The organism is Demequina sp. NBRC 110057, assembly GCF_002090175.1.
Classification (GTDB): domain Bacteria; phylum Actinomycetota; class Actinomycetes; order Actinomycetales; family Demequinaceae; genus Demequina.
Window position 1 is genome coordinate 1 of sequence record NZ_BBRN01000006.1, and the last position, 57035, is coordinate 57035.

49 protein-coding genes, 1 tRNA gene and 1 pseudogene (1 of these 51 running past the window's edge) are annotated in these 57035 nt (G+C 70.1%); 21 read left to right on the top strand and 30 right to left on the bottom strand.

Translation table 11 applies throughout. The features are described 5' to 3' along the window. From B7K26_RS10785 to topA, 9 genes and pseudogenes are all read right to left on the bottom strand, one after another. Nucleotides 1–2755 (bottom strand): annotated as a pseudogene (locus tag B7K26_RS10785) (hypothetical protein); the annotation flags it as partial. Between the two features lie 539 nt (nt 2756–3294). Further along, entirely contained in the window at nt 3295–4311 is a 1017-nt protein-coding gene (locus B7K26_RS10790) for a Gfo/Idh/MocA family protein (RefSeq protein ID WP_084079222.1), read from the bottom strand. Nucleotides 4312–4364: 53 nt separating this feature from the next. Beyond that, a complete protein-coding gene (locus B7K26_RS10795) occupies nt 4365–5891 on the bottom strand; it encodes a hypothetical protein (protein ID WP_084079223.1) in 1527 nt (508 codons plus the stop codon). Then, nucleotides 5888–6421, bottom strand: coding sequence for a sigma-70 family RNA polymerase sigma factor (locus B7K26_RS10800; RefSeq protein WP_159449679.1), 534 nt, complete (start codon nt 6419–6421; stop codon nt 5888–5890). The genes B7K26_RS10795 and B7K26_RS10800 overlap by 4 nt, the downstream gene beginning before the upstream one ends. Before the next feature lie 172 nt (nt 6422–6593). Then, complete coding sequence (locus B7K26_RS10805) at nt 6594–8027, bottom strand: hypothetical protein (protein ID WP_084079225.1); 1434 nt, start codon at nt 8025–8027, stop codon at nt 6594–6596. Next, nucleotides 8024–8551 (bottom strand): sigma-70 family RNA polymerase sigma factor, encoded by a 528-nt coding sequence (locus tag B7K26_RS10810; RefSeq protein WP_084079226.1) that lies wholly within the window; start codon nt 8549–8551, stop codon nt 8024–8026. The genes B7K26_RS10805 and B7K26_RS10810 overlap by 4 nt, the downstream gene beginning before the upstream one ends. Nucleotides 8552–8603: 52 nt before the next feature. Continuing rightward, nucleotides 8604–10130, bottom strand: coding sequence for a hypothetical protein (locus tag B7K26_RS10815; RefSeq protein WP_084079227.1), 1527 nt, complete (start codon nt 10128–10130; stop codon nt 8604–8606). Beyond that, nucleotides 10130–10840 (bottom strand): hypothetical protein, encoded by a 711-nt coding sequence (locus B7K26_RS10820; protein WP_084079228.1) that lies wholly within the window; start codon nt 10838–10840, stop codon nt 10130–10132. The genes B7K26_RS10815 and B7K26_RS10820 overlap by 1 nt, the downstream gene beginning before the upstream one ends. A gap of 73 nt (nt 10841–10913) precedes the next feature. Continuing rightward, the gene (gene topA / locus B7K26_RS10825) at nt 10914–13577 is read right to left on the bottom strand and encodes a type I DNA topoisomerase (RefSeq protein ID WP_084079229.1); all 2664 of its coding nucleotides are present in this window, start codon (nt 13575–13577) and stop codon (nt 10914–10916) included. A gap of 165 nt (nt 13578–13742) precedes the next feature. Between topA and B7K26_RS10830 the strand changes: the two genes are divergently transcribed. Continuing rightward, the gene (locus B7K26_RS10830) at nt 13743–14576 is read left to right on the top strand and encodes an inositol monophosphatase family protein (RefSeq protein ID WP_084079230.1); all 834 of its coding nucleotides are present in this window, start codon (nt 13743–13745) and stop codon (nt 14574–14576) included. 83 nt (nt 14577–14659) lie between these two features. On the opposite strand, the gene B7K26_RS10835 is transcribed toward B7K26_RS10830, so the two are convergent. The 5 genes from B7K26_RS10835 to B7K26_RS10855 form a co-directional block, all read right to left on the bottom strand. Continuing rightward, entirely contained in the window at nt 14660–15463 is an 804-nt protein-coding gene (locus B7K26_RS10835; RefSeq protein ID WP_084079231.1) for an anaerobic ribonucleoside-triphosphate reductase activating protein, read from the bottom strand. Nucleotides 15464–15619: 156 nt separating this feature from the next. Next, nucleotides 15620–17137 (bottom strand): methyltransferase, encoded by a 1518-nt coding sequence (locus B7K26_RS10840; RefSeq protein ID WP_084079232.1) that lies wholly within the window; start codon nt 17135–17137, stop codon nt 15620–15622. A 68-nt stretch (nt 17138–17205) separates the two neighbouring features. Continuing rightward, nucleotides 17206–18606 carry a M20/M25/M40 family metallo-hydrolase gene (locus B7K26_RS10845; protein ID WP_084079233.1) on the bottom strand — a complete coding sequence of 467 codons (1401 nt, stop codon included), beginning with the start codon at nt 18604–18606 and terminating at the stop codon, nt 17206–17208. After that, a complete protein-coding gene (locus B7K26_RS10850) occupies nt 18603–20138 on the bottom strand; it encodes an MFS transporter (RefSeq protein WP_084079234.1) in 1536 nt (511 codons plus the stop codon). The genes B7K26_RS10845 and B7K26_RS10850 overlap by 4 nt, the downstream gene beginning before the upstream one ends. A gap of 36 nt (nt 20139–20174) precedes the next feature. Further along, nucleotides 20175–22460, bottom strand: a complete 2286-nt coding sequence (locus tag B7K26_RS10855; RefSeq protein ID WP_084079235.1) for a sodium-translocating pyrophosphatase — start codon at nt 22458–22460, stop codon at nt 20175–20177. Between the two features lie 186 nt (nt 22461–22646). On the opposite strand from B7K26_RS10855, the gene B7K26_RS10860 reads away from it, so the two are divergent. Next, on the top strand, nt 22647–23186 hold the full coding sequence (locus B7K26_RS10860; RefSeq protein ID WP_084079236.1) for a sigma-70 family RNA polymerase sigma factor: 540 nt from the start codon (nt 22647–22649) through the stop codon (nt 23184–23186). Next, nucleotides 23183–24046, top strand: coding sequence for a hypothetical protein (locus B7K26_RS10865; RefSeq protein WP_084079237.1), 864 nt, complete (start codon nt 23183–23185; stop codon nt 24044–24046). Before B7K26_RS10860 ends, B7K26_RS10865 begins: the two co-directional genes overlap by 4 nt. A gap of 16 nt (nt 24047–24062) precedes the next feature. Here B7K26_RS10865 and B7K26_RS10870 read toward each other — a convergent pair whose 3' ends face one another. The 5 genes from B7K26_RS10870 to B7K26_RS10890 form a co-directional block, all read right to left on the bottom strand. Beyond that, on the bottom strand, nt 24063–24422 hold the full coding sequence (locus tag B7K26_RS10870; RefSeq protein WP_084079238.1) for a hypothetical protein: 360 nt from the start codon (nt 24420–24422) through the stop codon (nt 24063–24065). After that, nucleotides 24419–24745 (bottom strand): hypothetical protein, encoded by a 327-nt coding sequence (locus B7K26_RS10875; protein ID WP_084079239.1) that lies wholly within the window; start codon nt 24743–24745, stop codon nt 24419–24421. The genes B7K26_RS10870 and B7K26_RS10875 overlap by 4 nt, the downstream gene beginning before the upstream one ends. After that, nucleotides 24742–24909, bottom strand: coding sequence for a DUF4244 domain-containing protein (locus tag B7K26_RS10880; RefSeq protein WP_084079240.1), 168 nt, complete (start codon nt 24907–24909; stop codon nt 24742–24744). Before B7K26_RS10880 ends, B7K26_RS10875 begins: the two co-directional genes overlap by 4 nt. 129 nt (nt 24910–25038) lie before the next feature. After that, nucleotides 25039–26019, bottom strand: coding sequence for a type II secretion system F family protein (locus tag B7K26_RS10885; RefSeq protein ID WP_084079241.1), 981 nt, complete (start codon nt 26017–26019; stop codon nt 25039–25041). Next, the gene (locus B7K26_RS10890) at nt 26009–27043 is read right to left on the bottom strand and encodes a TadA family conjugal transfer-associated ATPase (protein WP_084079242.1); all 1035 of its coding nucleotides are present in this window, start codon (nt 27041–27043) and stop codon (nt 26009–26011) included. The genes B7K26_RS10885 and B7K26_RS10890 overlap by 11 nt, the downstream gene beginning before the upstream one ends. A 169-nt stretch (nt 27044–27212) precedes the next feature. Between B7K26_RS10890 and B7K26_RS10895 the strand changes: the two genes are divergently transcribed. Together B7K26_RS10895 and B7K26_RS10900 are read left to right on the top strand one after the other, a co-directional pair. Further along, nucleotides 27213–28013, top strand: a complete 801-nt coding sequence (locus tag B7K26_RS10895; protein WP_084079243.1) for an HAD family phosphatase — start codon at nt 27213–27215, stop codon at nt 28011–28013. Nucleotides 28014–28250: 237 nt separating this feature from the next. Then, nucleotides 28251–29183, top strand: a complete 933-nt coding sequence (locus B7K26_RS10900; RefSeq protein WP_084079244.1) for a hypothetical protein — start codon at nt 28251–28253, stop codon at nt 29181–29183. 3 nt (nt 29184–29186) lie between these two features. Here B7K26_RS10900 and B7K26_RS12960 read toward each other — a convergent pair whose 3' ends face one another. Together B7K26_RS12960 and B7K26_RS12965 are read right to left on the bottom strand one after the other, a co-directional pair. After that, nucleotides 29187–29456, bottom strand: a complete 270-nt coding sequence (locus B7K26_RS12960; RefSeq protein WP_084079245.1) for a hypothetical protein — start codon at nt 29454–29456, stop codon at nt 29187–29189. 66 nt (nt 29457–29522) lie between these two features. Then, nucleotides 29523–29696 (bottom strand): hypothetical protein, encoded by a 174-nt coding sequence (locus tag B7K26_RS12965; protein WP_159449680.1) that lies wholly within the window; start codon nt 29694–29696, stop codon nt 29523–29525. 279 nt (nt 29697–29975) lie between these two features. Between B7K26_RS12965 and acs the strand changes: the two genes are divergently transcribed. Together acs and B7K26_RS10915 are read left to right on the top strand one after the other, a co-directional pair. Then, a complete protein-coding gene (gene acs / locus B7K26_RS10910; RefSeq protein WP_084079246.1) occupies nt 29976–31985 on the top strand; it encodes an acetate--CoA ligase in 2010 nt (669 codons plus the stop codon). A 199-nt stretch (nt 31986–32184) separates the two neighbouring features. Then, on the top strand, nt 32185–32592 hold the full coding sequence (locus B7K26_RS10915) for a GreA/GreB family elongation factor (RefSeq protein WP_143340682.1): 408 nt from the start codon (nt 32185–32187) through the stop codon (nt 32590–32592). Nucleotides 32593–32645: 53 nt separating this feature from the next. Here the strand turns inward: B7K26_RS10915 and B7K26_RS10920 are convergent, their stop codons facing one another. Beyond that, nucleotides 32646–32837 carry a hypothetical protein gene (locus B7K26_RS10920; protein WP_084079247.1) on the bottom strand — a complete coding sequence of 64 codons (192 nt, stop codon included), beginning with the start codon at nt 32835–32837 and terminating at the stop codon, nt 32646–32648. A 64-nt stretch (nt 32838–32901) separates the two neighbouring features. Between B7K26_RS10920 and B7K26_RS10925 the strand changes: the two genes are divergently transcribed. Next, nucleotides 32902–33357 carry a GNAT family N-acetyltransferase gene (locus B7K26_RS10925; protein ID WP_234998797.1) on the top strand — a complete coding sequence of 152 codons (456 nt, stop codon included), beginning with the start codon at nt 32902–32904 and terminating at the stop codon, nt 33355–33357. Here B7K26_RS10925 and B7K26_RS10930 read toward each other — a convergent pair. Genes B7K26_RS10930 through B7K26_RS10940 form a run of 3 tightly spaced genes read right to left on the bottom strand, consistent with a single transcriptional unit; the run spans nt 33338 to nt 36700 of the window. Beyond that, on the bottom strand, nt 33338–34063 hold the full coding sequence (locus B7K26_RS10930; protein ID WP_084079249.1) for a phosphatase PAP2 family protein: 726 nt from the start codon (nt 34061–34063) through the stop codon (nt 33338–33340). The two genes, B7K26_RS10925 and B7K26_RS10930, sit on opposite strands and share 20 nt — an antisense overlap. A 34-nt stretch (nt 34064–34097) precedes the next feature. Continuing rightward, nucleotides 34098–35750: an ABC transporter permease subunit gene (locus B7K26_RS10935; protein WP_084079250.1), complete on the bottom strand. Its 1653-nt coding sequence runs from the start codon at nt 35748–35750 to the stop codon at nt 34098–34100. Beyond that, nucleotides 35750–36700, bottom strand: a complete 951-nt coding sequence (locus B7K26_RS10940) for an ABC transporter ATP-binding protein (RefSeq protein WP_084079251.1) — start codon at nt 36698–36700, stop codon at nt 35750–35752. Before B7K26_RS10940 ends, B7K26_RS10935 begins: the two co-directional genes overlap by 1 nt. Nucleotides 36701–36800: 100 nt before the next feature. Here B7K26_RS10940 and B7K26_RS10945 point away from each other — a divergent pair, with 100 nt between their 5' ends. After that, nucleotides 36801–39053, top strand: coding sequence for an RNA degradosome polyphosphate kinase (locus B7K26_RS10945; RefSeq protein ID WP_143340684.1), 2253 nt, complete (start codon nt 36801–36803; stop codon nt 39051–39053). After that, the gene (locus B7K26_RS10950; protein WP_234998798.1) at nt 39050–40024 is read left to right on the top strand and encodes an NUDIX hydrolase; all 975 of its coding nucleotides are present in this window, start codon (nt 39050–39052) and stop codon (nt 40022–40024) included. The genes B7K26_RS10945 and B7K26_RS10950 overlap by 4 nt, the downstream gene beginning before the upstream one ends. 366 nt (nt 40025–40390) lie before the next feature. Here B7K26_RS10950 and B7K26_RS10955 read toward each other — a convergent pair whose 3' ends face one another. Both B7K26_RS10955 and msrB read right to left on the bottom strand, forming a co-directional pair. Continuing rightward, a complete protein-coding gene (locus B7K26_RS10955; RefSeq protein ID WP_084079571.1) occupies nt 40391–40990 on the bottom strand; it encodes a hypothetical protein in 600 nt (199 codons plus the stop codon). A 32-nt stretch (nt 40991–41022) separates the two neighbouring features. Next, complete coding sequence (gene msrB, locus B7K26_RS10960) at nt 41023–41442, bottom strand: peptide-methionine (R)-S-oxide reductase MsrB (protein WP_084079252.1); 420 nt, start codon at nt 41440–41442, stop codon at nt 41023–41025. A 556-nt stretch (nt 41443–41998) separates the two neighbouring features. Here msrB and B7K26_RS10965 point away from each other — a divergent pair. The 11 genes from B7K26_RS10965 (at nt 41999) to B7K26_RS11015 (ending at nt 49824) form a co-directional block, all read left to right on the top strand. After that, nucleotides 41999–42289 carry a DUF1540 domain-containing protein gene (locus B7K26_RS10965; protein ID WP_084079253.1) on the top strand — a complete coding sequence of 97 codons (291 nt, stop codon included), beginning with the start codon at nt 41999–42001 and terminating at the stop codon, nt 42287–42289. Nucleotides 42290–42424: 135 nt separating this feature from the next. Continuing rightward, nucleotides 42425–43180, top strand: coding sequence for an AzlC family ABC transporter permease (locus B7K26_RS10970; RefSeq protein ID WP_084079254.1), 756 nt, complete (start codon nt 42425–42427; stop codon nt 43178–43180). Continuing rightward, on the top strand, nt 43177–43494 hold the full coding sequence (locus tag B7K26_RS12970; protein ID WP_159449681.1) for an AzlD domain-containing protein: 318 nt from the start codon (nt 43177–43179) through the stop codon (nt 43492–43494). The genes B7K26_RS10970 and B7K26_RS12970 overlap by 4 nt, the downstream gene beginning before the upstream one ends. 62 nt (nt 43495–43556) lie before the next feature. After that, nucleotides 43557–43997, top strand: coding sequence for a MarR family winged helix-turn-helix transcriptional regulator (locus B7K26_RS10980; protein WP_084079255.1), 441 nt, complete (start codon nt 43557–43559; stop codon nt 43995–43997). Continuing rightward, nucleotides 43994–44641 carry an NAD(P)H-dependent oxidoreductase gene (locus B7K26_RS10985; protein ID WP_084079256.1) on the top strand — a complete coding sequence of 216 codons (648 nt, stop codon included), beginning with the start codon at nt 43994–43996 and terminating at the stop codon, nt 44639–44641. The genes B7K26_RS10980 and B7K26_RS10985 overlap by 4 nt, the downstream gene beginning before the upstream one ends. A 36-nt stretch (nt 44642–44677) precedes the next feature. Next, entirely contained in the window at nt 44678–45028 is a 351-nt protein-coding gene (locus B7K26_RS10990) for a YciI family protein (protein ID WP_084079257.1), read from the top strand. A 55-nt stretch (nt 45029–45083) separates the two neighbouring features. Continuing rightward, entirely contained in the window at nt 45084–46010 is a 927-nt protein-coding gene (locus B7K26_RS10995) for a phosphotransferase (protein WP_084079258.1), read from the top strand. Nucleotides 46011–46020: 10 nt separating this feature from the next. After that, nucleotides 46021–46093, top strand: a tRNA-Lys gene (locus tag B7K26_RS11000). Nucleotides 46094–46628: 535 nt separating this feature from the next. Next, entirely contained in the window at nt 46629–47894 is a 1266-nt protein-coding gene (locus B7K26_RS11005; protein WP_084079259.1) for a restriction endonuclease, read from the top strand. A gap of 536 nt (nt 47895–48430) precedes the next feature. After that, complete coding sequence (locus tag B7K26_RS11010; protein WP_084079260.1) at nt 48431–48616, top strand: hypothetical protein; 186 nt, start codon at nt 48431–48433, stop codon at nt 48614–48616. Nucleotides 48617–48951: 335 nt separating this feature from the next. After that, on the top strand, nt 48952–49824 hold the full coding sequence (locus B7K26_RS11015) for a class I SAM-dependent methyltransferase (RefSeq protein ID WP_084079261.1): 873 nt from the start codon (nt 48952–48954) through the stop codon (nt 49822–49824). 80 nt (nt 49825–49904) lie between these two features. On the opposite strand, the gene B7K26_RS11020 is transcribed toward B7K26_RS11015, so the two are convergent. The 3 genes from B7K26_RS11020 to B7K26_RS11030 form a co-directional block, all read right to left on the bottom strand. Further along, nucleotides 49905–51827, bottom strand: coding sequence for a DUF262 domain-containing protein (locus tag B7K26_RS11020; protein WP_084079262.1), 1923 nt, complete (start codon nt 51825–51827; stop codon nt 49905–49907). Further along, on the bottom strand, nt 51824–53239 hold the full coding sequence (locus B7K26_RS11025) for a DUF262 domain-containing protein (RefSeq protein ID WP_159449682.1): 1416 nt from the start codon (nt 53237–53239) through the stop codon (nt 51824–51826). Before B7K26_RS11025 ends, B7K26_RS11020 begins: the two co-directional genes overlap by 4 nt. A gap of 180 nt (nt 53240–53419) precedes the next feature. After that, on the bottom strand, nt 53420–57035 hold the 3' portion of the coding sequence (locus B7K26_RS11030; protein ID WP_084079264.1) for a DUF4011 domain-containing protein. The gene runs 1832 nt beyond the window's last position; the window shows 3616 of its 5448 coding nt (coding positions 1833–5448); the start codon falls outside the window, past its right edge; it ends in the stop codon at nt 53420–53422.

The window sequence follows — 57035 nt, forward strand, 5'->3', positions numbered from 1 at the left end:
CACCCTCCGGCACCACACGATCAATCTCCGCCACACACTCCGCAGCGATCGGCTCACCCTCCAAAGCATCGCCAGCGAAATACTCCACCGACCACACCGACGCCACACACGTCTCGGGAACGACTGTCGCGCTCACGGCGGCAGAGGCCGTCGACTCCAGCCCGGCCTCGCCGACGGCAACCACCACGTAGAAGTACTCGGTGCCGACCACGGCGTCCGCGTCGACGAAGGAGGTTCCGGTCAGCGCATCGTCACCGGACAGCGCGGCGCCGCTGGTGTCGACGTCGCTGGCGGTGCCGCGGTACACCTTGTATCCCTCGGCACCGTCGACCGCGTCCCACTCGACGACGATGTCCGTGGCGCCGGCCGTGGCCGTCACGCCGCCGGGAGCGGCGGGAGCCTCGGGCCCGGCAGGAATCTGGACCGACGTCTCGGTCGCTGCTGCCGAACTGGGGGCCGACGAGGAGACCGCCACCACCGTGTAGTAGTACGTCTCGCCGGCGGTGACATCTGTGTCGGTGAAGGAGGTGCCGGTCAGCGGCTCGTCCGTCAACGGAGTGGTCGTCGCGACCGGCGAGGTGGTGCTGCGGTAGACCTCGTAGCCCTCGGCTCCGTCGACGGCGGACCACGCCAGCTCCACCGAGGCATCGTCCGCGCCCAGTGTTGAGGTGAGGCCGGACGGCGCGGCGAGCGCCGCGGCAGGGATCTCCACCGACGCCTCGGCGGCGGCCGCGGAGCTCGGCGAGGCGGAGGAGACCGCGACCACCGTGTAGTAGTAGGTCTGGCCAGGCTCGACGTCCCCGTCGGTGAAGGCCGCGTCGGTGAGCGGCTCGGCGTTGAGGGGAGTCTCCGTCGCCACCGGCGAGGAGGTGCTGCGGTAGACGTTGTAGCCCTCGGCTCCGTCCACCTCGCCCCACGTGAGGTCGACGGCCTCGCCGTCCTCGCCGAAGGTGGCCGCGAGGTCGGCGGGCGCCTCGAGCGGCGCGGCCTCGACCTCGTAGATTTCCACGAAGGAGAGCTTGGTGTTGGCACCGCCCGTGGGTGCCACGGTGAGCTTGCCGTCGGTCACCTCGACCTCGACGACACCCTGCTGGAAGTACAGCGGCGCCGCCCCGTTAAAGGCGTCGATCGCCTTCACGCCCTCGACCTCCACCGTGTGGATGCTGTCGAAGTTTCCGTCGCTCGTGTCACCGGCAGCGACCACCACCGCGTAGGTGCCGTCGGGGACGTCGTACTCCCAGACTGCCTGCTCGGAGGTCACGCCGTTGGTGGGCAGGGGCGAGACAGGGCCGTCCTTGGACGTGCCGTACTGCAGGTGGATGATCGATGTGAGTCGACCGTCCGCGATGCCGTTCGTGTTGGTGCGCACGCGGGTGTTGGTCGAGAAGTCGAAGGGCGTCGCGTCATCCGCGGTGACCCAGCCGAAGCCCCGGGCGGCCGCGTAGGCCGCGCCGCTGTCCCGCGTGTAGCCGTCGGCGAGGGCGCCCGCGGCGGTCGTGAAGTCGACCTTCTCGACGAGCTCGCCCTCGGGCGCCGCGCTTGTCGCGGTGACGGTAGCGGCGGTCGACACGTTGCCGGAGGTGTCCACGGCGTGCACCGCATAGGACCAGGTCTGGCCCACGAAGACATTCGGGTCGGTGAACGAGGTCCCCTCGACCAGGCTCGAGCCGCTCACCAGGTTCGCGGCCGTGGCCGCCACCGGGGTGCTCGCGGCGCGGTACACGCGGTACCCGGCCACATCGGCATCCGCCGGCGACGTCCACGACAGGGTGGTCTCGTCGGGCGCGCCGTCGGCTCCCAGCGCCGAGGGTGCCGCGGGAGGCGTGACGTCCAGCTGGGTCACGCCGAAGTTGTCGAACGCGAAGGGCAGCGCCGTGGTCTCGTCGGTCATGTTGCGGCGGGTGGCGAACACTCCGCCGATGCCGGTGGTACCCAGCGACGTCATCGCCGCGGGGAGGAGCGAGCCGTTAGCGAAGTTCGCCGGCATGACCACTTGGCCGAGGTTGACGGTGGCCGCACCGTCGATCGAGTAGGACGCCGATGCCACGCCCGTGATCGCGTCGATGACGAGGTTCAGCGTGATGGCCTGGCTTCCGCCGATCGTCATGTTCGCGGAGTTGACCTGATCCGCGGTGCCGGTGTTGGTGTTCATCACGCCATTGACCTCGCGGGCCAACTGAATCTGGCGCGTCCCGGAACCGGCAATGACGGCAAGTTTCACGTAGTTGTCGTCGCTTGGGCCAAACCAGATGCCACCCTGAGCGGAGTCGCTGGCCGTCGACGGCACCGTCATGGTGGTCGACAACCGAATCTTCTTACCCGCTGAATCGACGGCGACACCCAGCGTGTTGTCCTGGGTGTTGCGCCACCGGTCGCTACCCGAGGCTCCCTGCGTGAGGTACGCGATGCCCTTGGTGGCGTTGATGTTGAGCTTGCCCGCCGAGACGTCGAGGAACTGCGGGAGGTAGTAGCCCTGATACTTGCTCGGCGCTGGGTCCGTCGCCGTCGTCTGCTCGCTTGTCGAGGGCTGCACCAGGGTAAAACCCGTGTCCGCTCCCGCCCCGCTAGCGCCCGCGTGGAGCCCGGTGCCGGTGCCGTCGAACGTGAGGTTCACGGTATTGCTCGGCGCGGTGGGAGCCAGCGGCGAGTACGGCGTCGGCCACGTCGACATGTCGGCGTTGTAGGTGAACGTGTGCGCCGAGGCGGCTGGCGCCGTCAGGCTCGGCACCAGGAGCGCGACGCTGACCGCAGCCACCGCGCTCCACCACCGTCGGTGTCCCCTCGCGTCGAACTTTCCCGCGCGAACAGCAATGTTCTCCGGCATGCCACTAGCCCCTCGTTAGTGAATCTGCTCGAACCCTCAGTCGCGGTCTGAGAGCCGGAATCCGCGTAGCGTCCCCCGACTGCCAAACCATCTGGCGAAGCATCTTCGCGTCGCCAGCCCCTCAGCCACACAGGTGTGACGAAAGTCACAGTAGCGCAGCCTTCTGGGTTCAACAAGAGTTACCCGAACATCGGCTATGCCGCATCTTGAAACGCGAAGATTGACGCGCGCCTTGACCGATTTGCCCTAGTTCGCCCCCATTTTCGTGCGCGATAACGAGCACGCGGCACCCTTCACGGCATAGCTCTCGCAAGGCCCGCACGAGGCCCCTTTCACCGGCGGGGCACACCGCCGAGCATGCAAGCCGCGCCGCAGTGAGGTGCGCCACAGCATAGGCCGTACGAAAAAACGCGGCCCTTCTGCCCGCCCCTGAGGGCGCGGACAGAAGGGCCGCGAAGAGCCGAGTGGATCTACCGCTCGTTCGGGTACACGACGCCGATCTGCGCGCGCACCTCGTCCATGATCCGCATGATCTCGAGCGAGTTCTCCAGGGTGTGCAGCGGCGACTCCGTGAGGCCGGCGGCCACCCCTCGTGCGACCTCGGCCGCCTCGAACTGGAAGCCGTTGGGCGCCGAGCCGTCGTAGGTCCAGCTCGTGCCGTCGAGGCGGCGGACCGTGAAGCGCGTGGGGTTGTAGAAGGTGCCCTCGATCTCGATCGCGCCCTCGGTGCCGCCGATGTGAGCCTGGCACGGGGTGCGGCCGTTCATCGTGGTCGTGAGGCTCGCCTGCGCGCCCTCGTACTGGAAGACCATTGACACCTGCCCATCGACTCCGGCGTCGGTGAGGTCGCCCACCGCCGTGATGGTGGTGGGCACGCCCAGGATGTCGTGGGCGAACGCGATGGGGTACACACCCAGGTCAAGCAGCGCGCCTCCGGCGAGGTCCGCGCGGGCCATGCGCTCCACGTGGGCGATGGGCTGCCCGTGGTCAGCCTGCACCGAGATGACGCGGCCAATCTCGCCGCGGGCGATGGCGGCGCGCAGCGCGTACATGTGGGGAAGGTGGCGTGCCCACATCGCCTCCATGACGAACACGCCCTTCGCGCGAGCGGCATCGACGATCTGCTGGGCCTGCGCCTCGTTCTGCGTGAAGGCCTTCTCCACCAGGACGTGCTTGCCGGCGTTGATCGCGAGGATGGCGGGCTCGTGGTGGTTGTTGTGGGTGGTCGCCACGTAGACGATGTCCACCTCGGGGTCGGCGACGAGTTCTTCGTAGGAGCCGTAGGCCTTGGCGATGCCCTTCTCGTCGGCAAACGCCTGCGCGCGCTCCTGGCTCGAGGCGGCGGCGACAGCCACCACCTCGGACTGCGTGAGATCGTTCACCGCGTCAGCGAGCTTCCTGGCGATGCCGCCGGCTCCGAGGATTCCCCACTTGTAGGCGGGAGCGTTCATGGGGTGCGGGGCGGTGAAGGGCGTCGTTGCAGTCATGCCGCGAGCCTAGCCCCGGGAGAGGGGACCGAGGCAAGGGGCACCGGCGGCGCCTACTCGACGACCGTCACCTGTCCCGCGTCGATCCAGGTGCTGAACGTGCCGTCGTCCTCGACGCCCCACAGCTCGATTGCCTCTGGCGGGACCCACCCCTGCGCCACCATCACCAGGTCGAAGTCGCCAGGGGTCAGCCGCGACACGCCACCGCAGGCGTCGTCGACGTACGGGTACCACGCGGCGCGCACGCCGATCCCGACCCCGTCGACTTCGTCGCCCGCCGCCTCCTCGATGGACAGCGACGCGCTCACGTTCCCCACGACGGCGCCGTCCTTCAGGAAGATCCACTGCTGGGGCGCGTCGATGTACCAGGCATCGGCCGAGGGTTCCCCGTCCACGATCACCGGCGCGCCCACCCCAAGACCGCTCAGGGACACCTGACCCGGGACTGGCGGCAGCTCGGGGTCGAGGGGTGCCACGCGCGGGTCGACCGCCGATTCCACCTCCGCCTCGCACGTCTGCGCGAGCGCCATCCCCGCCCCGGCCTCCGCCAGCGGCACTCCGGTGGCGGAGATGAGGTCCTGCGCGTCGGCATGTGTCGGGGGCGCGGCGGCGAAGCCCGCGCGCTGGTCCTCGATGGCCGCGGTCTCCGCCTCCGTCACCGCCGGAATGTCGACAGTGGCGCCGTGCTCGACGATCGACGAGAACGTCACCGTCGTCCCCGCGATCGCCTGCGCGTCCACGAACGTCGCGAGCGGTGCGCCGTTCTCGTCACGTACCTGCACCAGCGTGTGCACGGTCGCCTCGCCCGATGCCGGGGCCATGATCCCGCCCTCCGCCAGCGCTCCGATGAGGCACGACGAGTCGAGTTGCGACAGCGATGCCGTCGTGGTCCTGTCCGAGCCGTCGTCGTACTGGGGCCAGGTCTGTGTCAGCGCGTTGTCTCCGCTCGCGAACACGTCGAGCGGCCACAACACCGGAGTGTTGACGAGGCGCCCGTCGGATTCCAGCACCGCCACGGCCGTCACGCCATACGTCGCATCCCCGTCCCACGAGACGCGGAACTGCGCGTTGACGGCCTGCTCGACCGTGTCGCCGTCCGTGTCGGGAATCTCCACCGCGCCACGATCGACAGTTCCCCCAGGCTCCGCGACCTCCCAGGTGCCGTCGACGTCGCTGTCGATCAACATGTCGGCCGACACCTCGATGCCCAGGTCACGCACCGACTCGTCGGCGATCCACACCCCAGGCTCGTCCCACGGTACGTAGGGAAGGGTGCCGTCGGCCGCATCGCCGGTGCAGAGCACCGTGGACCCGTCCTCCGGCACGGGCGAGACCGACCTCACCACGGCATCGTCCACCGTGGCCGGCTCCACCTGCCGCGGCGCAAAGTACCACGCACCCGCGCCGATGACGCCGATGCCCACGACGGCGGCGGTGGCCTGCGCACTCGTGCGGACCATGCGGCCCCTACGGATGGCCGATGCGGTGGTCGCCACCGTCGCGTCCTCGCCGAGCGTGGCGGCAACGGACTCGCTGGTCCGGGCGGTGGCGCGGCGCAGCGCGTTTCCCATGTCGTTCATCGGGCCCTCCCCTCGGTCACGGTGGCGTGTTCGGGTTCCTCGGTGCCGAGGCCGAGCAGCGGAGCCAGGCGGGAGCGGCCGTCTTGCAGGTACTTCTTGACCGTGCCCTCGGAAAGGTTCATGTGATGCGCGATGTCCGCGACGGTCAGGTCGTCGTAGTAGCGCAGGGCGACGGCCGTCCTCACCTGACGCGGAAGTTCGGCGAGCGCGCGGGCAACCTGGTCGTGTCCGGCGAGTTCATCGCTCGGGTCGGGGACGTGCGAGCGGCGCACCACCGCGGGCACGAGCCTTCCCCAGGTCCGGTCGCGGCGAATCCCGTCGATGTACAGCGTGCGCATGGTGGCGCGCACATAGGCCTCGGCAGCGGCGGCGTCGCGCAGGCGGCGGCGCTTCACAAACGTCTTGACCACGGCGGCCTGGACCAGTTCCTCGGCCTCGTGCGCCGAGCCCGTCAGCACGAGGCCGTAGGACGCCAGTCGCTTCCCGCCGTCGCGCAGGACCTGCGCCACCGCTTCGCTGCTGTCACTCACGTTTTCCCCCTTCGCACATCCTAGAGACGGATGAGGGGTGCTCCGGGGTGGGGTGGTTCGCGGCGTGCGCACCACGATTTTCGCCGCGAGCTACCGCACACGTCCGCGGCCGCGCTCGCCGGGCCCGTCAGACGCCGCCGCTTGCGGAAGATTGTGGTGCGCTCGGCGGGGACTACTCGCCCTCTACCTCAGGAATCGACGGCACGCCGCCCACCACCGTGACGGGCGTCAGGTCGAGGGCTTGTGCGTTCTCCGCGTCGGACAGCACGAGAGTCGCGTTGTACCGTCCTGGCTCCATGAGGTCGGGCTCGCCGCAGTCCCACACTTGGCTGAGCGACACGAACCACCCCGCATCGTCGTGGGGAAGATCGTCGCGATAGGTCCACTCGGCGTCGAACACCCACACGCCCGGTGCGGGAGACGCCGGGCGGAGCAGCACCGTCGCCTCAAGGCCCTGGAACGCGGAGTACCAGGCGTCCGAGACGCCGCCACCGCTCACGGGAATCGGGTACCCGCCCACGAGCGCATCGTCACCGTACCCGTACAGCCGGCCCGTCTCCAGCTCAATCGGCAGCGGCGCGAAAGCATTCAGCCCCGCGTCGCCACCGGTCGACGTGACGTACTCGCTGTCGGCCAGGAGCGCGGCACACGTCGTGTCCTCGCTCCAGTCACGAGACTCGATCACGGTAGCGAGATGGTCGACACTCCACCCCGGATCATCCGTCTCGAGCGACACCCACGGCGGCGCCTCCTCAAGTCCCGTGTACTCGATGTCACCCGCACTCACCACCATGGTCGCGAGTGGGGTCTGTAGCGATGCCGACCACACTTGGGTCACGAGCACCGGCTCGTACACGCCGTCGCCGAGGCTTGCCGAGCCAGTGCCGCCGGGGCACTCACCGGGGAGCGGGGTCCAGGCCAGCGAGGCTTCTGCGGACCCTCCGGCACCGCCACCAGAACCCCCCTCAGTCACACCGACACCCACCACCTGGTCGCCACGCAAGAGGAGCGGCGCCGTCATGACGGTGATGCCGTCGCCGTCCTGCCACCCGACCGCAACCTGGAACACGTGCGACTCGGTCGCCGTATCAATCGTAGAAGGGGCGCTGGCGGTGAGGTTGTCCCATTCACCCTCTGGCACCTGATCGAGGTTGCCTCGCGTCATGCTGAGCACGCTCTGGGATGCGGCACGCACCTCAACGCCTGAGGAGAGCACCGCGCGGTCGTGCACTGTGACCCCCTCCTGGAGGACGACGTCATCCCCGCACACCAGAGCGCCGGAGGTCCGTAGATCGAGCGGAACCTCGTCGACCACTGACGCCGAGTCGGCGACGCGATAGTCGACCGCATGGTGAATCTCCGGCGGCGAGTAGCTCGCCGCGGGCTCCACATCCCTGCCACCGCCACCCCACGGCAGCCAGGTCCACAGCCCCACGGCGACCACTGCGACCCCCGCGACGGCTCCCGCCCCGCCGAGCGTCCGCCGGCGACGTCCTCGCCGTACCCGCGCCCCCAGCGCGGCACCCACCTCGACCGAGGCGAGCCGCTCGCCCGAGCCTGCCGTCGCATCGGCCCCCGCCTGTCCCAGCTCCTCGTGAAGGTTCATCGCCGGTCTCCCTTCGCCACCACATCGGCGATCTCGGGGTCGTCCCCGAGCACGCCTCCCATGCGCTCCAGCGCCTCGGACAGATACCGCTTGACCGTTCCCGTCGCGAGCCGCATCTCGTGCGCCACATCCGCGACGGTGAGGTCGTCGAAGTACCGCAGCACCACGGCCGTGCGTTGACGCGGGCTGAGAACCTCGAGGCCGCGCGCCACGGCATCGGCCGCCGCGATCGCCTCGGCGTGATCGGGGAGCTCGCTCGCGCCCACCAGGCCGGGCGCCACGCGGCGCCAGCGCGACTCGCGACGCAGCCTGTCCAGGTGCAGCGTGCGCATGGCGGCGCGCACGTACCCCTCGGCCGCGGCAGCGTTCGGGATCCGCCGGCGGCGCACGAAGACCTTCACGATCGCGTCCTGCACCAGGTCCTCACCCGCATGCTGCGAGCCGGTCAACAGGTACCCGTACGCGGCGAGTCGGCCGCCGGCACGTGCCAGCAGGTCCCGCATCAGGTCATCGTCGGCACTCACCGTTCCCCCTTCGTCGGCATATGAACGGCCGATGCGCGGATTCGGTTGGGGGTCAGTCCGTCAGCGTGAGGGTGCCGGCGTCGCGCCACGTCGCCACCGCGTCCTCCCAGCCGCCCTGAAGACCGACGACCGGGGTGCCGTCGTAGGGCATGACCAGCAGCGCCCGGTAGGTGCCGGCGGAGGGCAGCGGCAGGTTGCCGCAGCTCGCCTCGGTGGGGTTCGAGACGCCCACCACCTCGTTGTAGTCCCCGGTGTCGGGGTCCATGAGCACATCGACCTGGACGGGGGCGCCCGCCACGAGCTGCGACGTGTCGGGGTCGAGAAGCAGCAGGTGGCCCTCCTGCGACCAGTACGACCACTCGTCCGCGCTGTCCTCGACCGAGGACCACCAATCGTCGCCAGCGACGGCCGCGGCAGGCACCTCGCTCGGGAAGATATCGGCGGGAAGGTCCGCATCGAGGACACGCAAATCCAGCCCCTCCGCCGCGACGAGCTCGGCGTTGGCCGCACACGAGCCTGCGAGCCGCACACCGCTGTCCGCCTGCGGCAGTGCGATGCCGTCCTCGGCGACCACGTCCCTCACCGCGGCGGCCGCGGAGCGCTGGGGATCCTGCGGCACCGCGTTCGCGGCGCTCGCCTCGGCCCGCTCGACCTCGTCCACTGGCGCGGGCGAGAGCGACGTCACGAGGTCAGCCTCCTGGTAGCCGGGGAACTCGACGGTGGTGCCGTCGAATCCGGCGGCGTCGAGGTTGGTCACCAGGGGGTTGCCGTCCTCGTCACGCACCTGGACGAAGGTGTGGACCGTCGTGGTGAGGTCCGGGGCGAGGTAGGGCCAGTCCAGCGCGCCCACGGATCCCAGGCATTCGGGCTGCAATGTTGAGATGAAACTGAGAGAGGAGCGGTCCGTCACGGGGTCGTAGGACGGCACCGCCGTGTCGAATCCCCACAGGCCCGCCTCCATTGACGCGAAGTCCACCGGCCACCCCACGGTGCCGCTGATGAGACGCCCTCCCGACACCAAGTACGCGGAGGCGTCGACGTCGTAGAGCGCGTCGCCGTCCCAACTGACGGTGATGGCGGCGAGGAGGCTCGTGGGGTCCTCGCCAGGATCGCCCTCGACAAGGAGGACGCCCTCGTAGGGCACCTCCTTCACTGCATACCCGTCGTTATAGGTGAACTCGACGGGGCGCGCGTGGATCTCGATCCCCATGTCACGCACCTCCTCCGAGGCGATCGTGACGCCACGGTCGGCGAAGGGCACATACGGCGGAGGCGAAAGACTCATGTCACAGTACCCACCGAGGCGATCCTCCATCCGCATGATCGCGGCCTCGCCGACCACGCCGTCCGCGGCGGCGATCGACCCCAGCGGCGGATCGGGGCGCAGGCTCAGGAACGAGGCGCCGACGGCCACGAGCGCCACGCATGCGGCCCCGCCGCGAAGCCAGGACCGGCCCCGCCGGGCGCTACGGGCGGCACGGACGTCGCTCGCGAGCGCGTCGGGATCCCCGAGGGCCGCGAGGATCCCGGCGGCGCGGCTCCTCCCCGCCTCGTGCATGGCGTCGTGCGCGTCGCGCATCAGACTCCCTCCCCCACCATCACGCGCTCGACCTCGTACGCGCTCACGCCGAGCGCCTCCGCGAGGGCGGATCTGCCGTCGTCGAGCAGGCCCTCCACCTCGTCGCGGGAGACCTTCATGGCGCGCGCTGTCGCCTTCGCGTCGAGCTCCGCGCGGTAGCGCAGGGCCAGCGCGACGCGCACCCGCGGCGGCAGGTCCGCGATCACCACGTCGACGGGGGACGGATCGGCAGGGGCCGATGCTGGTGCGGGAGGCTCGCTCGCCGGCACGGTCCCGGGCTCGGGGGCCGGGGCGACTGCCGGGGCGGCGGCGTCCTGCGGTACGGGAACCGCAGGAGGCGCGGCAGGCGCGGGCGGCGCCGGCGGCGCACCGAGATCGTCGGCCGGGGGCGCGTACGGGTTGACGCCCGGTTCCGCCGACGTCGGGGGCGAGGACGGTGGACGCACGGTCTCGACAACCTCGGACGCGATCACTTCATCGGGAAGGTCGGCGTCGTCCCCGGTGCCCGGGGCGGCCGCGCGCCTCACCATCTCGCGACGCACCCGCGAGGCGAGCCCGCGGCGCAGCCACCACCCGCGGGCCACCGCCGGCGGCACGGACGAGCGCAGGAGCGCCTCGGCTTCGACCACCGAGCCGGTCAGCGCGAACGCGAACGCGGCCAACTCCTCATCGCGGTACAGCGCCGTGACCGCTTTCTCGACTGAAGCCATGTCCTCCCCCTGGGCTGCCACCCTAGGGGACCGCGAGGCGGCGAACCAGAAGGAACGCCGCACCCGCCACCCACTACTTCTTCTTGGGTGCCGCCTTCTTCGCGGGAGCCTTCTTGGCGGCGGGCTTCTTCGCCGCGGTGCGCTTCTTGGCCGGGCCCTTGGCGCGCTTGTCGGCGATGAGCTCGAAGGCGCGTGCCTCGTCCACCTTCTCGACGTCCTCGCCGCGCGGGATGGTCGCGTTGGTCTCGCCGTCGGTGACGTAGGGACCGAAGCGGCCGTCCTTGATGACCACGGGTTTTCCCGAGACGGGGTCGTTGCCGAAGGCCTTCATCGGCGGCGCAGCGGTGCGGCCGCGGCCACGCTTGGGCTGCGCGTAGATGGCCAGCGCCTCCTCGAGCGTGATGTCGAGCAGCTGCTGCTCCGACTCGATGGTGCGCGAGTCAGTGCCCTTCTTGAGGTACGGGCCGTAGCGCCCGTTCTGCGCGGTGATCTCCTCGCCGTCCTCGGCGACACCCACCACGCGCGGCAGGCTCATGAGCTTCAGCGCCTCCTCGAGCGACACGGTCTCGAGGTGCATGTCCTTGAACAGCGACGCCGTCTTGGGCTTGCCCTTCGCATCCTCGGGGAGTACCTCGGTCACGTAGGGGCCGTAACGCCCGCCCTTGGCGACAATCTCGTAGCCGGACTCGGGGTGCGTTCCGAGGGTGCGCTCGTCGCCGCCCTGGTTGGCGAACAGTTCCTCGGCCTTGGCGACCGTGAGCTCGTCGGGGGCGAGCTCCTCCGGGATGGAGGCGCGCTGCTGCTCGCCGTCCCTGTCGCGCTCGATGTAGGCCCCGTAGCGGCCGTTGCGGGCGGCGATGCCGTCGCCGATCTCGAACGTGTTGACGGCGCGGGCGTCGATCTCACCCATGTTGTCCAGCAGCTCGCGAAGGCCGTCCTGGGCCGCGCCGTCGCCGCCGAAGTAGAACTCGCGCAGCCAGTCCTTCATGGAGCGCTCGCCCGCGGCGATGCGGTCGAGGCCCGCCTCCATGTCCGCCGTGAACCCGTAGTCCACGAGGGACGGGAAGTGCTCCTCGAGCAGGCCCACGATCGAGAAGGCGAGCCAGGTGGGCACCAGCGCACGCTTGTCGATGCGCACGTAGCCGCGGTTGATGATGACGTCCACGGTCGAGGCGTAGGTCGAGGGACGACCCAGCTTGCGGTCCTCGAGCTCCTTGATCATGGCGCCCTGCGTGTAGCGCGGCGGCGGGTTGGTGGCGTGCGTGAGCGCCTCGAGGTCCGATGCGTCGAGCGGGTCGCCGCTCGCGACCTGCGGCAGGCGCGACTCGCCCTCGCTGGGCTGCTTGCCGTCCTCGTCCTCGTAGCGGGCCGCCTCGGTGGACTCGATGTACAGCGCACGGAAGCCGGGAGACGTGAGGATGGTGCCCGACTTCGTGAACTCGACGGCGTGGCCGCCGGACGACTTCGCACCCACGGTGATCGTCGAGGTGGTGCCCACGGCATCGGCCATCTGGGAGGCGAGCGTGCGCTTCCAGATCATCTCGTACATGCGGAACTCGTCGCCGCGCAGCTTGGCGCGCAGCGAGTCGGGCGTACGGAACTTGTCGCCGGCGGGGCGGATCGCCTCGTGCGCCTCCTGCGCGTTCGAGTCCTGCGACGCGTAAATACGGGGGGCCGACGGCACGGCGTCGGGGCCGAACAGGTCGATGGCCTGGCTGCGCGCCGCCTTGATGGCCTCGCCCGAGAGCACGGGCGAGTCGGAACGCATATAGGTGATGTAACCCTGCTGGTACAGCGCCTGCGCCACGCCCATGGCCTGGCGCGCGCCGAGGCCGAGCTTGCGCGAGGCCTCCTGGATCAGCGACGAGGTGATGAACGGAGCGGCGGGGCGCTTCTTGTACGGCTTGGAAGCGACGTCCACCACAGCGAAGGCGGCGTTCGCTAGCCCTGCTGCGATAGCTCCGGCCTCGCCCGCGGTGACGTGATGAGCCTTGTCCGAGGTGAGCACGCCACGGTCGTCGAAGTCCTTGCCCGAGGCGACCCGCTTGCCGTCCACCTTGGACAGGCGGCCCACGAAGGCGACCCCGGCATCGGCCCCCCGCGTGGCGGTGAAGCGCGCGGTGAGGTCCCAGTACTCGGCAGACTGGAACGCCATGCGCTCCCGCTCGCGGTCGACGACCAGGCGCAGCGCGACGGACTGGACGCGGCCCGCGGAGGAGCCCTGGCCCACCTTGCGGCGCATCACATCCGACATGTCCCAGCCGTACAGGCGGTCGAGGATGCGGCGCGTCTCCTGCGCCTCCACCATCTCCATGTCGATCTCTCGGGGCGCTGCAAGGGCACGCTCGATGCCCTCGCGGGTGATCTCGTGGAACGCGAGGCGCTTGACCGGAACCTTGGGCTTCAGCACCTCGAGCAGGTGCCACGCAATGGCCTCTCCCTCGCGGTCCTCATCAGTGGCGAGGTAGAGCTCGTCGGCTTCCTTCAGCTTCTTCTTGATGTCCGAGACGATCTTCTTGGAGCGCACCGACACCTGGTAATAGGGCTCGAAGCCGTTGTCGACGTCCACGCCGTACTTGCCGAAGGGGCCCTTCTTGACCTCGGCGGGCATCTCCTTGGGCTCGGGGATGTCGCGGATGTGACCCACCGAGGAGACGACCTCGTAGTCGGAGCCGAGGTAGCCGCCGATCGTGCCGGCCTTGGTGGGCGACTCGACGATGACGAGCTTCTGGGCCATGTGTTCCTGCCTTCGGTGGGGGTGCGATGTCCGGACATGCCACCGGGACCCGGGGCGCTGGACGCTCACAGAATACATATGGGTGAACGGGTGTCCATCGGGACCTGCTCCCGTGGGGGCCGCCCCGTTCACCTGGGCGCCACCCGTCCGTGACACGATGGGGTCGTGAGCTACGAGAGTGTCGAGACCGTCATGCGACGGGTGGCCGATGAGCTGATCCGCCCCCGCTTCCGCTCCCTTTCCGAGGGTGAGATCGACACGAAGTCGGGCCCGAACGACCTCGTCACCATCGCAGACATCGAGTCCGAGCGCGCGCTCACGCCTCTGCTGCGCGAGATCGAGGACATCGCCGTGGTGGGCGAGGAGGCGACGGAGAAGGACCCGTCGCTGACCGATCTGCTCGCGACCGAGCCGGCGGCCTGGACCGTGGACCCCGTGGACGGCACCTGGAACTTCGCGCACGGCAAGGTGGACTACGCCGTCATGGTCGCGCGCGTGGTGAGCGGCGAGGCCGCCGACGGCTGGATCCTCCACCCCGAGACCGGCGACCTCTTTGGTGCGCGCCGCGGCGAGGGCGCCTGGGTGGTGCGCGGAGCGGATGCCGCACGCGAGCCGCTCCCGTCGCACGCCGCCGGGGCACGCCCCTTGGAGCAGTTGCGCGGGGTCGCGATCTCGCGGTTCCTTCCCGGCGGGCTCGCGGAGGGCGTCGCGGGGCTGAATGAGGACGTGGCCGAGGTGGTGCCGCCGCGCATGTGCGCCGGCTGGGACTACTGGGACTTGGCCACGGGCGCGCTCGACTTCCTGCTGTGGTCTCGGGCGAAGCCGTGGGACCACGCTCCCGGCGTCGCGATCGTGCGCGAGCTCGGGTACGCCGCGCGCTACCTCGACGGCACCGACTACCGCCCCGACCGGGAAAGCCAGCCGTTCCTCGTGGCGCGCGAGAGCGAGTGGCAGGCCGTCGCCGACCGCATCGCGGCACGCACCGCCGCGGCCTCCTGACCGGGCGCCGACACCGGCGGGTGAGTAGGCCTGGGTGGGCCAGCCTGCGTGGGCCGGCTTCCTGAGCCGGCCGGCGCATCGGCCTACCTGACGGCGAACCGCTTGAGGTCGCGCCTGCGCAGCACCGAGCCGATGCCGCGGCCCGCCAGGCGCTCGGCGTAGCCTGGGTTGGCAAGGGTTGCCTCCGCCTCCTGCAGGACCACGCGCTCCACGCCGCGGGCATCGAGGTGGTCGGCGAGGTCGAGGATCTCGTCGCGCGTGTGCACCGTCGGGTCGACCGTCACGGTGACCTCGAACGGCACGCCGGAGGCCTGAACCAGGCGCAGCGACCGGAACGCGGCCTCGCTCGACGTGACGTTGCCCGTGATGCGGCCGTAGCTTCCGGGGGATGCCTTGATGTCGAGCGACACCCAGTCGACGAGCGGCAGGGCGCGCTCGAGCCGCGCGGGGTACGGGCCGCCCGTGTGCAGCCCCACCTCGAGGCCGAGCTCGCGCATGAGGGCCATCGCCGGCAGGACGGCGTGCTGGCGAGTGGGCTCGCCGCCCGTGAAGACGACGCCGTCGATGTCGTCGCGCCGATGCGTGAGGGTGGCGACCACGTCGTCCCACCGCCAGGCCGAGGCGGGATCCTCCGCCTGCATCGACGGGTCGAAGCAGTAGCCGCAGCGCCACGGGCAGCCCTGCACGTAGACGGCGGCCACGGTGCGGCCGGGCCAATGGCTCGTGGAGCTGGCGAGGTAGCGGCCGATGCTGGGGCCGGCGCTCATGTGCCAGTCCTGGCCGGCGAGTCCGGGGGCCCCCTCGGCCGCGCCTTCGGTCGCGTCGTACGTCCCGGCGGCCGGCGCGGGCGCAAGGTCGCCCGCACAGGTGGCGGCGGCGGGGTCCATCAACGCGTCACTCCTCGGGGGCACACCCTCGCGAGCGCGGGGGCTCTCACCAGTGTCTGGCGGGGCCGAGCCCGGGGGCGGCGACGATGGTCCCGGCGCGGTGGTGAGAATTCTCACGCGCGGCCGGGTAATCAAGCCGGCTGCGCCACTGCGCCGTCAGCGCCTGAGGAACCCGTCCCTCACCAGTTCGCGCACGGCTGGAGCGAGCCCGGCGAGCATGGTCTCCGTAGGCACGTCGAGCAGCACCGCGAGGCCGCGCGCGATCTGTCCCGCCGTGAGCTCGCCGTCGCACGCGCCCACCAGGCCCGCGAGCGCCGTGTCCGCCCTGATGGAGCGGCCCAGTGCGCCTCCCTGGCGCAGCAGGATGTGCTCGGGGTCGGCCAGCAGCGGGCGGCCGTAGGTCTCCTTGGTGACATCGGGCGCCACGGTGAATGCGTGGTCAAGGAGGTCGGCGTCGCTCGTGGCAACGAGCCAGTCGTGGGCGGCGAGGCTCGCGGCCAGGTGCGGGCCGAGCGGCGTGGGCAGCTGACCCTCGTGCTCCTCGAGCCTGCGCAGGGTGGGCGACCCGTGCATCGGCCGCCTGAGGAGCACCGCCCCGAAGCCGATGGCCTCGATGCCCGAGGCGTCGAAGGCGCGCAGGTACTGCTCGTAGGCGGCGCGGAAGCGGGCCGTATCGCGCTCGGGCGTGATGCCCGCATCGCGCAGCCAGGTCTCGGCGTACTCGGCGGCGTCGAGCGCGTCGCGCTGGATGACCCACGCGTCGAGCGGCACGGGGCTCGCGTCGAGCCACTCCTCGAGGCGCGCGGTCCAGTCGCCGCGGATCTCCCAGTTGCCCAGGAACTGCGCGACGCCTCCTGGGTTGAGGTGCTGACCCACCTCCCGCACCAGGGTCCCGACCACCTCGTCACCCTCGAGTCCGCCGTCGCGGTACTCGAACCGCGGGGCGCCGGGAGGGGTGATGACGAACGGCGGGTTGGACACGATGAGGTCGAACGCCTCGCCGTCGACGGGCCCGAGGAGGCTGCCGAGGCGCAGGTCCCAGGCCGCCGCCGGCGCGTTGAGGGCGTGCGTGAGCCGCGCGTAGGCGAGGGCGCGCTCGGAGATGTCGGTCGCGACCACCTCGCGCGCATGGAGCGAGGCGTGAAGTGACTGGATGCCGCAGCCGGTGCCCAGGTCGAGCACCCGGCCCACCGGGGTGCGCATGGTGACGGAGGCGAGCATCGTCGAGGCGCCGCCGACGCCCAGAACGTGGTCCTCGGCGACTGCCCTGCCGGTGATGGCCTCGCGGGGGTCCGAGGCCACCCACCAGTCCGCTTGCGTGTCCCCGTCCGCGGCGGCGTGGGGGCTGAGCTCGATCACCGACGCGGCGTGGTCGCCCTCGGGGTGAAGCAGCCCGGCGCGGGCTGCGGCCTCCGCGCCGAGGCGGGGAAGCGCGGCCTCGGCCTCGGACCTGGTGAGGCGGTCTCCCAGGAGGAAGAGGCGGGTCAGAAGCGCGTGGCGGTCGTCGCCGGCGTCGCGCGCCGCGGCGAGCGCCGGGGTGACCTGTTCGCGGTGGAGGGCGCGGGCGGCACGGTCACCCAGCAAGTCATCGACGGCGTCGACGGTCCAGCCGTCCAGGTCCTCGCGCAGCGCGGAGACGTGGGCGGGCTCGAGGGCGGCAACGGGGACGCTCATGCGAAAAGGCTAGCCGCGCTAGCGCCTCGGCCCGAGTCCGGGGCCGTACCCCTCCATGCGCCGGGCCCCTAGGCCGCCGGACCGAGCGCCGGACCCGTCAGCAGCGCCCGGTAGAACTCCACGCCGCGCCCCAGCGAGTCGATCGACACCTTCTCGTTGGGACCGTGGATCGCCTCGCGCTGCTTCTTGTCCATCAGCAGCGGCGAGAACCGGTACACCGCCGGGGCGATGCGCGCCACGTGGCGCGCATCGGAGGCGGCCATCATCACGTAGGGCACGGCGACCGCGTCGGGGTAGGACGCCGCGACCGCGTCGACCAGCGCATCCCACCGCTCGTCCCCCTCGGTGGGAGACACCGGCGAGGGCTCCGAGGCCTCGATCACCTCGACGCTCACACGCTCGTCGCCGATGACGGCGACCAGGTGCGTCACCGTGTCCTCCACGGAGGACCCGACGGCCACGCGGCAGTTCAGCGTCGCCTTGGCGCGCGTGGCGAGCACGTTCTGCGCGGGCGACCCCTCGAGCATCGTGATGGCGGCGGTGGTGCGCACCATCGCCGCGAGCTCGGGCCCCAGCCTCGGAAGGACCGACGCGAGCGGACCGCGCAGCGAACGGGCGCGGCGCAGCAGGGGCTTCAGCGGGCCGCGCAGGTGCGGGGCGATCCCCTCGAACATCTCCACCGAGAGGTCGTGAAGCGACGAGGGGAACGGCGATCCCTCGACCGCGACCAGCGCGCCGCCCAGGATGCCCGGCGCGGACTCGCGCGGCGGCGTCGAGGCGTGCCCGCCCAGCGACTCCACCACCAGCTCGACGGTCACGATCCCCTTCTCGGATGCGCCGATGACGGCAGCGGGACCCTTGAGCCCGGGGAACGCCTCGAGCGCGACCGCGCCACCCTCGTCGAGCACCAGCCACGGCTCGATGCCGCGCTCCTCGAGCGCCGCGACCGCCGCGACGGCGGACGGGCCGTGCTGCTCCTCGTCCGCGCCAAACAGCAGGTACACGTCGCGCGCGGGGCTCCAGCCGCCTTCCAGGAGCGACTCGAGTGCGTCCAGCAGCACCACGAGCGCGCCCTTGTCGTCGAGCGTGCCGCGCCCGTGGACGTGGCCGTCGGCGATGGTGCCGTCGAAGGGCGGGAACTCCCAGCCCTCGGCCTCCCAGTCCTGCGGCACGGGCACCACGTCTTGGTGAGCCATGAGCATCACGGGACGGTCGGCGACAGTGCCGGGCAGGCGCAGCAGCAGCCCCGCGCGTCCCACCGTCTCGACGCTCGCCGCGGCGAACACCCGCGGGTAGCACTCCTCCATCGCGGCGCGATGCCGCGCGAAGATCTCGGCAACCTCGGGGGGCAGGGGCGCGTCTCCCGGCGGCGCGACCGTCGGGATCCTCACCAGGGTCTGCAGGTGCTGCGCGGCGGCGAGTCCCGCCGGGTGCGCCTCGGCGGCGGACGATGCCTTCTTGCGCCTCATGACCTCTCCCCTCCCTCTGTGGTGGACCCCGGCGTCGCGTCGCCGGGCAGCGCCACGGCATCGGGCACGGCGTTCGCCGCGGGCAGGCCGTCGCCCTCGGCGCGCGAGGGGTCGTTGGCCTGGAAGGCGACCTTGGGGACGGCGAAAAGCACCAGCATGGCCACGATGGCCGTGCCGCCACAGATGCCCCACACCGTCATGTAGCCCGAGAGTGAGCCGGCATCGGACTGCCCGCCGGACGCGGAGGTCACCACCCCCGACGCCAGCGCGATGGCGAACGCCGACGACGCGAAGGACCCGCCGATGGTCTTGGTGGTGTTGGTCAGGCCGGTGGCGATGCCGGTCTGGTGCGCGGGCGCGGCGGACGCGGCGGCCGCGGGCAGCGCCGCGACCAGGGCTCCCGATCCGACGCCCGCGACGATCATGCACGCGAGCACCTGCACGAAGTCCGCGTGCAGCGGAATCAGTGCGAGGTATCCGCCCGCCACCAGGGCCGATGCCCCGATGAGCACCAGCCGCGGCGACCACACCGCGGAGGCCTTGGAGAAGATCGCCGCTCCCACGAGCAGCGACATGACGTAGGTGCCGATCAGGTAGGAGGCGGTGGCGGAGTCGAGGCCCAGCCCGTAGCCGACCTCGGCGGGGTCGGTCCTGGCGAAGGTCGACAGCGGGCCCTGGGCTCCCAGCACCGAGACGCCGAACAGCGCCGAGGTGAGGAACACCGGCCACAGCGCGGGGCGGCGGAGCATCGCCATGTCGACCAGCGGGTCGTCGGAACGCTCCTCGACCTTGACGAACAGCCACAGCAGCGCGGCGCCGAGCACGACCATGCCGATGACCCAGGCGTTGATGCCGTTGAAGCGCACCAGCGACAGGCCGCCGGTGATGGCGAGCAGGGCGAGCGTCAGCACTGTGGTGCCGCGCGTGTCGATGGATCCGCCGGCGCGCACGCCAGGGTCGGGCACCTTGAACAGCACCACCAGCAGCGCGATCGTGACGAGCACGGCGGGCACCAGGAGCGTCACCCACAGCGGCATCATCACGCCCAGCTGGCCGCCCGCGAGCGCGCCGAGGATCGCGCCCGCCTGCAGCGCCACCACGATGATGCCGGCGCCGCGACGGGTGAGCGCCGCCCCGTCGGGAAGGTCGCGCGCCCGCGAGTGGATGATCGACACGTTCATGGGAAGCCACACCACATAGAAGCCCTGGATGGCCCACGCGATGAGGAACACGGGGAAGCTCGTGGAGAGCGCGAGCGCGTATGACGCGAGCGCCGTCACGATGAGCGAGCCGATCAGCACCTTGCGGTGGCCGATCATGTCGCCCAGCCGCGCGAGCACGGGCACCACGATGGCGCTCAGCAGCAGCTGCGTCGCCTCGAGCCAGTTGATGTCCGCGTCGTGAATCGCGAGCTTGTCAGCGATGTCGCTGAACAGAGGGGTGTAGAAGCCCTGGAGCACGCCGGAGGTCCCCTCGACCACCACGAGCGCTCCCACGATGCCGCCCGCCAGGGCGCCGCGCCTTGGCATCATGTGCGGATCATCCCACCGCCGTGTGTCGGTGACGTGTCACGCCGCGGTGACTTCCGCATCGGCCTCCTCCTCGATGCCGGCCTCGTGGGCGCGGATCGAGGCACGTGCGACGGCGGCGACGGCGATCGCGGCCGCGATGCCGGCGATGACCCACCGGATCCACGACGCCGCGTCGCCGTACATGAGCGCCACGACGGCGGGAGCGATGAGGAGCGCGACGAGGTTCATGACCTTGATGAGGGGGTTGATGGCGGGGCCGGCGGTGTCCTTGAACGGATCGCCGATGGTGTCGCCGATGACGGTCGCCTCGTGCGCGGGCGAATTCTTGCCGCCGTGGTGGCCGTCCTCGACGATCTTCTTGGCGTTGTCCCAGCTGCCGCCGGAGTTGGCGAGGAAGACAGCCATGAGGACCCCCGTGCCGATCGCCCCGCCCAGGAATCCCGCGAGCGCGCCGGGGCCGAGGGCGAAGCCCACGAAGATGGGCGCCATCGCCGCCAGCAGGCCGGGCGTCGCGAGTTCGCGCAGCGAGTCGCGGGTGCAGATGTCGACCACGCGGCCGTATTCGGGGCGGGTCTGGCCGGTCATGATGCCGGGCATCTCGCGGAACTGACGGCGCACCTCCAGGACGATGGCGCCCGCCGCGCGGGTCACCGCGTCGATGGCGAGGCCGGAGAACAGGAATACGGTCGCGCCGCCGATGATGACGCCCACGAGCGTGAGCGGGTGGATGATCGCGTAACTGAAGTCGGCGACGGTGACGCCAGCATCGGTCAGCGCGTCGGTGACGGCCTCGCTGTACGAGCCGAACAGCGCCGTCGCGGCGAGGACGGCGGTCGCGATGGCGATGCCCTTGGTGACGGCCTTGGTGGTGTTGCCGACGGCGTCAAGGTCGGTGAGGATCTGCGCGGCCTCCTCGTCCACCTCCCCGCTCATCTCGGCAATGCCCTGGGCGTTGTCGCTGACGGGGCCGAACGTGTCCATGGCGACGATGACGCCGACGGTGGTGAGCAGTCCGCAGCCCGCGAGTGCCACCAGGAACAGGGCAAGGGCCACGGAGCCTCCCGCCACGAAGAACAGGATGACGATCGCGCCCGCGATGACGGTCGCCGTGTAGACCGCGGACTCGAGTCCCACGCCGATGCCGGACAGGACCACCGTCGCCGCGCCGGTGCGCGACGTGGCTGCCACGCGCCGGGTGGGCTTGGCTGCCACGTCGGTGAAGAAGCCGGTGATCCACAGGATGAGGCCCGCGAGGCCGATGCCGACGAACACCGCGACCGTCGCCATGATGCGCGGGTCGCCGCTCTCCCCCTCGATCGAGGCGCCCGTGAACTCCGCGAAGGATCCCGGCAGGTAGACGAAGGCGGCGATCGCGGACAGCACGGCGCCGATGGCCGCGGCGGTGTAGAAGCCACGGTTGATGGCCGCGAGCCCCGACTCGCCCTTGCGAACCTTGGTGATGAAGACGCCGATCGCGGCGACCACGGCGCCCACCGCGGTGACGATGAGCGGGAAGACCAGCCCCTGCTCCCCCATCGCGGCCTTGCCCAGGATGAGCGCGGCGACAAGCGTCACCGCGTACGACTCGAAGAGGTCGGCCGCCATGCCGGCGCAGTCGCCCACGTTGTCGCCCACGTTGTCGGCGATGGTCGCGGCGTTGCGAGGGTCGTCCTCGGGGATGTGCTGCTCGACCTTGCCCACCAGGTCGGCCCCGACATCGGCCGCCTTGGTGAAGATGCCGCCGCCCACGCGCATGAACATCGCGAGCAGCGCCGCCCCGAAGCCGAAGCCCTCGAGGACCGCGGCAGCGTCGCCCCGGTACAGGAGCACCACTCCCGCCGCGCCCACGAGGCCCAGGCCCACCACCGACATGCCGACAGCGCCGCCGGTCCTGAAGGCGATGCGCGCACCCTCGGCGCGCCCGTCGGCCCCCGTCGCCGCCGCCGCCACGCGCACGTTGGCGCGCACCGCGAGCCACATGCCCATGTAGCCGATCGCGGCCGAGAACCCCGCCCCCAGCAGGAAGAACAGCGACCGGCCGATCCTCACGCCGGCGTCCCCCGGCAGCAGGAAGAGCAGGCAGAACACGATCGCGGCGAAGAGCACGAGGGTGCGCATCTGGCGCGTGAGATAGGCCGATGCCCCCTCCTGCACCGCTCCCGCGATGTCCCGCATCCGCTCGGTGCCGTCGCCCGCGCGCAGCACCTGTTGGCGCAGCACGTACGAGAACACGAGGGAGACCACGGCGATGACCGCGATCACCGCGACGATGGTGAGGTTCGAGGTGCCGACCTCGACCTCGGTGCCTGTGAGGGTGCGCATACGTCCTCCTTGACGAAAGCTCACGGAGCCCACCACGCTGTGGACCCACCGGCTGTCTGTCACTCTAGGGGACACGGGTGACGCGGGGGCGGAAGGCGACCCCGGCATCGGCCACCCCAACGTTTCGCGACCGGTGCGCGTCGATACTGCGATGAGGCCGGACGACGGCGGCGAGCGGAGGACCCGATGGCCCAGTGGCGGGACACCATGGAGCGCCTGGTGCGCGACCGTGAGCGTGCGCTGCTGTCCTACGCGTACCTCGTGTGCGGCGACGCGACGCAGGCGCAGGACCTGGTGCAGGACGCGCTCGTGCGGACCTTCTCGCGGGAGCGCCCCGGCCTGACGGCGCTCAAGGCGGAGGGGTATGTGAGGCGCGCGATTACCTCGGCTTATGTGGACGGCTATCGCCGTCAGCAGCGTTGGCACCGGGTGCAGCACCTGTTCAGGGCCGATGCCGTCACCCCGGACCGCTTCGGTCAGGTGGAGGCGGGATCGGACGTGGCCGATGCTCTCGCTACCCTGCCGCCGCGGGTGCGCGCGTGTGTGGTGCTGAGGTTCTTCGACGACCTCACCGTGCCGCAGATCGGCACGCAGTTGGGGATCGCCCCGGGCACCGTGAAGCGCTACCTCAGCGACGGGCTGGGGCAGCTGGAGTTGGCCCTCGGGCCGCTGGAGGACGCGGCCGCCGACGACCGGAGCGCGGCAGAGGAAAGGAGCGGGCGATGAGGCTCAGCGAGGCGCTGCGCGCCGCCGCGGAGGCGGCTCCCGTCGAGGAGGCGTCGGTGTCGACGGCCGCCGCCGGCAGGAGGATCGCGCGCCGCAGGGCGGTGCGGACGGGGTCCGTCGGCGCGTTGGGGGTCGGCGTGGTGGCCGTGCTTGGCGTGGGCGTCGTGGCGCCGCTCCTGTCCTCCATGACATCGAGCGGCTCCGGCGCGGATTCGGCTCCCGCGATGGCCTCCGAGGCTCCCGACATGGAGTCGCAGGCCGACGGCGCCGAGTCGGATAGCGCGGAGGACTCGGCGGGCGGCGCGGCTGGCGAGTCGATGCTCGCCTCGCCCTTCGTCTGCGGCGCCGCGTTCTCCCCGGAGGACCCCGCGTGGAGCTACGGCGACACCAGTGGCGTGACCTTCGACGTGGGCGACGCGGAGCTGACCGGAGGCTCGTATGAGGTTGAGCGCCACCTGACGGCGACCCGTGCCGTCGACCTCGTCACCGGCGGCGACTACGTGATCGTGTGGGACGGCATCATCATCGGCTCGTATCTGGAGCCCGATCCGCTGACGTACGGCCCGGCGGACGAGCCCTCGCTTCCCGAGGGCGAGGTCTACGAGCGGCTCGATCCGGCGACCGACTTCGCCACGTTGGAGTCCTGGCAGACCATCGAGCCCGTGAACTGCTGGGACGGTGCGGCGCTGCCCGCGGCCGAGTACGAGGTCTACCTGGCGCAGACGCTCGCATACCCGGACGCGTCGACCGACCTGGGCGTGGAGATGTTCAGGGTCGCGGCGGGACCCGTGACGCTGGCGGTGGAGGGCCCGGCGCCGGTCGATCCCTTCGGCGAGTACCTGGGCGGCGCGGCGCAGTAGGAGACGCCCGCCCCGCTCACCGCGCATACGCCGGCCCTGCGATGGCCGATGCGCTGGCGGTCCACGGCGCGGACCCCGCCGTCACGGTCACGGTGATGACGGCGCCGTCCGCCGCACAGGAGGCAAGGGTCACGCCGTTGCGGCGGGCCGCCTCACCCGCCGCCGCGCACCCGGGCCCCGCGCCGGCCGTCGCCGCGGCCACCGCGTCCCGCGCGGCGACGGCTCCCGCAATGGCGGAGAGATTCGCCGCGGACCGGGCCTTCGCCGCGCCCGCCAGGCCAGCGGCCACGGCGAGGGCGGCCCCGAGCACCACCACCATGGCAACGAGCACCCCCACCATCAGGACGCTCGCCGAGCCACGGTCGTCGCGCCTCACTCCTCCTCCCGAGCTACGGCAGACGCTGACACGTCCGGCAGCCACGAGGGCCCGTCGACCACCACTGTCGCGGTGACCCAGCCGTCCGCCGACAAGAAGCCGACGGTGGCATCGGCCGCTCGCGAGGCGACCGCCGCGCGCGCCTCGTCGACGCCGTCCACGGCCGCCTCCCGCGCGGCGACACCCGCGAGATCCGCGGCGCTGAGATGCGCCATGGCCCACGCGAGCGCCCCGAGAAGGAGGGCGAGGACGAGCACGGCGGCCGGGAGCACCAGGGCCAGTTCGGCCGTCACCGACCCCCGGTCGCCGCGCCCGTGGCTCATCCGAATGCCGAGCGGATCACGCCGAGCAGCAGCTCGCGCACCTCGCCTGACCGGATGATGGCGATGAGCAGCCCCGCGAAGGCCGCGGCAGCCACCGTGACGAGCGCGTACTCCGTGGTCGCCATGCCGTCGTCCTCGCGGAGCATCCGTGCGATGCGCCTCATGGTCCTCCCTTCCGCAAGGGACCGTCCCTCGCGAGACCCAGCCTCCGACCGAGCCCGCAACCCACGCCGCCACGCCCACGCATCTGTTGACGCGCCTCCCGCGACCGCCGGGCCTGGGGACGACGCGCGTCACGTGAGCGCCCCCAGGTCCGCCGAGGCGATCACCGACGCGATCAGCGGCACCACACCCACGAGGATGAACGCGGGAAGCAGGCACAGCGTGAGCGGCAGGGACAGCGTGACCGACAGCTCGGCCGCCGCCTTCTGCGCCACCCGGCGCTCGTCGCGCAGCTCGGCATCGACGGCGGCAGCGAGCGCCGGCGCGGCCGACGCCCCGGCAAGGTGTGCCGCCCTCAGCGCACCGCGCACCGCGCCGGCGAGCCCGTCGTGCCGCTCGCGCTTGGCGCTGCCAACCACCTCGCCACCCCAGGCGTCGTCCCACGCGGCCCCTGCCGCCAGGCGCGCCCCCGCCTCACGCAACGCCTCTCCCTCGGCGCCGCCCACGACGGACCCCACCCGTGTGAGCGCGCCCGCGACGTCGACCCCGGCGGCGAGCACTGCATCGACCAGGGCGAGTCCCACCCCCACCGGGATGTCGCTACGCGGCGGGTCCGCGCGGGCGAGCAGCGCCCGCGTCCACCGGCGCCCCAGCCACGTGAGCAGCGCGCCCGCGGCGAGCAGGACCCATCCGAGCGGGGTCGTCGCAACGAGCGTGATCGCGCCGGGATCCAGCAGCGCGGCGAGCCCCAGGCCCGCGAGGGGAAGCCAGGCCAGGACGCGGGCGCTCATGCGCGGGCCGGCGAGCGCGGCCTCGCACGCGTCAGCAGCCTCGCGTCGTGCGTGCACCACCACGAGGACGCGTCGCAGCACCCCCGCGAGCGGCATCCCGCCCTCGCCCGCGAGCCTTCCCGCGGCGCCCACGGCGTCACGCAGCCCATCGTCGCCTCCCCAGGCCTCCGGAGCCGGCAGCCCGTCCTGACCCACCTCCAGCCCGGCGAGGCCCCACGCCCGCGCCGGCGGCAGCCCCGACTCGAGCAGCGCGACGGCATCCGCGAGCGCCCGTGCCGGATCGGGCGGAGCCTGGCCGCCCCGCGACCGCCTACGCCGCATGGAGACCCACCGCCCCCAGCTCGACCCCCAGCCGTGGCCCGAGCGTCTCCCACGCGGGCCCCTCCACCCAGCGGCCCCGCTCCCAGGTGAGGGCATCGACGGCGGTCAGGGAGGCATCGGCCGAGCGCACGAGTGTGGCGACCCTCGCGACCCGCCTCACGCCAGCGTCACGCTCCACATGGACCACCACGTCGAACGCGATTGCCGCCTGCAGCTCCACCGTGCGCTGGTCGAGGCCCGCGAGGGAGCCGAGCGCCACGAGCCGCGCGGGAGCGTCGGCCGGTGTATTGGCGTGAAGCGTGGCGAAGCCTCCCCGGTGCCCCGTGTTGAACACCGACAGCACCTCACGCACCTCCGCCCCGCGGCACTCGCCGAGCACCACCCTGTCCGGCCTCATCCGCATCGCCTCGCGCACCAGGGTGGGTAGCCCCACCGCCCCCGAGCCCTCGATGTTCGCGCGCCGCTCCACGAGCCTCACCACATGCGGATGGGCCGGGCGCAGCTCCCCCGCCTCCTCGATGATGAGCAGCCGCTCGCCGGGATCGACGAGCGACAGCAGCGACGCGAGCAGGGTGGTCTTTCCCGACCCCGTCGCGCCGGTGACCAGCACGGACAGGCGCCGCGCCACCATCGCGCGCAGCACCCGTCCGAGCGGCCCGGTCACCATCCCCGAGGCGACCAGGTCATCCATGTCGAGCGCCCGCGCCCGCACCGACCGCAGCGAGATCGCGGCGCAGTCGGGAGCGAGCGGCGGCAGGACCGCGTGCAGCCTGGTGCCGTCCGGCAGTCGGGCGTCCACGAGCGGCGCGGCATCGTCCAGGCGTCGCCCTCCGGCCCCGGCCATCCTCACCGCGAGCGCGCGGACCGCCTCGACATCGGGCAGGTCCACAGTGACGGGCGCGAGCGCACCACCGCTGTCGATCCACGCCACGCCCGGCTCCTGCACCAGCACGTCGGTCACGCCGGGCATCGCGAGCAGCGGCGCCAGCGGCCCCGCCCACGGCCTCTCCTCGTCTGCGTCCATGCCGCGAGGCTGGCACGCGGGCCCGCCCCGGCATCGGCCATCCCCAGGCACGGGGAGTGCGGCCGATGCCGCGGCGGCCTGGGGACGACGCGCCACTCTCGCGGCGCGCCACCCGCCCCTGGCAGCGTGTCGGTGGGCTTGGTTAGGCTGTCCGGATCAAGGAGGTGCCATGCCCCGCACGACCCGTCGCCCGTCCGCGGCGTTCTTCGACCTGGACAAGACGATCATCGCCACGAGTTCCTCGATGGCGTTCTCACGGTCGTTCTACGAGGGAGGACTCATCACGCGCGCCGATGCCCTGCGCACGGCGTACGCGCAGTTCCTGTTCCTCGTGGGGGCCGCCGACGAGCGCCAGACCAACCGCCTGCGGGACTCGCTGTCCGACCTCATCAAGGGGTGGGAGGTGGCCAAGGTCAAGCAGATCGTCAACGAGACCGTCCACGAGCACATCGACCCCGTGGTCTACGCCGAGGCGCTGGAGCTCATCGAGCGCCACCACGCGAACGGCCGCGACGTGGTGATCGTGTCGGCCTCCGTGCGCGACATCGTCGAGCCCATCGCGCAGATCCTTGGCGCCGACCACGTGATCGCCTCCGAGCTCAAGGTGAAGAAGGGCTTCTACACCGGCGAGGTGAGCTTCTACGCGTACGGCGAGGCGAAGGCCGACGCGATCCGCGCGCTCGCGGAGGACAAGGGTTACGATCTGCGCCGCAGTTACGCCTACTCGGACTCCATCACCGACGCCCCCATGCTCGACGCCGTGGGCCACGGCTTCACCGTCAATGCCGACCGCAACCTCCGGCGCGCCGCGATCCAGCACGGCTGGGGAAATCTGCGCTTCAAGCGGCCCGTCGAGCTGCGCGGCCGGCCGAGCCCGCGCTCGACCGCCATGGTGGTCCTCGCGGTGGCCGCGATCGCCGTCGGCGTGGTGCTCCTGGGACGCGCCGGACGCGACCCGGACGACGCCTAAGCCCCGCCCCGGGAACTCCGTCCCGAGTGTGGTCAAGATCACCCCAACGTTTTGCCCCGCTCATACGTTGGGAGGGTCAAGAGCACACGTGAATCACCGCGCGCCCGGCACCTGCCAGGGGTGGCGTGCGGACGGGGAGAAAGGTGCCCGATTCGGGCGCCCGGCCACGTATCCTTGTGCCTCAACCCCACGATGGAGCAGCGGGCGCGAGCATGCGCCGGGAGGAATGGGAGCCCCATGCACAAGGGCCTGATGGTCGTCGGCGCGATCGCGGTGGCGGGCGCTTCCGCGGCCGTGGGCTGGTACGGAGTCAAGTGGCTCGTGCAGCCCGAGGCGAGCGCCGAGCCGGGCACCTCCCCGGTGTCCGCGTCGACCGTCTCCCTCTCCTACGACCTGGACTCCATCGAGGAGCAGGCCGCCGGCCTCTTCGAGCCTCCCGCGTGCGGCGAGACGTGGACGGCCGATGCCGCATCGGCCAACGGCGTGAGCGTGGCCGCCAACGTCGACACGACCGATGGCAGCGCCACCGCGAGCGTGTCCTTCACCGTCGACTCGTCGGACATCACCGCGTTCCTGGCCCAGCAGGGCCAGCTCATCGTCACCCGCGACGACGTGGTGGTCACCCCCGACTGGGGTAGCGAGTTCGTCCCCCAGCTCTTCATGGCCACGTCGGAGACCCCCGCCGCCGGCTCCAGCACCTACGACATCACCGGCGCGTCGCTGTGTGACGTGGCCGGCGAGCTTTCGGCGCTGTGGGACGACTTCGATTGGGACAATGCGACGGACGAGGAGATCGCCGCTCGCTACGACGAGGTCGCGGCCTTCGAGGACGAGCACGCGACGCTTCCCGCTGGCGAGTACAAGGTCTACGCGTGGAGCCCCATCATTCAGGGAACCTCCGCCGCCGTCGCCCGCGTCCTCACCGAGGAGGGGCTGACCGACCTGTCACTGCTGCAGTACACGGCCGGCTACTCGTCTATCTCCGATGACGAGCGCATCGCGCCGTACTGCGAGGAGTCCGAGACCCCCGATGGCAACACCGAGAAGCTGTGCGACGTGCCGCAGGACGTCCTCACCGAGGTGCTGACGCGGGACGTTCCCGAGTCCTACGTCACCGACGCGGAGCCCACCGTCGCCATCTCGGAGGCGTTCAGCTTCACCGTCGAGTAGGGCTCACACGCTCTTACGGCGGAACTCCGTGTGCCCGTGCGCGGCGCCGTTGTTGCGCATCCCGCCGCCCGACTCGGCGTGAGACCCGGGGTGTTCCACCTGGCCGTCGTTGCCCACGACTCCCGCCATCGCGGCCTGGGCGTCGCCAGCCTCGGCCTCCCGCATGAACTCCTGGGCCTCGTCTGCCCGCAGCGTCTTCACCAACTTGCCGTGGTGAAAGATCACCACCTCGCCGGTGGCGCGGGTGCGGTAGTCGTATCCTTCTGCGCTCATCTGGCCATCGTCACACGACGACAGCCGATGCGCGCGGGGAACGCCGTAGCGCGTCCGGCCGATGCGTCAGGCCGGGTCCTCCTGGCCGTCGGTTTCGCGCGGCTCGCCGTCGCCGTGCGGCACGTCCTTCGCGACCTCGTCGCCATCCGTGGGCGGCGTGGCCGGGTCGTGGCGCTCGGCCTCCTGCTCGACCTGCTTGTCCGTGAGGTCCTTGGCCTTGTCCTGCGTGTGGTCGCTCATAGGTCCGATGCTCGCACCGGCCGGCCGCTCGCGCCATGCCATTTCGCGGATCGCTGACGAGGGAATACCCCCACCCGCCCTCACTTTGAACCAGTCTCGGCCCCGACACGCCGCGCGCGACGCCGTTCTCGAACGATCACCCGGCGCGTCGCCTCGAGACTGGTTCAAAGTGAGGTGGGGTGAGCGAGTCAGGAGGGTCCGCCGCGCCCTCACCAGGGGTTTTAGCAGGCATCCTTACAAACGTTTGGTGATGTCGGGGGACGGTCATAGTCTGACGCCATGGTCAACGATGCCCAGACAAAGTCCCCCGCCCTCGAGAACCTGCACACGGAAAGCCGGTCCTTCCCGCCGTCTCTCGAGTTCGCCTCGCAGGCCAACGCGCGCTCAGAGATGTACACCCGCGCCGCGGCCGATCGCCTCGCCTTCTGGCGCGACGAGGCCGAGCGCCTCGCCTGGGACACCCCGTTCACCGAGACCCTCGACTGGTCCGATGCCCCCGTCGCGCGCTGGTTCGCCGACGGCACCCTCAATGCGTGCGACAACGCCGTGGACCGCCACGTGCGGGAGGGCCGCGGCGACCGCGTGGCCTTCCACTTCGAGGGCGAGCCCGGCGACACCCGCACCCTGACGTATGCGGACATGCAGCGCGAGGTGTCCAAGGCCGCGAACGCCCTGGAGGGCCTGGGCCTGACCAAGGGCGACAGGGTCGCGATCTACCTGCCGCAGATCCCCGAGGCCGTCATCTCGATGCTCGCCTGCGCGCGCATCGGCGCCATCCACTCGGTCGTGTTCGGCGGGTTCTCCGCCGACTCGCTGCGCCAGCGCATCGACGACGCCGAGGCCAAGCTGGTCATCACCGCGGACGGCGGCAACCGCCGCGGCGCCCACCTCGCCCTCAAGCCCCTCGTCGACGCCGCGCTCGCCCCCAGCGAGTCCAACCCCAGCGAGGCCGCCTCGGTGGAGCACGTGCTCGTCGTCAAGCGCACTGGCCAGGACACCGCCTGGGCCGACGAGCGGGACCTGTGGTGGCACGACGTGGTGGAGCCGGCGTCGGCCGACCACACCCCCGTCATGGTGGAGGCCGAGCACCCGTTGTTCATCCTTTACACGTCCGGCACGACCGGGAAGCCGAAGGGCCTGTTCCACACCACCGGCGGCTACCTCACGGGCGCCGCCTACACGCACCGCGTGGTCTTCGACCTCAAGCCCGAGACGGACGTCTACTGGTGCTCGGCTGACGTGGGCTGGATCACCGGCCACAGCTACATCGTCTACGGCCCCATGATCAACGGCGCCACCCAGGTGCTCTACGAGGGCGTGCCCAACGCCCCGCACGAGGGCCGCTGGTGGGAGATCATCGAGAAGTACAAGGTGTCGATCTTCTACACGGCGCCCACCGCGATTCGCACGTTCATGAAGTGGGGCGAGGCGATCCCCGCGAAGTTCGACCTGTCGAGCCTTCGCCTGCTCGGGTCGGTGGGCGAGCCCATCAACCCCGAGGCGTGGATGTGGTTCCGCCGCGTCATCGGCGGCGACCGCTGCCCGATCGTCGACACCTGGTGGCAGACCGAGACGGGGTCGATCATGATCTCGCCGCTTCCCGGCGTGACCTCGACCAAGCCCGGCTCGGCGCAGGTGCCGCTGCCCGGCGTCAGCGCCGCGGTGGTCGACGACGACGCGCACGATGTGGGCCCGGGTCGCGGCGGCTACCTGGTGCTGGACCAGCCGTGGCCGTCCATGCTGCGCGGCATCTGGGGCGACAGGGCCCGCTACGAAGAGACGTACTGGAGCCGCTTCAAGGGCCTCTACTTCGCCGGCGATGGCGCCAAGCGCGACGCCGACGGCGACATCTGGCTGATGGGCCGCGTCGACGACGTCATGAACGTCTCCGGCCACCGCCTGTCCACCACGGAGATCGAGCACGCGCTCGTGTCCCACCCGTGGGTGGCGGAGGCTGCGGTCGTGGGTGCCAGCGACGAGACGACCGGCCAGGCCGTCGTCGCCTTCGTCGTCGTGAAGTCCGACGGCGCGGGCGCGAACGCCAGCGGCCACGAGGTCGCCGTCGCGCTGCGCGAGCAGGTCAAGGAGCAGATCGGCGCGCTCGCGAAGCCCCGCACCATCCTTGTCGTGTCCGAGGTACCCAAGACCCGCTCGGGCAAGATCATGCGACGCCTCCTGCGCGACGTCGCCGAGCATCGGACGGTGGGCGACGTGACCACGCTCGCCGACTCCTCGGTGATGGACGCGATCCGCGACGGGCTCGAGACGGGCAAGGCCGACGACGACTGACGCGGCGTGACCCGGCCGATGCCGGCGCACCCCTCGTGCGGAGGGTGCGCCGGCATCGGCGCGTCGGTACCCCGGCACCCAGGGACGCAGGTCCCGGTGAGCACCGACCAGGAGCCGTGTACGATGCTCCGAATACCCAGGCCGGACATCCGTCCGGCCTTTTGCTTTGCCCCCGACACCAGTGAAGGAATGATGCCCCGTGTCCGACGACGCGATGTGGATGACGCCCGCGGCGCGACAGCGCCTCCAGGACGAGTTGACCGGCCTCGAGACCGCCTCGAACGACGACGCGACCGCCCGCGCGCGCATCGTCGAGCTGCGCGAGATGCTCGCCAAGGCGACGGTCAAGGAGATGCCGGACGACGGCCTCGTGGAGCCTGGCATGGCCATCACCGTGACCTTCGACGACGACGGCTCGTCGGTCGAGTTCATCCTTGGCGACCGCGCCATGCTGTCGCAGGACGGCGACCTCGACCTGCCCGTCTACTCTCCCGCCTCCCCGCTCGGCACGGCCATCTCCGGCCTGTACGTGGGCGACAAGGCGGAGCTCGCTGCCCCGCAGGGCGCCCGGGCACTCACCATCACGCGGGCGCGCCCCGTCTCCTGACGGAGGCTCTCAGCCGCGCTCCACGTCACGGCGAGTGCGGCTGAACCTCGGGGTCAGTCGTCGGCGGCGACCCACTCGAAGGCGGAGATGCCGTCGGCTCCCCACTTGACGGCGAAGAGGAGCGCGAAGACCCCGAGGCCCACGAAGATGGCCTGGGGCCAGCGGTCGGCGTGGCGCTTGAGGTACAGCGCGATCACCACGGCGGCGGCGATCGCGAGGACCACGAGCCAGGCGTTGATTCCCATGCGGGAGAGGGTAGCGCCGCTGGGACCGCTCCCCGTGCAGGCGGGCCGATGCCACACTGGCGCCGTGATCATCGACATCGACGACCTCTCGCGGCCCGCGGTGCACGCGCTCCTCGCCTCGCACCTGCAGGCGATGCACGACGGCTCTCCCGCCGAGTCCGTGCACGCGCTGCCGCTCGACGCCCTTCGCGCCGCGGACGTCACGGTGTGGACGGCATGGGACGGCGAGGCGCTGCTCGGTATCGGCGCCCTCAAGGAGCTCGAGGCCACCCACGGCGAGGTGAAGTCGATGCGCACCGCCCCGGAGGCACTGGGGCGCGGCGTCGCGACCGCCATCCTGGGCGCGATCCTGGCGGCGGCGCGCGAGCGCGGCTATGCCAGGGTGAGCCTCGAGACGGGGACGGACGCGCCCTTCGCGCCGGCGCATCGGCTCTACGCGAGGCACGGCTTTCGCGACTGCGAGCCGTTCGCGGACTACGCGCCGGACCCGCTCAGCCGCTTCATGACGCTGGACCTGTGACCCGAGGCTCGCGCGTCTCGCCGTCCGCCAGGTCGCCGCTGCGGTAGTCGAGCCAGCGGTCGAGCGTCACCACCAGCCCCAGCGTGAACAGGCCCACGCATGCGCCCGCCAAGACGTCCGACAGGAAGTGATAGCCCAGGTACATGCGGGTGAGCGCGACGGCGCCGATGATGAGGACCGATGCCACGGCCCAGCCCGCGAGGAAGCGGCGGGTGCGTCGGCGGCGCCACAGCAGGTAGCCGGTGACGAGCACCAGCGTCGCGGCGCCGGTGGTGTGGCCCGAGGGGAACGAGAAGGACTCCTCGAGTCCCGGCACCACCTGGACGTCGTCCGCCGGGCGCGCACGGCCTACGAGGAGCTTGGCGACCGACGTGATGCCGGTGGCCACAAGCATCGCCCCCACCAGCAGGAGCGGATCGCGCCACCGCCGCGAGCGCCATCCCCACACGCCGGCGCCGACGGCCACGAGGATGGGAAGCACCACGGGGCCGAAGACCGTGGTGATCGCGGTCATCGTGGTGGTGACCCAGGCGGTGCGGTGCTCGGAGAACCACTGAATCAGTGGCTCATCGATCCCGGTGAACTTGTCCTGCTCGATGACCTCGTCGAGGATCTGCACGAAGGCGAACCCCGCTGCCAGGGCCACTACCAGGCCCGGCAGGAGCGCGCGCACCAGGGGCGGCAGTCGGTACCAGGCGTCACGCATCGGCCCAGCCTACGTGGCCCGTGCCGCCGGGAGGCTAGCCGCGCAGGTCCCGCCTGGCGTAGCCCGCCACCCCCACCGCGACCAGGACGGCCGCCAGCCCGGCGAGCAGGGCGAGCCCATCCCAGGCGACGCCCGACTCGAGCGGGTTGTCGTGGGCGTACCAGTGCAGGGGCGACAGCCTCGCCCAGGACGCGTAGTCGGGGTTGACGGGCAGGAACGCGTTCGCTCCCCACGCGAGGACGGCGAGCCCTCCGGTGCCCGCGGTCGCCGACTGCGCCCGGCCGGTCACGCCGCCTATCGCGAAGGCGAGCGCGCCGAAGAACCATCCGAGCGCGGCGACCATGACCCCCGCCGCGAGCACGCCGCCGTAGGACATGCCGAGCCCGCCCACGGCATTGCCGAGGGCGAAGCCCGCCGCCACGAAGACGCCCACCACCACGGGCCCGATGCCCACGGCCACGGCCTTGCGCCACGCGACCCCCGCGCGCGACACGGGCATGACGAGCAGGACCGACGAGGTGCGCCGGCGCTCCTCGCCCACGAGCGCCGCTCCCGCGTTGACCCCCACGAGGATGGTGACGAGCGGCGCGACGATCGACAGCACCTCGCCCGACAGGAAGCCCTCCGGGGTGGACATGTCCACGAACCCGATCATCGCGAGGATCGCATCGGGCATCGAGCTCACGAGGTCTCCGATGTCCGCGCCGATCGCGTTGAACAGCACCGCCACGACGAGGGACTGGAAGGCGACGAAGGCGCCGCCGATCAGCACGAGCGCCCGCACATCGGTGAGCGCCTTCGCGGCGATGCCGCGGGTCGACCCCGCGCCTGACACGAGCGCCACGGCACGGCCCAGGCGCGGGTCGGCGCGCAGACGGTCCATCAGCGGTGCCCGCACGGCGCCGGACCCGAGGTCGCGCCGGTTCACGCCCACGAAGGCGAGCGCGACCAGCACACCGGCGATAGCGAGCAGCACGAGCAGCGGCGCCCAGTCGACGCCGTTCAGCATGGGGGCGGGGCCGTTCAGCCAGTACCAGGGCGAGGCCTTCGCCACGTCCTCCCACCCGGGCACGAGCGGAAGGATTCCCGCGACGAAGAAGGACACGACGATGAGCCCCACGCTCACGGCCGATGCCATGGCCCGGTTTCCCGTCGCGGCGCCGATCGCGAGGGCGACGGCGGCGAACAGCAGCGCGACCACCACCAGGTGCACGGTGGCCGCGGTGAGGTTCACTCCCGTGAGGTCCTCCCCCGGCAGGGACGCGGCGAGCGCGTAGGACAGCGAGGCCGCGATGGCGGTGGCGACGACCACTGTCGCGGCAGCGAGCGCCTTCGAGGCCAGCAGGCGCGAACGCGAGCGCGGGGCGGCGCCGAGCACGTTCATGGTGCCGTCGACCTCCTCGCCGGCGATCGCCGCCGCTGCCATCGACACGCCCAGCCCCGCGACCACGAAGGGCCCCATGAAGTTGAACATGTTGGACAGCATCATCCCCACCACGCCGCCCTCCGAGGAGATGCCGGTGATCGAGAGGTATGCCTCCGGCATCGCCTCGATGAACTCGGCGGCGTCGTCCATGCCGGAGAACGCCGCGATGCCCATCCACGCGACGAGGAACAGCGCGACCACCCCGATCGCCGCTCCCAGCCAGCGGTCGCGCAGGGTCTTCAGATAGACCGAACGCAGCATCACGCGGCCCCCGCGGGCGCGTGCGACGGCGCGTCGGGGTCGTCCCCGGCCGCCGCGACCTCATCGCGGTAGAACGCGAGGAAGATCTCGTCGAGGTCCACCGAGGCGGACGACACCGACAGCACGTCGTGCGCCGTCGCTACCTGCAGCAGCGGGGCCATCGACCCCTCGTACTGGGCGGTCACGGTGACGCCCTCGGCCGAGGCCTCGCGCACCCCCTCCACCCCCGCGAAGGCGTCGGCGGGGACGGGCGAGGCGAACTCGAGCGTGATGCGCCTCAGCGCCTTGTCGTGAAGCTCGCTCATGCGCTCGACGGCGATGAGGTGGCCGCGCCGGATGAAGCCCACCCTGTCGGCCACCCGCTCCACCTCGGAGATGGTGTGGCTCGACAGGAACACGGTGCCCCCGGCATCGGCCGTCTCCCTCAGCAGTGCGTGAAACTCGAGCTGCACCAGCGGGTCGAGGCCCGTGATCGGCTCGTCCAGGATCACCACGTCCGGCCGATGCATGAAGGCCTGGAGGATGCCGACCTTCTGCCGGTTGCCGCTCGAGTACTCGCCCACCTTGGGCGACAGGTCGGCACCCAGGCGCTCCGCGAGGGCGTCTACCCACGCCCAGTCGACCCCGCCGCGCAGGTGCGCGAGGTACTCGAGCGTCTGGCGTCCCGTGAGGTTCGGCCACAGAGCCAGGTCGGCGGGCAGGAAGCCGATGCGGCGGTGAATCTCGACGGCGTCGCGGCGCGAGTCGAGGCCCAGGATGCGACACTCGCCCGAGGTGGGGCGGATGAGGTCGAGCAGCGTGCGAATCGTCGTGGACTTGCCCGCGCCGTTGGGACCCAGGAAGCCGAAGATCTCGCCGGGATGGATCGCGAGGCTGACGTCGTCGACGGCGGTAACGTCGCCGTAGCGCTTGGTGAGGTGGTCCACCTCGATCGACGGGGTCGCGGTCATGGTCGCTCCTTCGCGAAGACGGTTACCGCCGAGTCTGCCAGGGATACGGTCGGTAAATTCGGGACCCGGGGCTGGTCGCGCGCGAGCGAGCCGTGCCACGATGGCCTCTATGTCAGACACCTCGCCCCAGCCCACCACCGCGTCCACCAGCGAGGACACGGCGGTGAAGCCCGGGCCCGAGGAGACTCCCGCCATGGCATCGGTCGACCTCGAGGAGCCGGAAGTCGAGGGCGCCGACCTTCCCGACGACCGCTTCCTCGACCGCGAACTGTCCTGGCTCGCGTTCAACCAGCGCGTCCTCGAACTCGCCGAGGACTCGGCGACCCCGCTGCTCGAGCGCGCCCGCTTCCTCGCGATCTTCGCCTCGAACCTCGACGAGTTCTTCATGGTGCGCGTGGCCGGCCTGAAGCGCCGCATCGCCGCCGGTTTCGCGCTGCCGAGCGCCACGGGCATGAGCGCCACGCGCCTCGTCGAGATCCTCACCGACCGCGCGCACCAGCTCATGGACCGTCACGCCGCGGTGTTCGAGGAGCAGGTGCTGCCGTCGCTGAACGACCAGGGCATCCACATCGTCCGCTTCGACGAGCTCGAGGCGGGCGAGCAGGACCGGCTGCGCAAGCTGTTCCGGTCGGACATCTTCCCGGTGCTGACGCCGCTCGCGGTGGACCCCGCCCACCCCTTCCCGTACATCTCGGGGCTGTCGCTCAACCTCGCTGTCGAGCTCAAGGACCCCGACACGGGCAAGAACCTGTTCGCCCGCGTGAAGATCCCGGAGACCCTGCCGCGTTTCCTCTCGGTGGACTCCGCGGGCCACGCCGAGGCCGTCACAGATGCGACAGCCTTGGACGACGAGCCGCGCTCGTTCGTGCCGCTCGAGGACGTCATCGCGGCGCAACTCGACTACCTGTTCCCCGGCATGGAGGTCACCGACCACCACACGTTCCGCGTCACGCGCAACGAGGACGTCGAGGTCGAGGAGGACGACGCCGAGAACCTGCTGAAGGCGATGGAGAAGGAGCTGCTGCGACGCCGCTTCGGCCCTGCCGTCCGCCTCGAGGTGGCGCAGGACCTGCCGCAGCACATCCACGACCTGCTGGTGCGCGAGCTCGGGATCACCGAGCGCGACGTGTTCCTGCTTCCCGAGCCGCTCGACCTCACGGGGCTCAACGTCATCGCGGACCTCGACAGGCCGCGACTGCAGTTCCCCGCGTTCCGACCCACCACCCACCACCAGCTTGCGCCGGTCGAGACGGCGGACGAGCAGAACATCTTCGAGGCGATCCGCCGCGGCGACGTGCTGCTTCACCACCCGTACGACTCGTTCTCCACCTCGGTGCAGGCGTTCCTCGCCCAGGCGGCCGTGGATCCCAAGGTGCTCGCGATCAAGCAGACGCTGTACCGCACCTCTGGCGACTCCCCCATCGTCGACTCCCTCATCGAGGCCGCACGCAACGGCAAGCAGGTGGTCGCGCTTGTCGAGATCAAGGCGCGCTTCGACGAGCAGCAGAACATCTCGTGGGCGCGCAAGCTCGAGAAGGCTGGCGTGCACGTGGTGTACGGCCTGGTGGGCCTCAAGACGCACTGCAAGCTGTCCCTCGTGGTGCGCCAGGAGGACACAGGTCTGGTGCGCTACTGCCACGTCGGCACCGGCAACTACCACCCCAAGACCGCGCGCCTGTACGAGGACTATGGTCTGCTGACCAAGGACCCCGAGGTGGGCGCCGACCTCACCAAGCTGTTCAACCAGCTGTCCGGCTACGCGCCCAAGGCGCGCTTCCGCCGCCTCATCGTGTCCCCCATCGGGGTACGTGCGGGGCTCATCGAGCGCATCGACGCCCAGGCCGATCGCGCCCGCGCCGGCAAGGAGGCGTGGGTCAAGATCAAGGTCAACTCGGTGGTCGACGAGAAGACCATCGACGCGATGTACCGCGCCTCGCAGGCCGGCGTGAAGGTGGACCTCGTGGTGCGCGGCATCTGCGCGCTGCGCCCCGGCGTGCCCGGCCTGTCCGAGAACATCCGTGTCCGCTCCATCCTGGGCCGCTTCCTTGAGCACTCGCGCGTGTACGCCTTCGCGGGAGACGACGAGCCCGAGGTGTTCATTGGCTCCGCAGACCTGATGCACCGCAACCTCGACCGCCGCATCGAGGCGCTCATCACCATCGTCGCGCCCCAGCAGAAGGAGTTCCTGCTGGAGAACATCGACATGGCGATGTCCGACCAGGTGTGCGCGTGGGAGCTGGGCGAGGACGGCACGTACGTGCGTGAGGTGGCCGATGCCGAGGGCAACCGCCTGCACGACCTCCAGGCCGCGTACATCCGGCGCCAGCCCAAGCGCAGGGCAAAGCGCAAGTGACGGCCCACCCTCCCGGCACCGTGATCGCGGCTGGTGCCCTGGTCTGGCGCCTCCGCGAGGGCGAGCTGCAGGTCATGGCGGTGCACCGCCCCCGCTACAACGACTGGTCATGGCCCAAGGGAAAGCTCGACGAGGGCGAGACCTTGCCGGCGTGCGCCATCCGTGAGGTCGCCGAGGAGACCGGCAAGCAGGTGGTCCTGGGCCAGCCGCTTCCCACCCTGCGCTACCCCACCGGGGGAAAGACCAAGGTGGTGAAGTACTGGGCGGCCCAGGTCGCATCGTCCGCCTCCGCCCCCGCCGTGGCGGCCCGTCCCGCGGTGAAGAGCGCCTCCAAGAACGAGATCGACAAGGTGCGCTGGCTGAGCGTCGACGAGGCGCGCGAGCGCATCACCTTTCCGGAGGACCTGCGCCCGCTTGAGGTGCTGGTCGACGCCTGGGAGAACGACAGGCTCGAGACCCGCGCCTTTGTGCTGGTGCGGCACGCGCGGGCCAAGCGCCGCAAGGCCTGGAAGGGGTCCGATGTCAGGCGCCCCATCACGAAGAAGGGCACCGCGCGCTCGCACGAGCTGGTGCCGCTGTTCGCCGCCTTCGGGGCGCGACGCATCGACTCGTCCCCCGCGCGCCGCTGCGTCGCGACTGTGGAGCCGTACGCCGAGGCCGCGGGCCTGGAGATCACGACGCACGACGCGCTGACGGAGCCCGGGCACGCGGAGGCGCCGCTCGCGACGGCGAAGACGTTTGTGAGGCTGCTGGGCAAGTCGGGGTCGCGGGTGGTGTGCGCTCACCGGCCCACGCTTCCCACCATCATCGAGATGATGCGCGCGGCCACGCGGCCCTACACGCGCGGCGCGCTGCCGCGAAAGAACCCGTACCTGCCGGCCGGAGGAGTCCTGGTGGCTCACGTGCTGGATACCGAATCGGGTCCACGGGTGACGGCGATGGAGACGCACCTGCTCCACGTGCACCCGTAAGGACCGCCCTCAGCTCTTCGCCCGCTGCTGGCGGTAGATACACGACGGGGAATCGTGCGGCGCGCGCGCTTCGCGGTCGATTCTGGGCGACAAGCGCGGCGCGACGTCCCTCAAGGAAGGGGGCGGACACCGGGGCGGGAGCGCCAGTCGGCGCGAAGGCCGCTCGAGGCGGCTGATGTTGGAGCCCGGGGCTACCGCGCCCCGATGTCCTGTCTCTACTCTACGTCGGCGACGGCGGGTTTGTTCCCGGCGCGGGGTGCTGGCCGGTGTGCCACCGAGAATCGACCGCCAGCACCGGCCGATGCCCTCATCGCCGCCGTGTATCTACCGCCAGCACGCGGGGATGGGTTGAGCGGGGTCGGCGCCTTAGTCGAGGCGGCCTTCGTTCCACATCGCCGCGCACCGCTCGAGGTCCTCGCCGGTGCGCAGAAGCTGCGACGCGCGCATGGCGGTCTGGTGGGCGCGACGGTCGTGGATGCCGTCGTCCGACTCGGCCTCGAACGCGGCGCCCGTCGCGACCACGCGGCAGAACGCCCCTGCCCGCTGCAGCGCGACGGCGAGGTCGCCCGAGAAGACGCCGGACAGCACTGAGTCGGCGAGGGTCTGCACCTCGCGCGGCCCCGGCGGGTCCTCCACCCCGGCGATCGCGTGCCGCACGTGCGCGGCGTTCACGCCGTGGTGGTACGACCGCGCCACGGCATCGGCGTCATGCTTGACCCACTCGCGCAGCATGTAGATACGCCACAGGGCGCCGGGCAGCGTGTGCGCGCCGGCCTTCGACCACATCATCGCGACGGTGTCGATGCCCTCCTCGTCGACCAGGCGCACCAGGCGCTGGGTGAGCTCGGGGTCCGATGCCTCGCGCGCCTTGGACACGAGCGCAAGCGCGGTCTCGTGGGCGATGAGCCCGCGGTCGGCGGGGTCGATGTCGCCCTCGATCTGCTCGGCTTCCTCCATGTCGAGCATGGCGGGCCGGCGGAACCGTGGCACCGCCAAGGTCAGGACTCCTGGGGCGCGGAACCCGCCGCGTCCTCGAAGGTCAGCGAGACCGAGTTGATGCAGAAGCGGTCGCCGGTGGGCGTCTGCGGGGCGTCGGGGAAGACGTGTCCCAGGTGCGAATCGCAGGTGGCGCAGCGCACCTCGGTGCGGATCATGCCGAGCGAGAGGTCCTCGCTGAGGTTGACCGCGTCGTTCTCGGCGGTGAAGAACGACGGCCAGCCGCAGTGGGAGTCGAACTTGGTGTCGGAGCGGAACAGCTCGGCGCCGCACGCGCGGCAGCGGTAGACGCCGTCACGGGTGTTGTCGAGGAGTTCGCCGGTCCAGGGCCGCTCGGTGCCTGCCTCGCGGAGTACCTGGTACTCCTCGTCGGACAGCTCGGCGCGCCACTCGGCCTCGGACTTGGTGATCTTGGCAGTCATTGCGCTCTCCTTCTAGGGGACATGAAGGGAACCCGCCCGGCGGGCGCTCCCGTGGGGGCTCGCGCTCGGCGCGGGGCCCCCACAGGGTACGCGACCCCGGTCACACGCGACGCCCGGCCAGCTGAGGGGGGGATCGGCCGGGCGTCGCGCGGTGTTTGACCTGAGTCGCCCATGCGGCTCACGCCGTGACGGGTTCACATGATCAGACGCGTCCCCGCCAGATTTTGTTCCCGCTGCGCCCCGATTGTCGCGACAGCAGGGCCGATGCCCGGGCCGGGATCCCGGCCACCGCGCCACCCGGGTGCGCCGCGACACCCGCGTCGCGACCCCCGTCGACGTCGCCAAAGAAAAGAAATTGTGCGCGCACGAAAATCGGTCAGCTCAGAGCAGTGGCAACCAACACCCCAGGCAGATCGACGATAAGGCAGACCTATCCCCAACAATGGAGTTTCGTAATTGATTTGCACACGCCCATAGATCTTTAATAATAAATGTAGCGAAAAGCCATTTCTGGGCGTAGCGTCGCAGGCATCGGACCACCACCAAGGGAGTCGCCATGGCCACGATGATCAAGCTGCCCATCGTCTCGTCCTGTTCTGTCGAGACCTGCGGGTTCAACCACGACGGCTGCCGTGCGGGAGCCATCAACGTCTCGGGCGACCACGCCCACTGCTCCACGTACGTCGCCACCGAGGACAAGGGCGGCCACGCGGACCAGGCCGGCGTCGGCGCCTGCATGCGCACCGACTGCACCTTTAACGACGACATGGCCTGCACCGCCGAGGCCATCGAGGTGGGCGCGTCGTTCGACACCGCCGACTGCCTCACGTTCCAGGCACGCGCCTGACACGGACCGGCTGAGGGGAGACAAGGCCCGGCCTTCCACGATGGTGGGGCCGGGCCTTGCCGCGCCACGGCATCGGCCATCCAGGCGCCACGCCGCCCACCACCGGCACCCCTACCGCGTGACACACTGACGCGCATGCCCGCCCGCCCCCGCCGCATCGGCCCCCAGCAGCGCCGCGACTTCAGGGCCGGGGCCAGGGCGATTGCGCCCCTCATGCCGGGCTCGGTCGTGTTCGGCCTCGCGGTGGGCGCGCTCATCAACCTCGCGGGCTGGCCCGCCTGGATGGGCCCCTACGCGTCGGCGACGGTGTCCGCCGGCGCCAGCCAGATCGCCATCATCGACGCCCTTACCCAGGGCGCGCCGGCCGTCATTGCGATCCTCACCGCGCTGGTGATCAACGCGCGCCTCGCGCTGTACTCGGCCTCGCTCGCGCCGGTCTTCGCGGCGTTCCCCACGCGCTGGAAGCTGGTGCTGTCGTACCTGATGACGGACCAGTCCGCCGCGGTCTCGGTGCTCACTCAGGACGCGTGGCCCAACCCGGTGCGGCGCCGCTGGTTCATCCTCGGGGTCTCCGGGCCGTTCACCGGCGTGTGGATCCTCGGCACGGCGGCCGGCGCCATCCTGGGGCCCGTCATCCCGGCGGAGTGGCAGATCGGCTTCATCGTTCCTCTCATGTTCATCGCCGTCCTGGTGCCCGCGCTGCGCACCCTCCCCGCGGTCGCCGCCACCGGCATCTCCATCGCCGTCGTGCTGCTCCTGAAGGACCTCCCCTACGGGCTGAACGTGCTCGCGGGGGCAATCGCGGGCATCGGCCTCGCGTCGTTCATCCCGGACAGGGCCGATGCCGGCGGGGCTTCCGGTGGCGGCTCGCCCGAGGCGGTGGCCGAGTGATCACCGCGTTCGTCGTCTTCACCGTCGCCGCGATCGGCACGTACCTGATCCGCCTGTCAGGGGTGTTCCTGCTGGGCGGAGACAGGGAGCTCCCGCCGCGCGTGCGCACGGCGCTGTCGCTCGTGGCGCCGGCGGCCATGGGGGCGATCATCGCCAACTCGCTGCTGCTCGACGAGGGCGACTGGAGGGCCTTCGGCCCGTGGCACCTCGCGGCGCTGGTGGCCGTGGGCGTGGCGCTCTGGAAACGGTCGATGGGCTGGACGCTCTCGGCCGGGGCCGTCGCCTTCGCGGCGCTACTGCTGGCAGGCGCGTAGCGCGCCACATTCTTGAGTCAACCCGTTGACACAGCGGTGAGTCAATGGGTTAACTCATAGGCATGTCGGACAAGATCACCTTCACCCTTCACGAACTCGTCGCGGAGGTCGACGCCCACGCGGACCAGATCCTGCGCGCCCGCTACGGCATCACCGGCAGCCAGTTCGTGGCGCTCGCCGTGCTCGCCGACGTCGAACCGACCGACATCACCCGGCTGGCCGCCTGCCTGGGCGTGACGAAGGCCGCCGTGTCCAAGCGGGTCCCCGGCCTGGTCGAGGCCGGCTGGGTCACCACACGTCAGGAGCCGGGCCAGGGACGCCGCGTCATCCTCGAGCTCACCACCACTGCCAGGGAGCTGGTCGCCACGGCCGGGCCCGAACTCGACGCCCGGTTCGCCGCGCTCGTGTCTCACCCCGACGCCGAGGGAATCGACCTCGTGGCGCTCAACGACCAGCTCGCCACGCTCACCCGCATCCTGCGAGAGAACGGAGCGGAGCAGTGACCCGCATCGCCGTCATCATCGGACACCCCCTGCCTGGAAGCCTCAGTCACGCGCTGGCCGCGGCCTACGCCGAGTCCGCGAGCGCCGCCGGCGCCGAGGTCCGCACCATCGACCTCGCGGACCCGTCGGCCGCCACCGCGCACCCGACCACGCGCGCGCAGCTGCGCCACCCGGATGCGGGAGGCGGCGAGCTCGACCCGGCCGTCGCATCGGCCATCGACACCGTCGACTGGGCGGACCACCTGGTGTTCGTCTACCCCGAGTGGTGGGGATCGGCCCCCGCGGTGCTCAAGGCGTTCGTCGACCGCGTCTTCCTGGCGGGCTTCGCGTTCCGCTACCGAGGCGACGGGCGCGGCTGGGACAAGCTGCTGACCGGCCGCACCGCGCGCATCCTCCACACCATGGACTCGCCGCGGCGGTGGAACCGCTGGGTCTACCGCGACTCGTCCCTGTGGTGGCTGCGCCGAGCGACGCTCTGGTACTCGGGGGTCCGCACCGTCGGCACCACGGTGCTCACCCCCGTGCGCGGCTCGTCCGCCGCCACCCGCGAACGATGGATCGCGGCCGCGGCCCGCGCGGGCAAGGCCGATGCCGCGCGCACCTCGCGTACGGAACGCCGCGCGAAGGCGAGCGTGCGGACGTAGTCTCGACCGCATCGGCCCTAGCCACCGGAGGCACCCATGCCCGAGTTCCTGCTGTCCGTCCTGCACGACTACGCGCACCTGGAGATGCCCGAGGGCGACGAGCTCGAGGCCATGTACGCCTCCGTGGGCGCCTTCAACGAGGAGCTTCAGGCCGCGGGCGGGTGGGTCTTCGCCGGGGGTCTCGAGGGTCCCGAATCGGCCGCGGTGGTGGACGCCACTGGCGACACCGCCGTCATCACCGAGGGCTGCGCCAATCCGTCCGCACCCCAGATGGGCGGGATGTGGGTGATTGACGTCGCCGACCGCGAGGCGGCGCTCGACTGGGCAAGGCGCGGCTCGCACGCGTGCGGCGCGCAGGTCGAGGTGCGCCCCTTCCAAGGGGTGTGACCGTCCGGGCACTCGGTCCCGGGACGGTGACCGCGGCACTGCTACCGTCGCGGACATGAGTGCTCACCGCCCGCTCGACTCGGGACCGCCGCAGGCGCACGGGTCCATCAGCGAGGACACGGTGCGGGCACTGCTCGCCGCACAGCATCCCGACCTCGCGGACCTGCCGCTCGGCGAGAGGTTCGACGGCTGGGACATGGCAGTGTTCCGCCTGGGCGAGGACTACTCGGTGCGGCTACCACGGGTCGAGGCCGCGGTGGGGCCGCTCGAGACCGAGACGCGGCTGCTCGCCGAACTGGGCCCCGGCTGGGACTTCCCCCACCCTCAGGTGGTGCGCGCGGGAGAACCGGGCGAGGGCTACCCCTGGCCCTGGCGCATCGTGAACTGGATGCCGGGAGACACCACCGACCTCCTTCCCCTGCCGGCCGATGCCGGTGCGGCCCTGGGCCGGGCCATCGCCGACCTTCACCAGGTGGCGCCAGGCGATGCGCCGTACAACCCCGAGCAGTCGCTCCCCCTCGCTGAGCGCCAAGCCGACTACGACTACTCGCTCGGGCGGCTGGCCGATGCGCGCGGACCCTTCGGCGAGACCCTTCGCCTCGACGTGGTGGAGCGGATCTGGGCCGAGGCGCTCGAGGCGCCCGATCCCGGCGAGGCGGTGTGGTCGCACGCGGACCTGCACGGGTCCAACGTGCTGGCCATCGGCGGCGTGTTCGCGGGCATCATCGACTGGGGAAAGATGGCCGCCTGCGACCGCGCGGTTGATCTGGGCTTCCTCTACACCGTGCTGCCCCGCGACGGCGTCATCACCGCGATCAACACCTACGTGGAGATCACCAGCGTCGACGACCCAGGCCTCGAGGCGCGACTCCACGGGGTGGCGCTGACGAAGGCCCTGCTGTGGGCGACCCTCGACCGGCCTGTGAACGTAGGGATGGCATGGCGGGCACTCGCGGAACTCGGCGCGAGCACGCCCGCGTAGGATGACCGGCGGGCCTCTAGCTCAGTTGGTAGAGCAGCGGACTTTTAATCCGTAGGTCGTGGGTTCGAGCCCCACGGGGCCCACTACGGCGTACCGCGTATCGCGAGGACTACGAGCGCCGACACTTTCTCGCGCTCGCCGACCGATGGGCCGAGGCGTCCAAGCTTCGCACCTTCGTTGCCGCGATGACGGCCGGGTCTGGCCATGCCGGGTCGGAGTGAACCGCCGACGTGGACGCCGCGATCGCACGGATGGCGACCTTGGCGGATTCGCTCGACCCGACGACACACCCCGCGTCAGCGCCTTGCAAAGTGCCGGAGTCGAGACCCGATGACCTCAAGCCGTTCCTCGGGGGCCTCAGCCCGTACCGACCGAGCAGCGGGTGGTGACGAGGAAGGACGGAGCCGATGGTTCCTCTCTGCTCTCGGCCACGTCACCTCTGCCCCGCGCATTCACGGCATTGGAGGTTATTGACCTGGAGGGACACATCCCGCGCGAACCGGTGCGACTCCCGAGCGCCGTCAGAGCGCCGCAGTAGGCTGACGATCACGTTCCGGGAACGCACATCCATCTTCAACCGCCCAGGATGGAGCAACAGTCGTAGTTGAGGAGACGCCGATGACGCCTTTCGCCATGCAGGAACTTCAGGTGTTCTTCTCCGACGAGGGCGACCTGGCTGCAGGATGCTGGGACCGCGACTCCCACGTGATGCGCGCGGCGGTAAGTGAGCACCGCCGCGACTTGCTCGAGCTCACTGCCGGCGTTCTTGCTCCCCTCGCGCCCGACCACGTTGCGGCGGTGATCCGCTGCTACGACGAGAAGGTCTACGCAGCGCGAGACAGCGACAAAGCAACGGTCTCGCGCGCGCTCCTCATGCGACCGAGCACCCGTGAGCGCCTCACCGCATGGCAAAACCGCACAGGCATCGGTGCAAGCAGCGCCGAGGACCGGTGGTTCACACCCGTACGCGAAGTCCTGGACCTCGTGCCGCGCATTGTCGGCGACGACATCGGTGACGCCTCGGAGAGCGATATGAAGTCGGTCTACCGCGAACTGGGGCGACTCTCGGGCCCCTTGAACACCCAATCCACTGACGAAGACCCATTCGAGGACTGGCTCAATGCGCTGTCACTCGTTGGCACGGCCACCTTCCAGTCGCGTCCAGACTTTGATCCCTCCACTCTCGAACCCATTCCTTACTGGAACGCGCGCCGCATCCAAATCGCGGTCGGCCTCGCACAAGATGCCCGCGCTGACGCAGCGAAGAATTTCCGGCTCGCCCACCCCGAGACTCCGCTTCCGGTAGACCAGGAGCGCCTCGAAGCGGAGGTCGTCTTTCGACGAGCCGAGCGACAGCGCATCCGCATGCGTGCGCTCGACGCCGTCGCAATACTCATGGACCCGATCCTTTCGGCGGCGGAGGCACTCACCGCCCGCATGGAAGCCGAACGCACCGCCGCCGCGACGCTGAAGGCGACATCGCGGATTGCGGTTCCGCACCCGGGCGCACTTCCTTACGGTGCATCTCCTCGGGGCGCAGAATTGTGGGTGAGAGACCTGCTTCGCCACCTGGGCGCGACGGAGGCCGAGGTCACACAGCAGTCTTCTGACGGCGGCGTGGACGTCATCTGCAAGGACCATCTCGTCAGCGTCAAGCACTACTCCGGAAGCGTGCCGGTCGAGGAGGTCCGCGAGATCTTCGCCGTCGCAACCCTGGAGGGAAAACTCGCTGCGATGTGGACCTCTGGCGCGTTGACATCAGCTGGCGTCGAGTTCGCCGAAAGAGCGTCAATCGCGGTCGTGCACTACGACATCGAGACGGGGACCCACGAAGCCGTCAACAGTGCGGGCCTCGTCATGCTCGCCGAAGTCGCACACGGCTAAGCGTCGCGGGCGGGCGAGCGGGCACCACATTGGCTGCCGCCGCGAGGCCCGCGCAGTTCGCCGAATCAGGTCGAGCCGGCGGCGCGAGTTCGGCGACTCGACGTCAACACGAGTCGGCGTCGTCCGGCCGGAGTGGGAGCGTGTGGTGGATGGCACGCGCGCGCTGTGCACAGTGCACGGCGTGTCACGCGCGGCAGTCCAACTTACCCACAGGCGACCCTCATCGTTGTGGGTGAAGTGTGGGTAAATCTGTGGATGAAACACACCATCTAGTGGTGGCATCCGGGCGCACCCCCCAGATATAGTGGCAAATGCCTGGCGAGGGGTCCTTGCGACACCGAGCCGGGTGGCCTCAAATGCACAGCGAGCCCGGTCCCCGGACTTGCTGGGGATCAGGCTCGAGGGCACCTAAAACTTCGCGGGTAGAAGGTGGTCTCGATCCTAGTCCCACGCATGGGGTGCTTGTCGACACGAACTTCTGTTGCAGGTCACGCCGCGAGGTCCCAATTGGACACTAGGGAAGGGAGCTTCGGACAATGTCGAAGCCCATCTACAGGCCGGGCCAGAGCGCTCCGGCATCGGGACAGTACGAGCAGGTCGGCCCTCGCGGGGGCCGGACCGGCGTGGAGCGGACGGTCGTGAAGAACGAGCCGCTGCCCCCCACCCCGCACGCGGGCATGGGATACCAGTTGGTGGACCGCACGAAGACGGGCGGCCGCTGATGCCGCGCGGGATCGTGGTGGCGTGTCCTCACTGCCGCACGCAGTACGGCCCGTTCAGCCGCATCGGCGGCGTCTTCGAGTGCTCGCGCTGCGGGCGTTCGTTCCGCGTCGGGTAGCGCGCGGTTCGTAAATCGGCGGGGCTCCACTGCGTCAGCGGTGGAGCCCCGCCCCACATGTGAGCCGCTCCCGTTGGACCACGCCCCGAGGGCGGGGGCCGTGTCGAGCGAGATCCAGACTGCGCGCTGAGACTACGCCGGGGACCAGCAGTGTCAGTCGCCTTCTCGATACTGGTCGCGCACGGACTTCGTGGGCCGTGCCTGACTAGGAGACACAGATTGATTACCAAGACCGATCTGGACTGGTGGCGGGGCCTCGTGGCGGAACTCGACTGGGCGTTCGCGACGACCTACGCGGAGGGCGCACCGCATGAGTACGTGATCCCCGACAAGACGCCCGGGTTCTCGAAGGCGGACTGTGTGCGGGCGGCGCGGGTGATCCGCACCTTCGGCGAGCCGGCAAAGTTCTACAAAGCGACGAACATCTACCTCGCCCTTGACGACGGATGGAAGTACTTCCCGCTCGATAGAGACGTCCGCGATACGGGCATCATCAACCGCGGCCGCGCGGAGCACGTCTACGGCGCTCAGAACCATCCCAGGACGTATTCGGGGGTTGCATCGCCGTACGACGCCTACGCATCGCACTGGGACTCCGACCACGGCATGACCGACGACGAGCAAGCAAAGACAGCGAACCTCATGCGCGAGGTCTTCGGGTCTAAGCTGTGGCGCACCTTGGACATCGGCTGCGGCACCGGACTGCCGCTCGATCTCGGCCTCGCCGAGCCAGTCCGTTACGTCGGCATCGACCCGTCGAGCGCGATGCTCAACGAGCTCGTGTGGAAGCACAAGCACCTCGACGGAGTGCAAGCGATGACGTACTCCGAGGCCGAGCGTCGCCGAGTGCTGTGCGGAACCCAATTCGACACGGTGCTGGCGCTCGGCGGCTCGGCGTCCTACCTGACGCCCGTCGAGATCGGCATGCTTCGACGACGCGCGAAGAAGGCCGTGCTGCTCATGCACTACGCGCCTGGAGAGGCTCCCATCACGAATGACCTGCCCGCTGCTGAGGATTCGCTCGCGACGGCTTCGGCTCTCGGCGAGCAACGCCGCATTGGCCGCTTCGTGGCGACCGTGATTCCGGCGTAGCCGTCCGGCACGCAGTGCGTACATGAGCTTCGTGCGGAGGTTCCGCGCCGCGTTGGATGCGGCGCGGGACCTCAGTGCGGCTACTCCGAGCCTGCGCTCGTGACTGCGGCGTCAAGGATGTTGCGCATCGTCCTGCCGTGATCATCGACCTGCCCGGACGTCCACTCACCCGTCGCTTTGGTCATGTCGGCCATGATCTGGAACTTCAGCGTCTGCCGCTCGGCGCGGTACTGGCCGACCTTCGCGACGGGCGCGAGGTTCGATCGCTGCGAGTTCTCCGAGCGGGTCATGATGCAGAGGTTCCCGAAGCGATCAACGTCGACCCGCTCCCACGTGCGGATTTGACTGTCGGGGTCCGGATGCTGGGGGTGGAAGTGTTCGATCGACGTGCGGTAGCGGAACTTATAGCCCGAGACGTCCGCACCGTGTGATGTCGCGTAGCCGGTGGGGTCGCTCCACAGGAGGTAGTCGAGGTAGTTGAGCGCGAAGTGCGGCACCGATGTGCCGGCGTCGAGCAGCGTCTGGTCGATCGTCATCGCGTATCGCTTCGCAGCGAGACCTTGCATGAAGGCGATGAAGTCCCCCGAAGCCACGCTCTCCTGGCGGTACAGGTAGTCGAGGATCGCGTAGAGGAAGTTCTTGTACGCGCGGCGCGAGTCTGTGACCTGGAACATCGACTGCAGGATCACGAGGTGACGCTGGTCGCCGACCGCGGCCGCATCGTCGTCTGCTTCTCCGGCGGCGAATGTCGCGACCGGAGTCAACTGCCGCTTGCTTCCGGTACGTGTGAGCCGCGCGCGGTTGAGGACCCAGTTGGAGTCGTCCTCGCTGGCGCGGGTGAGGTCGGTCTTGATGACGTACTTGTCGAACAGGTAGCGCGCGCGCAGCAAGGTGAAGGCGAAGGCCTCCGCTTGGGGGGCGGTGGCAACGGCACTCTCGAACTGCTCGACGAGCTTCTTGTCGTCGAGCGACACGCGATCGCTCGCGCCGGCTTCGGCCCAGGAGAACTCCGGGCGCTCCAGGTCAGCCAAGGCAAGGACGTGGAGGAGGAAGTTGGGGAAGTCGATGATCGCTCCGAAACGTTCGGTCGCCTCCTCATCCTTTTCGCTCTCGACGTGGTCGATCGACGCGGTGCCGGCGAGGATCGCGGAAAGCGCGGTCGGCTTCAACTCGCCACCGGGCGCGGTATTGATTGCGGCGACGATGTCGGCGAAGGTCGTCGGGCGGAAGTCGTCCCACGACTCCTTGCCGAACAGCTCGTCGCGCACGCTGGTCGGGAAGCGTCCTTGAACGTGTCGGGAGAGGTCGCTGCACGCGTCCCAGACCACGGCGAAGGCGTGGGAGCGTGCATCCGCGTCCCCTTCGCCGGCGATGAGGGACATGAGGTGGGCTTTGGCGATCTCGTGCTTCTCGAGTTGCTCGCCTCGGCTGTTCATGACCTCGAAGTAGTGGTTGAGGTCGGTGCGGGCGGGTAGCGCGGTGCGCGCAACCTTGACGTGGTCGATCAGGTAGGCGACGTCGTCCTGGGTGAAGTGGCCGGACTGGACGGCGCTGCGGACGGTCTCGACGGCGACCCGGATGCCGGCAACCGTGAGGTCTCCCACGATGGTCTTGTCGCCGTCGCGGGCGAGTACCGCGAGATCGCGAGTGGAGTTGTCGCGCCCCTCGTAGGAAAGCACGGCCTCGTCGGGGCGGGCGTCGTGCATGTTGCTGAGCGTGGACAAGATGATGAACAAGGTGGTCAGGCGCTGCTGGCCATCGACGACCTCGAAGTGGGTCTCGTCGCCGGCGATGTCGTGACCGCGGTGGGTGACGAGCGAGCCGATGTAGTAGCTCGCGGCATTACGGCGACGGTAGTCGCTGACGTCTTGCAGCAGCGTGAGGATTTGGTTCTCACCCCACGCATAGGCGCGCTGGTAGACCGGCACGATGTAGCGTCCGCGGTTGAAGACCTCACGCACCGTCAGCGGCTCGATGTCGGGGCTGGTGGTGGCGGAGCTCATGCGTTGGCCTCCGTGGTCTCGTAGAGGAAGTGCAGGTCGGCGTAGCCGTTGGTCTTCGGGTTCGGGCGCGGCCGGCGCAGGAAGTCCTGCGTGCGCAGCGCCAGTCGCAGCTCGGCAAACAGGTTCTCCTGCGGCAGGTCGTCAGACTCTCGCAGGCCGAGCGCATAGTTGTTGATCATCTGACGGGTGACCCGCTGATGCTGCACACGTGGGGCCATCGCGTACCGCGCCAGAAGCAGGGCCGCCCGGTCGAGGTCTTGGTCGTCGAACCGGTCGACGTAGTGCAGCAGGAGTGCGTCGAACAGGTTCCTGACGAGCCGGTGCGTTGCCTTTCGCTGCGCGGGTGCGAGCGCATCGAGCGTGGGCTTGGCGTCCGCGAAGATCTCGGCGTCTTTGGACGCGTCATCCTCGCGGAAGAGGCCGCACTTCAGGCCCAGTTCCCAGTAGTGCCGGACCATCAGGAAGAACGACTCGCCGTTGATGACGGGTTGGTCGATCTGGAAGGGGTACTTCATTGGAGCCATCGCTCCGTAGCGGATGAGGGTCGCGTTCTCGTTGCCGAAGTCGTCGGTGTAGTTCTTGGCGTACAGGAACGGCATCGCCCAGTTGTTCTTGGCGTTACGCGCCTCGGCTTCGCGGATGCCCTTGAACAGGTCGATGTGTTCGTCGCCGAAGCCGGTGCTCGGCACGGCCTTGTTGTTGGACCACTGCTTGATCTTGAAGAGGTAGTCGGAGAACAGCTCGTCGATGGATTCGGGCGGGATCTCCTCCCACATGCGCACCATCGCGAGCCGCTCGTCGGCGGTGGTGTGCTTGTGGCTCATCTCCCGGATGTGGAACGCCTTGAGCAGGTCCGTGGGGTAGAGCGCCTTGCCGCGTGTGTTCTGTGAGTCGAACATCTGGAACGCCTCGTCGACGTGCGACAGCGTGAGGGTCACGACTTCGCAGTGGTCGAGGAAGGCCCTCGCCCACTCCTCGAGGTCTGTGCGGCGTGCGAGCGCGTCCGCCAGGTAGGAGTAGTTCGCGACGATGTTCGCACGGCTGACCTCGAGGCCGACCGCTGGAATATCTGGGTCTACCGTCGGAATCGTGAGCGTGCCCAGGTCGCTCTTAGAGCCGAGGATCTGCGCGATGAGGCAGAAGGTGATGAACCTTTGCTGCCCATCGACGATCTCGAGCCGGTCGTCCTTCTCGTGAAGAATCACGGTTCCGATGCGATAGCGGTCGTACGCCCGGAACGTGTCGATGTCGTCGATCAGTTGCGCAACATTGCGCACGGACCACTTGTACGGACGCTGATAGTCCGGAATACGCACGCCGAGCGCTAGAAGATCTCGGACCTTGACGAGGCCGGTCTCCATCCAAGAATCAGCGGCCGGTGCCTTGCGACCCTCATCCCCCATGTCGGTCATGGCCCGCATCCTGCCAGCCGCGGTGGGCTGCGCGCCGCGCGGCACGCGCAAGCCCGTCAGACCACCGGAGGCGCGCATGCGCGTGTGAGCCGGGCGGCTTCGCCGGACCAAGGCGTCGGGAAAATCAGGGCGCAACGACGATTGTCAGGTCCTTGCCGTCGATGACCGCCGCGGGTCGCGTCAGCCGCGTTCGCTCGGCGCGGCAGAGCCTTCGCTGACGCGCAGATTGCCTTCCTGCTCAGAGACGAGTCCCGCGTGCACGACAGCGTCCACAGCGTCGCTGATACGACGCTCCATCGCTGCCGATGTGCGCGCCCAGCCGAAGACACGCGCGACGGTCGTCACGACCTCGTCGCGTGGGGCCCCGCCCGCGTCACGCACGAGCATGTGGACGGCGAGACCGAGCTCGTCGAGGTGAACGTGCTCCGCCTTGCGTGTAGAGATCGCTCCGCGGGCACGTACCGCCCGTACTTCGCGGTCGGCGATGTCAAGGAAGTCGTCCTCGAACGACAGGTCCGAGTAGCCAATAGCGCTGACGATGTTGGACCGCATACGAGCCGACACGCGACCGATCGACCACCAGTCGCGCAGGCGCTCCAAGGCGACCTCCAGATGGATCGGGCCTTCGACCTCGGCGAGGCTCGTGAGCCCGTCCACGAGGTACAGGTAGTCGTCGGGATCACCCGGGTCGACCCAGTGCGGCAGGCGGTGCGGGCGCGACGTCTCGTACTCGCTGACCCATCGCCACTCGGCGTCTTCATCGACGGCTTCATGAGTGATCGCGGGTCGTTCGACAGCGAAACGCGACAGGTCGATCGGTGTGTCGACTTCGGCGATCGCCGTCTCGATCGCGGCTCGCAGGCGTTCCTCTTCGCGAGGGCGGTTGCGATACCAGGCGGTGCCCCAGATGCGGTGCATGCGCCAGCCGAGCCCGGTGAGGATCTCGTCGCGTAGCCGGTCGCGGTCTCGAGCGGCGGGAGCGGAGTGGTATTGGTACCCGTCGCATTCGACTGCGAGTGCGTAGCGGCCCGGCTGTGCTGGGTCGCGCACGCCGATGTCGATCCTGTATCCGGCTGCGCCGACCTGCGCTTGGACCTTGTAGCCCCATGCGGTGATTGTCTTGATCACCGATTCTTCGAAGGGCGACTCGGGGCCGAGGTCGGTGTCGCCGAACTGCAAGGCGAGGGTGGGCTTCCCTCGTTCGGCGTATTCGAGGTAGGAGCGCAGGTGTTCCACGCTCTCGTTGGTTGAGGGAGGGATGTTGGCTCCGCGCAGGGAGGCGACGACTTCGACGCGCTGGCGGGCACGCGTGATGCCGACGTTCAGGCGACGCCAGCCCTTGTCCTTGTTGAGGACGCCGAAGTTGGTGGTGATCTTGCCCGCCTCGTCGGGCCCGTAGCCGATCGAGAAGATGATGACGTCGCGTTCGTCGCCCTGAACGGACTCGAGTGAGCGGATGAAGAAGCCGTCGAGACGATCGGAGACGTCGAAGTAGCCGTCCAGGTCGCGGTGCGCTTGACGGGCTTCGTCCAGCGCGGCCTGGACTGCGTCGGCTTGCGCGACGGAGAAGGTGACGACACCGAGCGTGAGGTCGGGCCGCGTCGTGTAGTGCTCGATCACGCGTTCGGCCACCTTCTGAGCTTCGAGGGGGTTGTCGGCTCCGCCGCCGCGGCGGTAGGTGCCGTGGGCGTGGAAGAACTTCACGCCGACGTTGTCTCCTTCGGCGACCGCCGACGGGTACGTGATCAGCTTGCCCTCGTAGAACTTGTAGTTCGAGAAGGCGATGAGGTCTTCGTGGCGAGATCGGTAGTGCCAGCGCAGGCCGAGATTGTTGAACGCTCCGGATGCCTTCGCCAGCTCGAGCACGGATTGGAAGTCCTTGGCGTCGGTCTCCTCCTCGAGGCTTTCGTCGTCGACGATGCGGTCGAAGAATGACGTGGGGGGCAGCTGCTTGTCGTCTCCGGCGAGGATGAGCGCCCTGCCGCGATAGACGCAGTTCACGGCGTCTGCGGGCGTGACCTGGGACGCTTCGTCGAAGATGACCACGTCGAACTTGAGGTCTGAGGGCAGGTATTGGGAGACCGCCAGCGGCGACATCATGAAGACCGGCTTGATTGCCTGGACCGTGGTGCGGGCGATGTCGATGAGGTCGCGAACGGGGATGTGTCGCTTCTGTTTGAGACCCTCGCGCTGGATGACGGCAGGTTCGCCGATCGAGGTGTTCGCGGGCCGACGCGTGTTGGCCGCTCTGATGATCGTCGCGGAGGCGTGGGCGATGAGTTGGCGGTCCAACTCCCGGTAGGACTCCACGAGTGCATCGCGGTCGGGTCCGAGGGCGGGACGGAGATCGTCGTCGTCGAGGTACTCCCCGTCAACCCATGCGCGAAGTAGCGAGCGGTTGAGAACTGGGGGGACGGTGTCGGCGTCGAACCGTTCGGAGATGCAGAAGTCGAGTGCTTGCCCAAGGCCGTATGCCTGGACTGCGTCGACGCAGTCGAGGTACGCGAACCACTCGTCCTGGCCGGTGCTGTCGTACTCGAGGGCGTCGAGCAGGGCCAACGCGTCGGCTGGCGTGTCCATTTCTCGGCGCAGCTCGTCCCGTCGCCCGGGCGCGAAGGCGTCGAGGATGGCGTCGCGGGCCCCGATCCACGTCTCGACGTGCGCGCCGAGGACGGGATTCGGGCGGCTGGCCCTGATTGCGTCGATCTGGCTGTCGCTGAGCGCTCCGCCGCTGAGATCACGTAGGACAGCGGCGTGGTCGATCAGGCCGGGAAGTCGATCAAGTGCGCCCTGCGCCGCCTCATAGGCGTCCGGGAACGCGAATCGGAAGTCGGACCGCGCCCGCTCGTGCTCCGTGCGTGCTGCCACGACGGCATCGCGTGCGGCGATGACGTCGACAACGGTGAGCACCCCGCACTCTCGCCCGATGGCAGTGTCGACGGGTGTCACGACTGCGAGCACCGCTACGGCCTTGGCGCGATGCGCGTCAAGCCATTCGATGGACTGGCGAACCGGGAGCGTCACGAGCGAGGCAGGCGCGGTGAACGGCGAGTCCAGTGACAGGCTGCCTCGCCAGGCATCGAGGACCGACGCGATTTCGCCGCACAGTTCGCTGACGGTTCGATCAGCGTCGCGGTCGCAGAACTCGCTGGCGACCGGTGCGGGGATGCCCTCGGGGAATAGGCCAGCGAGGCGTCGTGCCGCTTCGAGCTGGCGGGAGATCTCGTCGATGTCGGAGGCACGCCCGTCCCAGGTGTCGCCCAGGATCTTTCCAGCTTCGCTGTCGACGACCGTGAACTCGCGCGCCGCGTTCGCCCAGCGCACGGCGTGCGACAGTTGCGCGATCCCGTCCTTGACAGTGGCCGCGTCGACGAGCAGCGCCGCGACGGCTCGCTTGTCGCTGCGGTACGCACCGGACAACTTTTTGAGCCCGGTGTGGAGGTTGCTGAATCGGTCCTCGAGGTCCGCCAGTGGCGCGCTGAGCGCCTCGTCCGTGTAGGTGCTGCGGGCCTGACCTTCTGCGGTCGACAGATCTCGCAGCTTCGTGGATGCGAGTGAGAGGAGAGCTTCCGCTGCATCGGCTCCGGTCTTGTCCATCCAGGAGCGTGGCAGGCGCGGCACTTCGTCGCGGATCTTGATCACCTCGACGAGGCGCTCGAGATCGCGGTAGGTGTCGATCTCACCGATGCCAATCGCTGAAGCGATGCGTGAGGCTTCGGCGAGCTTGGCAGCAAGGGCGGATGAGTGGCGTTCGCAGTAGGAGATCAGCGCGTGCAGCTCCGGTGCACGTGCGCCG

Excerpts from the sequence above, each read along its gene's own strand:
- B7K26_RS10890 (WP_084079242.1), bottom strand. The coding sequence starts at position 27,043 with ATGGACGCAGACGAGGAGAGGCCGTGGGCGGGGCCGCTGGCGCCGCTG.
- B7K26_RS10900 (WP_084079244.1), top strand. The coding sequence starts at position 28,251 with ATGCACAAGGGCCTGATGGTCGTCGGCGCGATCGCGGTGGCGGGCGCT.
- B7K26_RS10970 (WP_084079254.1), top strand. The coding sequence starts at position 42,425 with ATGCCCGCCCGCCCCCGCCGCATCGGCCCCCAGCAGCGCCGCGACTTC.
- B7K26_RS10815 (WP_084079227.1), bottom strand. The coding sequence starts at position 10,130 with ATGCGCGACGCGCACGACGCCATGCACGAGGCGGGGAGGAGCCGCGCC.
- B7K26_RS10790 (WP_084079222.1), bottom strand. The coding sequence starts at position 4,311 with ATGACTGCAACGACGCCCTTCACCGCCCCGCACCCCATGAACGCTCCC.
- B7K26_RS10880 (WP_084079240.1), bottom strand. The coding sequence starts at position 24,909 with ATGAGGCGCATCGCACGGATGCTCCGCGAGGACGACGGCATGGCGACC.
- B7K26_RS10895 (WP_084079243.1), top strand. The coding sequence starts at position 27,213 with ATGCCCCGCACGACCCGTCGCCCGTCCGCGGCGTTCTTCGACCTGGAC.
- B7K26_RS10855 (WP_084079235.1), bottom strand. The coding sequence starts at position 22,460 with ATGCGCACCCTCACAGGCACCGAGGTCGAGGTCGGCACCTCGAACCTC.
- B7K26_RS10805 (WP_084079225.1), bottom strand. The coding sequence starts at position 8,027 with ATGAACCTTCACGAGGAGCTGGGACAGGCGGGGGCCGATGCGACGGCA.
- B7K26_RS10990 (WP_084079257.1), top strand. The coding sequence starts at position 44,678 with ATGCCCGAGTTCCTGCTGTCCGTCCTGCACGACTACGCGCACCTGGAG.
- B7K26_RS10860 (WP_084079236.1), top strand. The coding sequence starts at position 22,647 with ATGGCCCAGTGGCGGGACACCATGGAGCGCCTGGTGCGCGACCGTGAG.
- B7K26_RS10875 (WP_084079239.1), bottom strand. The coding sequence starts at position 24,745 with ATGAGCCACGGGCGCGGCGACCGGGGGTCGGTGACGGCCGAACTGGCC.
- B7K26_RS10940 (WP_084079251.1), bottom strand. The coding sequence starts at position 36,700 with ATGACCGCGACCCCGTCGATCGAGGTGGACCACCTCACCAAGCGCTAC.
- B7K26_RS10865 (WP_084079237.1), top strand. The coding sequence starts at position 23,183 with ATGAGGCTCAGCGAGGCGCTGCGCGCCGCCGCGGAGGCGGCTCCCGTC.
- topA (WP_084079229.1), bottom strand. The coding sequence starts at position 13,577 with ATGGCCCAGAAGCTCGTCATCGTCGAGTCGCCCACCAAGGCCGGCACG.
- B7K26_RS10935 (WP_084079250.1), bottom strand. The coding sequence starts at position 35,750 with ATGCTGCGTTCGGTCTATCTGAAGACCCTGCGCGACCGCTGGCTGGGA.
- B7K26_RS10850 (WP_084079234.1), bottom strand. The coding sequence starts at position 20,138 with ATGATGCCAAGGCGCGGCGCCCTGGCGGGCGGCATCGTGGGAGCGCTC.
- B7K26_RS11010 (WP_084079260.1), top strand. The coding sequence starts at position 48,431 with ATGTCGAAGCCCATCTACAGGCCGGGCCAGAGCGCTCCGGCATCGGGA.
- B7K26_RS10945 (WP_143340684.1), top strand. The coding sequence starts at position 36,801 with ATGGCCTCTATGTCAGACACCTCGCCCCAGCCCACCACCGCGTCCACC.
- B7K26_RS10995 (WP_084079258.1), top strand. The coding sequence starts at position 45,084 with ATGAGTGCTCACCGCCCGCTCGACTCGGGACCGCCGCAGGCGCACGGG.
- B7K26_RS12960 (WP_084079245.1), bottom strand. The coding sequence starts at position 29,456 with ATGAGCGCAGAAGGATACGACTACCGCACCCGCGCCACCGGCGAGGTG.
- B7K26_RS11020 (WP_084079262.1), bottom strand. The coding sequence starts at position 51,827 with ATGAGCTCCGCCACCACCAGCCCCGACATCGAGCCGCTGACGGTGCGT.
- B7K26_RS10980 (WP_084079255.1), top strand. The coding sequence starts at position 43,557 with ATGTCGGACAAGATCACCTTCACCCTTCACGAACTCGTCGCGGAGGTC.
- acs (WP_084079246.1), top strand. The coding sequence starts at position 29,976 with ATGGTCAACGATGCCCAGACAAAGTCCCCCGCCCTCGAGAACCTGCAC.
- B7K26_RS10920 (WP_084079247.1), bottom strand. The coding sequence starts at position 32,837 with ATGGGAATCAACGCCTGGCTCGTGGTCCTCGCGATCGCCGCCGCCGTG.
- B7K26_RS10835 (WP_084079231.1), bottom strand. The coding sequence starts at position 15,463 with ATGGACCCCGCCGCCGCCACCTGTGCGGGCGACCTTGCGCCCGCGCCG.
- B7K26_RS10845 (WP_084079233.1), bottom strand. The coding sequence starts at position 18,606 with ATGAGGCGCAAGAAGGCATCGTCCGCCGCCGAGGCGCACCCGGCGGGA.
- B7K26_RS10795 (WP_084079223.1), bottom strand. The coding sequence starts at position 5,891 with ATGAACGACATGGGAAACGCGCTGCGCCGCGCCACCGCCCGGACCAGC.
- B7K26_RS10930 (WP_084079249.1), bottom strand. The coding sequence starts at position 34,063 with ATGCGTGACGCCTGGTACCGACTGCCGCCCCTGGTGCGCGCGCTCCTG.
- B7K26_RS11025 (WP_159449682.1), bottom strand. The coding sequence starts at position 53,239 with ATGACCGACATGGGGGATGAGGGTCGCAAGGCACCGGCCGCTGATTCT.
- B7K26_RS10885 (WP_084079241.1), bottom strand. The coding sequence starts at position 26,019 with ATGCGGCGTAGGCGGTCGCGGGGCGGCCAGGCTCCGCCCGATCCGGCA.
- B7K26_RS10965 (WP_084079253.1), top strand. The coding sequence starts at position 41,999 with ATGGCCACGATGATCAAGCTGCCCATCGTCTCGTCCTGTTCTGTCGAG.
- B7K26_RS10955 (WP_084079571.1), bottom strand. The coding sequence starts at position 40,990 with ATGCTCGACATGGAGGAAGCCGAGCAGATCGAGGGCGACATCGACCCC.
- msrB (WP_084079252.1), bottom strand. The coding sequence starts at position 41,442 with ATGACTGCCAAGATCACCAAGTCCGAGGCCGAGTGGCGCGCCGAGCTG.
- B7K26_RS10820 (WP_084079228.1), bottom strand. The coding sequence starts at position 10,840 with ATGGCTTCAGTCGAGAAAGCGGTCACGGCGCTGTACCGCGATGAGGAG.
- B7K26_RS12965 (WP_159449680.1), bottom strand. The coding sequence starts at position 29,696 with ATGAGCGACCACACGCAGGACAAGGCCAAGGACCTCACGGACAAGCAG.
- B7K26_RS10840 (WP_084079232.1), bottom strand. The coding sequence starts at position 17,137 with ATGAGCGTCCCCGTTGCCGCCCTCGAGCCCGCCCACGTCTCCGCGCTG.
- B7K26_RS11005 (WP_084079259.1), top strand. The coding sequence starts at position 46,629 with ATGACGCCTTTCGCCATGCAGGAACTTCAGGTGTTCTTCTCCGACGAG.